A 55,515-nucleotide genomic window follows, 5' to 3' on the forward strand; every position below is an offset into this window, starting at 1 on the left:
CGGTTCCGCTGCGGTGGCAGCCATCCGGTCCCTACGCTGTGGTCCACGATCGTCGCCGATCACGCTGGAGGGGACATGTCCGAAGCTGTGGTGGTCGAGGTGGTTCCGTATCCCGGTCCCGACGTGTTCGGGGCGGGCAAGGTCAACGACTACGTGCTCCTGGTCGGCTCGGCATTGGTGCTGCGGAGCAAGAAATACCGCGACCTCTACAAGGAAGGTCCCAGCCGCACGTGGTCGGCCACCGACCAGGCCGCCGTCAAGGCGTTCCAGGAGGATCAGGGCTGGAAGGGCACCGACGCCGACGGCATCCCCGGCAAGCAGACCTGGCAGCGACTCGGCCTCGGCTGACGTTCGACGTGCGGCCGCTCACTCGAGGGTGAGGATCGCCGGCCCGAGCCGCAGCACGCCGTCGTCGAGCGGGGTGCAGCGGACTCCGCCGCGGCCGCGGAGCCCGCGGAACGCGCCTGGTGCCAGGGTGACGTCCATCCAGGCGCACGGATTGGCCGGCCGGTTGGCCTGGAATCGGACCGGGCCCGCGCCGGAATCGAGTGCGAACACCGCGCCCGGCGCCGGCCGCCGCGCCGCGAGCTGATCGACCGGGAACCCGCGGATCGTGATGTTGCGCCTGGTCAGCAGCGGATCCAGCGGTTGCTCCACGCCCAGCGACGCGGCGAGGTCGTCCAGTGCGGCCGCGTCGAACACCGTGACGGCGGCGTTGCGGTGCGCCGGTCGGCCGAAGTAGCGGTCGCCGACAAGTCCGAGTCCGGCGCGCACCGTGACCTCCGTCCGGGCGGCGGGCTCCGGATCGGGCCGGGGCCCGTCCTGCGGCCGGCCTTCGTACGCGTGCACCGGTGAGACCAGCAGCGTCACGATCTCGACCGCGTTCATCCGACCTCCGCGGAGCAGTCTAGGTGGCGCCCTTGTAAGTAAGTACTTACTTCTGTCATGCTGCGGGGCATGGCAGAGGTACGCAGTACCGCTTCGCAGCGGCGAGCCGACGCCGTCGCCGTCGCGATGCGGGTCATCGCCGACGACGGCCTGACGACGGGCGCGCTGCAACGCGTCGCGGACGAGATCGGAGTGTCGCAGCCGTACGTCTTCCGGCTCTTCGGCAGCAAGCAGGGGCTGCTGCTGGCCTGCGTCGACGAGGTGGAGGAGCGGGTGCGGACGGCGTTCCGCGCGGCCGCGGCCGACCGGCCCGGCGACCCGATGACGGCGATGGGCGCGGGCTTTCGCGAGCTGCTCTCCGGCGGCGTCACGGGCGGGCTGTGGTTGCAGGCGTCGGCGATCGCCCGGCGCGACGAGGTGGTGGCGGAGCGCTGCCGCGGCGTCATCACCGTCCTCCTCGGCGAGTCGGCCGCGCTGACCGGCGCCGGCGCCGACGACCTCGCCCGGTTCCTGGCCGACGGCGCGCTGGTGGTGCTGCTACAGGCCATCGGCGTCGATCTCGCTGACGGCACGCGGGCGGCCGTCGGCTCCCTGCTGCCCGGTGCGGCGTCGTGAACCGGCTGTTGCTCCCGCTGGCGGCGGTGCAGGGGATGTGGGTGCGTTCGACGTTCACGCTGGCCGAGCCGGTCGACTCGCGGGTGGCGGGCACCGTGGGTGTCGGCGAAGGCGCGCCGCTGCGGGTGGCCGTGCTCGGCGAGTCGACGGCGGCCGGGTCGGGCGTCTCCTCGCACGACGACGGGTTCGCCGGCGCGCTGGCGGGGCTGCTCGCCGGCCGGACCGGCCGCCCCGTCTCCTGGACGGTGGCCGCGCAGCACGGCGCGACGGCGCGACGGGTCCGGCACCGGCTGCTGCCCCGCCTGACCGGCTCGTACGACGTGGCCGTGGTGCTGGCCGGTGCGAACGACGTGCTCACCCGGCGCTCGCCGGCCGACTGGGGCGCCGACCTCGCCGCGATCGTCGACGGTCTCGCGGACCGTTCGGCCTGGGTGGTCGTCGCGGGGGTGCCGCCGTTCGGGCTGTTCCCGGCGCTGCCGCGGACGCTGCGGCGCTACCTCGGTGAGCGGGCGGCCGCCCTCGACGCGGTGTCGCGGGACGTTTGCGCGGTGCGGCCGCGGGCGGCGTGGACGACGGTCGTGTCGGACGGGCTGCCGTCGATGGACTTCTTCAGCGCCGACCGCTTCCATCCGTCCGCGACCGGCTACCACGTCTGGGCCTCCGCCGTCGCCGCCGCGATCCCGTCGCCATGACCCTTCTCCCGTTCGTCGACGAGCGCCAGGTGCTGGTCCCCGCCCCGCCGTCCGCCGTGTGGGCGGCGCTGGGTGAGCAGGTGGGCGACCTGCGCGGGGGAGGCGCGCTGGCGTGGCTGCTCGGGACCACGCCGCGGCGGGCGTCGGGGGTGCCGCTCGTGCCGGGCGCGACGGTGCCGGGGTTCGCGGTGGCGGCGGCGGAGCCGGAGCGGCTGGTCCGGCTGGTCGGGCGGCACCGGTTCTCCCGCTATGCGTTGACGTTCACGCTCGCCGCGACCCCGGGCGGGACCACGGTTGGTGCGCGCACCGAGGCCGCCTTCCCCGGCCCGCACGGCCGCGCCTACCGCCTGCTCGTCATCACCTCCGGCGCCCATCGCCTCGCCGTCGCCCGCCTCCTCCGCGACGTCCGCCAACGCGCCGTCGCAGGCTGATCCACCCGGGCGCGGCGGGGTGGGCGGGGCGCGTGGGTGGGGCGAGCGCGCGCCGGTCGAGGGCGCGCGAGTGTCAGTGCCCGCCCGTAGGGTGGGCCCCGCCCGGGCCGGGAGGGGTCTGCAGACAGTGCACCGAACCGCCGAGGAATGCGTGGTGCGAGTGCGGCCGGCCGAGGCGGAGGGCACCGGGCGCCGATCGAGCGCGCGCGAGTGTCAGTGCCCGCCCGTAGGGTGGGCCCCACCCGGGCCGGGAGGGGTCTGCAGACAGTGCACCGAACCGCCGAGGAATGCGTGGTGCGAGTGCGGCCGGCCGTGGGCTTGTGTGGTGCGAGTGTGGCGGCCGGCCGGATGCACGCGTGGTGAGAGCGCAGCCGGCCGAGGCGGAGGGGCCGATCGAGCGCGCGCGAGTGTCAGTGCCCGCCCGTAGGGTGGGCCCCACCCGGGCCGGGAGGGGTCTGCGGACGGCGCAGCGCAACGTCGGGCGGGCGGTCGGCGCGAAACGTGGCGAACATCGGCGAAACCTCGACGTGACATACGCGTCCTAGCGTCGTCATCATGCACATCGCCGTCGACGACCTGGCGGGGGCGGAGATCGCGGAGTTCCTGGACGAGCACGTCCGCGAGCTGCGGTCCATCACGCCGCCCGAGAGCAAGCACGCCCTCGACCTCGACGGCCTGCGCCGGCCGGGGGTCACGTTCTGGGCGGTCCGCGACGACGCCGGGACGGTCGTCGGGTGTGGGGCCATCTCGCGGCTGGACCAGCAGCACGCCGAGCTGAAGTCGATGCGGACGGCGACCGCCCGCAAGCGCAGCGGCATCGCGTCGCTGCTGCTCGGCCACATCGTCGGCGAGGCGCGGGCGATGGGGTACCGGCGGCTCAGCCTCGAGACCGGGTCGGACGCGTTCTTCCAGCCGGCCCGGCGGCTCTACGAGAAGTTCGGGTTCGACTACTGCCCGCCGTTCGCCGGCTACGGCCCCGACCCGCTCAGCGTGTTCATGACCCGTCCGCTGTGACGCAGATCACAGATCGCGCGGCGTGCTGATCCCGTGACCGGCGGTCTCCTACCGGACGAGGGGTGCAGCCTCCTCCGGGGGTGTGGTGGACGCCGAAGGCCCGGAGGAGGGTGCCCCTCGGGAGAGGAGGCCGCGACATGGCGACGCCGAGGCGGGGGGGGTTCCGGTCGGATCGGCGCAGGTTCGCCGAGGTCCTGACGCCGGCGTTCGCGCGCGACCTGCGCGGCACGCTGATGCAGGTCCAGTGGGCCGCGTCGGCGGCGATCGTGCTCACGCTGCTGGCCGCCGTGCTGGTGGCGGGGCTGCGCGTCCAGCCCTGACCGACTCGAGCGGCGCCCAGCCCCGACGACATCAGCCGCCGGCCGGGCGGTCCGCCTCGAGGACGGCGACCAGCGCGCGCATGGTGTCCAGCGCGCGGGTGAGGTCGCCGAGGTCGAGTTGCGAGCCGATGTGCTCGGCCCACGGATGCTGCACCAGCGAGATGCGGCGGATCGCCCAGTAGCCGGCCTCGGTGCAGGCCAGCAGTTTGGCCCGGCGGTGCGCGGGGTTGTCGCGGTACTCCGCCAGCCCCTGTTCGACCAGCAGGTCGGCCACGCGGCGCACGCCCTGCCGTGACATCCCCATGAGCCTGCCGATGTCGGCGTGGGTGCGCGGCTGGTCGAGGACGCCGCCGAGCACCTGCCACCACGCGGCGGTGATGCCGCCGGCGGCCGCCATGTCCTGCGCGGCCTCCATCAGCCGGGCGTTGAGCCGGAACGTCGTCAACGCGAGGTCGGTGAGCACCTCGCCCGCGGGGGTGGCCGGCTCGGGCTCCGGCCACTCCGCGCGCGGCGGGACCTCCGTCGTCGCCGTCATGCTGCCCGCATGAGCACCGGGAACGCGCTCGCGTCGGCGGCGTGGAACACGGCCTCGTAGGCCTGCAGCGTCTCCTCCGATGCCAGGCCGAGCCGGCTCATCGTCGCCCGGGCGAACTGCACCGGCGAGTCCGGCCCGGCGGTGACGACGTCGCCACCGACGACGGCGCGCGCGTCGACGTAGCGGTCGCGGCCGCCGTAGCCGGGCTGCATGGTGACGTACTCGAGCGCCGCGCTGGTGTGGTCGCGGTCGTCCAGCAGCCCCGCCCGCGCGAGGCCGGCCGTCGCGCCGCAGATGGCGGCGACCGGCACCCGCGCGTCGAGGAACCGCCGGGCGGTGTCGGTCCATGCCTGCCCGCCGCCGGTGTCCCACATCTCCGCGCCGGCCAGCACCAGCAGGTCGCTCGACTCGGGCGCGAGGTCGGCGAGCACCATGTCCGGGACGATGCGCATGCCGCCCATGGTGGTGATCGGCTCGGCCGTCTCGGCGACGGTGACGACGTTCCACGGCGTGCCGGTGAACCGGCCGGTGCGCAGCTCCACGAGCAAGTGCCCGATCTCGGAGTCGGCGAGCGTGTCGTACAGGGCGATGTGCGCTGTCTGTGTCATAGACAACATGTTGTCACTTCGGGAACATGTTGTCAATAGTTCTGTCCGGACATCCTGTGACGATGCCGTCATGGGCTTCCAGACGCCTCAGTACGAACTGGCCGACTATTTGAAGTGGACCGCCGGCGGCAAGATCCAACTGCCGGACTTCCAGCGCGCGTACAAGTGGGAGGACGAGCGGATCAGGCAGCTCCTGGTCACCATCCTCAAGGGTCATCCGCTCGGCGTGGTGATGCTGTTGCACTCCGGCAACGACCAGATCCGGTTCAAGCCACGACCCGTCGAGGGGGTCGTCCTGCCCGACGGCGTCGAAGCGGACTGGCTACTCCTGGACGGCCAGCAGCGGCTCACTTCACTGACCCAGGCGCTCACCGGCGACGGCGTGGTCGCCACCAAGGACAGCCGCGGCAAGCTCCTGCAGCGCCGCTACTACATCGACATGGCGCTGGCGCTCGAGGGCGAAGCGCGGATGGACGAGGCTGTGCGCTCGATCCCCGGAGACGGCATCGTCCGGGAGAACTTCGGCAAGGAGGTCGTCCTCGATCTGTCCGACCCGGAAAAGGAGCGCGCAGCAGGGCTGTTCCCGGTGCGGTTGCTCTTCGGCGGCGCGGCGACCGGCACCTGGATGTTCGCCTGCGAGGACAAGGGGCAGGCCACGCAGTTCTGGGCCGACGTCGTGCAGCCGGCGTCCACCTACAACATCCCGGCCATCGAGCTGGACAAGTTCACCAGCAAGTCCGCGGTGGCTACCGTCTTCGAGAAGGTCAACACCGGGGGACTGCCGCTCAACGTCTTCGAGCTACTTACCGCCGTCTTCGCCGGTGACGCCGCCTATTTCGCCGAGCACGGCACCGACTTCCGACTCAACGACGACTGGACCCGGACCAAGGAACGGTTCGCCGCGCAGCCGGTGCTGAGCGGGGTCGAGAACACCGACTTCCTCCAGGCCGTGTGCCTGCTCGCCACTCTGAAGCGTGCAGCCGCCCACGAGGGCAATGGCAAGCCGCCGGCGGTGTCCGCGCGCCGCGAGGACGTGCTGACGCTGCGGCTCGACGACTATCTGGAGTGGGTGGAGCCGCTGCGCAAGGCGTTCCTGTGGTCGGCCACCTTCCTCGCCGACCATCACATCTTCAGCGCCAGGTTCCTGCCGTACCCGAAACAACTGGTCCCGTTGTCCGTGCTCAAGGTGCTTCTCGGCTCGGATGCCGATCTGCACGGAGTGCGCAAGAGGCTGGGCGAGTGGTTCTGGTGCGGGATCCTCGGCGAGCTCTACGGCGGCTCCATCGAGACGCGCTTCGCTCGCGACGCCGAGCAGGTCCCGGACTGGGCGCGAGGGCGCGATGACGTGGCGCAGCCCCGGACCGTGGCCGACTTCGGGTTCCGAGCGTCTCGGCTGCTCACACTGCGCACCCGCAACGCGGCCGCCTACAAGGGCATCTACGCGTTGATCATCGGTCAGGGCGCTCGCGACTGGATGTTCGACCAGGCCCTCGACAAGGTGCAATACGTCAATCTGGCCGTCGACATCCATCACGTCTTCCCCTATCGGTGGTGTCTCGACAACGGGATCGACCCCGTCCTGCGCGAGAGCATCGTGAACAAGACGCCGCTCTCCGCGGCCACCAATCGCGCGATCGGCGGTGTGGCACCGTCGCGCTACCTGCCGGTTGTCGAGAAGCGGGCCAGCCTGAATTCAGACGACCTCGACAAGCTGCTCACGAGCCATGGGCTCGACGCCGACGCCATGCGTGCCGACGACTTCGACGGGCACTTCCGCAAGCGGCGCGTGGAGATCCTGCGGCTGATCGAGCAAGCGACCGGAAAGCAGGTCCAGGACGATTTCGAGAACGAGAAGCCTGACGAGGCACCCGAGCGGTTCGATCCCGAGGACGTTGCCGTGATGGCGGACATCGACGACGTCGACAGTTGAGGGTGAAGATCATCAATGATCCGACCATCAGGAGAGGGTCGGATCATTGATGATCATGGGCGAGGTCGGCTCAGTCGTACCGGCGCACCATCCGCAGGTTGAGGAACACCATCAGCGCGCCGAACGCCGCCACCACGCCGAACCCGCGGGCCAGCACGTCCCACTGCAGGTCCTGCAGGATCAGCGACCGCAGCGCCTCCATGACGTACGTGACGGGGTTGAACGTCGCCGCGATCTCCATGGGCCGGGTCAGCAGCTCGCGCGGCACGAAGTTGGGGGTCAGGAACAGCAGCGGGAAGAACACCAGCCCGCCCGAGTTCGTGGCCGCCGCGCTGCGCGTCTTCAACGCGATGAGCTGCATGAACCCGGCGAACACCATGCCCCACAGCGACGTCAGCACGACCAGCAGCACCAGGCCGGCCGGCCCGCTGGCGATCGTCACGCCGAACGGCAGCGCGATGACGACCAGCGCGACCGTGAGCACCGCGGTCTTCGCGCCCTCGGCGATCAGCCGGCCGACCACCAGCGCGGCGCGCGACACAGGCGCCGCCCGCAGCTTGTCGAAGTAGCCGCCCTCGATGTCCTCGACGAGGTACAGCGCGGCCGAGCCGAACGACGCGGCCAGCAGCAGTGAGCTGGGCAGCTGGAACGCCGCGTACGTCTGCCCGTACAGGAACGGGGTGGAGTCGGACGGGAAGATCCGTCCGGCCTGGCCGAAGTTCACCACCAGGAAGAACACCGGGATGAACAGCGTCGGCGCGAGCGCCTCGGGGGTACGCAGCGACTCGCGGATGGCCCGGCGGCCGAGCAGTTCGGTCTGGACGAGCGCACTCATGCCGTCACCTCCTGGACGTCGCCGGCCACGCGTTCGCGGGTGCGGCCGGTCGCGTCGAGGAACACCTCGTCGAGCGTGGGGTCGGACGCCAGGCCGAGCCGCGCGCGCAGCTCCGCCTTCAGCGACGCCGGCGTGCCGGAGCGCACGATGCGGCCGTCGTCGATGATCGCCAGCCGGTCGCAGAGCTGGTCGGCCTCCTCGAGGTACTGGGTGGTGAGGAACACGGTGGTGCCGCGCTGGTTGATGCGCCGCACCTCGTCCCAGACGCCGAGCCGGCTGGCGGGGTCGAGGCCGGTGGTCGGCTCGTCGAGGAACAGCACCTCGGGCCGGTGCACCAGCGCCGACGCGAGGTCGAGCCGGCGCTTCATGCCGCCCGAGTAGCCCTTGATCCGCCTGTCGGCGGCCTCGGTCAGCTCGACCAGTTCGAGCAGTTCCTCCGCCCGGGCCGCCGCGTCGGCCGCGCCGCTGCCGAACAGCCGCGCCTGCAGCTCGATCAGCTCGCGCCCGGTCTGCCGCGGGTCGAGCCCGGCCTCCTGCAGCGCGACGCCGATGCGCCGGCGGACGGCGTCGGGGTCGGCCGTGACGTCGATGCCGGCGACGCGCGCGGTGCCCGACGTGATGGTGAGCAGCGTGGTGAGCATGCGGACGGTCGTCGACTTCCCGGCGCCGTTGGGCCCCAGGAATCCGAAGACCTCACCGGCGGTGACGCCGAGGTCGACGCCGCGGACGGCGTCGACGGTGCCGGATCGGCCGCGATACTGCTTGACCAGGCCCTCGGCCTCGATCGCGAGAGCGTTCATGGTCCCTCCTCGTGGTCCATGCCACGGGGGCGCACGGTGCGTCCCCCCACCGAGACGTCGAACCGTAACCGCCGATACCGACAAGGTCGGCCGAGGAGATGTCGTCAGCGCACGACGACGGTGACCTGCTGCGCGTGGTTGTTGGCCATGCCCTGACGGTTCCAGGCCTGGTCGACGGGCTGCTCGTGGCCGGCGGCGTCGCGGGCGCGGGCACGCAGCTCGTGCCGTCCGGGGTGGGCCGTCCACTCGAACCGCCACGACCGCCACGCGTACGGCGCCGGCTGCGGGCCCAGCTCGGCCGTCCGCCAGCTGCCGCCGTCGTCGGTGCTGACCTCGACGGACTCGACCGGCGCCCAGCCCGACCACGCCCGCCCGGTCAGCTCGACGACGCCGGGGTCGAGCACGCGGACCCGGCTCTGGAAGTCGGGGACGCCGGGCGGCTGGATCAGCGCCCTGGGCAGGATGCGGGTCACCGGCTCGCCGGGGTCGTCGGCCGCCTGTTTCACCCGGTACGCCGTCACGTTCTGGAAGCCGTCGAACGCCGATTCCAGCACGTCGACGCCGACCAGCCACTTCACGTGCGCCATGCCGTACCAGCCGGGGACGATCAGCCGCACGGGCGCGCCGTGCTGCGGCGGCAGCGGCCCGCCGTTCATCTCGTCGGCCAGCAGGACGTCGTCGCGCAGCGCCTCGGCCAGCGGCAGCCCGCGCTGGTACGTCTGCTCGACGCCGCGTTCGAGGCCGCGGTCGGCGCCGGTGAACGCGACGTCGACGGCGGACGTGGCCACGCCGGCCTCGGCGAGCACGGCCGCCAGCGGTGTGCCCGTCCACTCCGCGGTGCCGACCGCTTCGTCCAGCCACGGCTGGCTGACCGGCCGCGGGCTCAGCCGGGCCCGCCCGTTGCCGGCGCACTCCAGCGTGACGCGGTGGGTCACCCGTGGCCGTGCGCGCAGGTCGTCCAGGCTCAGCGAGAGCGGACGGGCGACCGCGCCGGACACCGTCAGGCGCCAGCCGGCCGGGTCGAGCGCCGGGATGTCGTAGTGCGTCAGCAGGTAGTGCAGGCCGGCCGGGGTGACGTCGTAGCGCAACGCCTCCAGCGGCAGGCCGTGGTTGCGGGCGGCGAGCCGCAGCTCGTCGACCGAGACGCCCTCGCCGGGTTCGGCGACGCGCGCCGGTGCGCTCACCCAGTCCTCGACCGTGCCCATCGTCCAGTCGTACTCCCCGTGGCCCCGGCTGGCAACCGTCCGGGCAGGTCACACGCGGCGTCACACGGCACGGTGGGAGAACGGGGACACGGCTGACACCCGAGGGGGAGCACCATGTCCGATTTCACGCTCGACCAGTTGCGCGAGCAGGTCCGCGGCGCCGTGTACGCGTCCGGCGACGACGGCTACGATCAGGCCCGGCGCGTGTACAACGCGATGATCGACCGGCGGCCGCGGGTCGTCGTGCGGGCCGCCAACACCGGCGACGTCGCGACCGCCGTCCGCTACGCCCGCGCCCATGACCTGGAGGTCGCCGTCCGCGGCGGCTCGCACAGCGTGCCCGGCTTCGGCACCGTCGACGACGGGGTCGTCATCGACCTCGCCGCCATGCGCGGGGTCCGGGTCGACCCGGCCGCCCGGACGGCGCGCGCGGAGGGCGGCGCGACCTGGGGCGACTTCAACGCCGCGACGTATCCGTACGGGCTGGCCACGACCGGCGGCATCATCTCGACGACGGGGGTCGGCGGGCTGACGCTGGGCGGTGGCATCGGCTACCTGGCCCGCGGCCTCGGGTTGTCCTGCGACAACCTGGTCTCCGCCGACGTCGTCACCGCGGACGGCAGCATCCTGGTGGCCAGCGAGCAGGAGAACGCCGACCTGTTCTGGGCGCTGCGCGGCGGCGGCGGCAACTTCGGCGTCGTGACGTCGCTGGAGTTCCAGCTGCACCCGGTGAAGGACATCTACGGCGGGCCGATGTTCTTCTCACTCGACGACGCCGCCGATGTGCTGCGGTTCTACCGCGAGTTCATCCAGGACGCGCCCGAGCAGTTCGGCGGTTTCCCGGCGTACCAGATCGCGCCGCCGCTGCCGTTCATCCCGGAGGCCCGTCACGGCGAGCCGTTCCTGGCGTTCGTGTCCTGCTGGGCCGGGCCGATGGACGAGGGCGAGTCGGTGCTCAAGGAACTGCGCGATGTCGCACCGATCGTCGCCGAACACGTCGGCCCGATGCCGTACCCGGCGCTGAACAGCGCGTTCGACGCCCTGGTGCCGCCCGGACTGCAGCACTACTGGAAGGCGAACTTCGTCCGGGACCTGTCGGACGAGGTGATCGCGGCGCACCTCGACCACGGCCCCAAGGTGCCCGTCGTCAACTCGACGATGCACATCTACCCGATCAACGGCGCGGTCCACCGGGTCGCGCCCGACGCCACCGCCTTCGGCCACCGCGAGGCCACCTTCGCGACGGTGATCGCCGGCATGTGGCCGGACCCGGCGCAGAACGACGCGAACATCGGCTGGGTGCGCGACTACTACGCGGCCACCGCGCCGCACTCGGAGGAAGGCGGCTACGTCAACTTCATGGCCGCCGACGACCAGGACCGGGTCGCCGCCAACTACGGCGGCAACTACGAGCGGCTCCGCGCCGTGAAGCGCGTCTACGACCCGGACAACGTGTTCCACCTGAACCAGAACATCGCACCGTAATTCGGTGGCCGCCGTCGCCTCGGCATTGCGACCATGCATCGCATGGAGCAGTTGTCGAAGCATCTCGTGAACTGGGCCAGCATCCTGGACCCCAAGACGCGTGAGCAGGCCGAGGCGACGGCTGCCATGCCGTTCATCCACCCGCACGTTGCGCTGATGCCCGACGCCCATCTGGGGCTCGGCGCCACGGTCGGGTCGGTGATCCCGACGGTCCGGGCGATCATCCCGGCCGCCGTCGGAGTCGACATCGGCTGCGGCATGATCGCCGTTCGCACGCAGTTCACGCTGGCCGACCTCGCCGGTCGCGACCGCGCCGAACTGCGGCGAGCGGTCGAGGCCGCCGTCCCGCTGGCAGCGGGCAACTACAACAGCGAGCTGACCCCATCGGCGGCCGAGCGGGTCGCAGCGCTCGAGGGCATGCAGGGCGCCGACGCCGCCGACGCGACGGCCGGCAACTGGCGGCTGCAGCTGGGCAGCCTCGGTTCCGGCAATCATTTCATCGAGGTGTGCGCCGACGAAGAGGACCGCGTGTGGCTGTTCCTGCACTCCGGGAGCCGCGGCGTCGGCAACCGCATCGCGCAGCGGCACATCAAGGTCGCCCGCGATCTGTGTGCCCGCTGGTACATCGAGCTGCCGCACCCCGATCTCGCCTACTTGGTCGAGGGCACCGACGAGTTCTGGGCCTACATCCGGCAGATGCGGTGGGCGCAGCGCTTCGCCTTCCTCAACCGCGAGGAGATGATGGACCGGCTGGCCGGATGCCTGTCGGAGTGGGCCGGCGCCGATGTCGTGGAGCACGAGCGCATCAACTGCCACCACAACTACACCGAGCGCGAGCGGCACTTCGGCCAGGACGTGTGGTTGAGCCGCAAGGGCGCCATCCACGCGGGCGAGGGCGTGCCGGGACTGATCCCGGGTTCCATGGGCACGGCGTCGTACGTGGTGACGGGCAAGGGCAACGCGCTCGCGCTGAACTCGTCGCCACACGGCGCGGGCCGCACCCACTCGCGGCGCAAGGCACGCGCCACGTTCACCCACGAGCAGCTGCGCAAGCGCATGGCCGGCATCGAGTGGCGCGACACCGACGCGTTCCTCGACGAGATCCCCGACGCCTACAAGGACATCGACGTCGTCATGGCCGACTCGGTGGACCTCGTCGAGGTGCGGCACACGCTGCGCCAGTTGGTGAACGTCAAGGGGGAGTGACGGACAGGACGGCGACGGCTTCGACCTCGATGCGGTAGCGGGGGTCGGCGAACCCGGCTACGCGTACCAGCGTGCTGGCCGGGTGCGCCGCCCCGGTGAAGTAGCGCGACCGCACCTCGCGCAGCTCGTCGCGGTGGGCCTGGTAGTCCTCGCCGACGTAGACGGTGACCTTGACGACGTCGTCGAGGGTGCCGCCGGCCGCGACGAGCACGGCGCGGAGGTTGGCGAAGACGAGGTCGGCCTGCTCGACGATGTCGTCGGGCATGGTGCCGTCGGGCCGGAACCCCATGATGCCGCTGACGTAGACGGTGCTGCCGCCGGTCACCTTCACCGCCTGGCTGAACTGCCACGTCGGCGCATAGACGTCAGGCGGCGTCACGACCTCGCGGCGCATCAGCCCACCGACCTGACGCCGGCCTCGTACCACGGCGCCCACTTGCGCCGGGCGGCCGAGATGGTCAGCAGCAGACCATTCGCCACGATCACCATGACCAGCACGATCGCCAGCGCCTCGTCCATCCGGAAGTCGAACGCGACCTGCTCCAGCCGGTGTCCCAGCCCGCCGGCGCCGCCGAGGAACTCGCCCAGCACGACGCCGGTGAAGGCGAGCGCCGAGCCGCGCTGGATGCCGGCGAGCGAGAACGGCAGCGTCGCCGGCAGCACGATCTTCAGCCCGAGCGCCGGCCCGCGGAACCCGAAGACGCGGCCGGCCCGGATCAGCGAGCCGTTCACGGTCTCGACCCCCTCCATGGTGTTGAGCAGGATCGGGAACACCGCCAGCAGGAACGCCAGGGCGATCTTCGACGCGCTGCCCAGGCCCAGGGCGAGGATGAACAACGGCGCCAGCGCCACCTTCGGCGTCGAGTAGAGCAGCCAGAGGAACGGCGCCACGGTGAAGTGCAGGACGGGGAACCAGCCGACAGTCAGCCCCACGACCAGCCCGACGACGATCGCGAGCGCCAGTCCGGCGAACAGGTTCTGCAGGCTGAACACGAACGCGTCCCAGAACTCCGGGTCGCCGAGCAGGTCGACGAACGCGGCGCCGACGTCGGTCGGCGGCGGCAGGAACGCCTCCTCGACCAGCCCGAGCCGGGTGACGGCGAGCTGCCAGAACACCAGCAGCACCACGACGACGGCCGCCAGCAGCAGGACGTAGCGCAGGTCGGAGCGACGGCTCATCGTGCCCCCTTCGTCCAGGGCGCCACCCAGCGCCCGACGCCGCCGATCAGCTGGGTCATACCGACGCTCCAGAGGACGACCATCGCGATGGCGGCGAACGACTGGTCGGTCTGGTAGCTGTTCGCCGTCCGGACGATCAGCGCGCCCATGCCCGTCGAGGTGCCGGCCAGCTCCGCGACGATCAGCGCGATCGTCGCCATCACCGCGCCCTGCCGCATCCCGGCGATGAGGAACGCCACCGTCGACGGCAGGAACACCTTGCGGTACAGCTGCAGCCGGCCGCCGCCGTACACGCGGGCGGCGTTGACGAGCGACGGGCTGGTGGTGCGCATGCCGGCCGACACGTTCAGCAGGATCGGGAACAGCGCGCCCATGACCACCAGGAACACCACCGGCCCGGTGCCGAACCCGAACCACGCCAGCGCCAGCGGCTGGTACGCGAGCATCGGCGTCGCGTAGATCGTCCAGGCCATCGGCCCGACGACGCGGTCGACGGCGAGCGACGAGCCCATCAGCAGCCCGAGCGGCACCCCGATCACCGTCGCCAGCCCGAAGCCGGTCAGCCAGGACCGGATCGACGTGGCGATGTGCTCACCCAGCTGCCCGGACGCCAGCAGTTCGTCGAACCCCTCCAGGATGCTCAGCGGCGGCGGCAGGAAGATCGGGTTGACCACCCGCCACGACCCGACGAGGAGCTGCCAGAGCGCCAGCACCACCAGCACCTCGCCGGTGACGATCAGCGCCTTGTACCGAGGGTCCAGGGCGGCCAGCCGGGCCGCGAGGCTCGGCCCCGCGGCCCGGGATGGACCGGACGCGACGGACGTCACGGGTAGACCAGCTCCTCAGAGGGCATCGCGGCCTCCAGGCCGAGCAGCTCCTGCGCCTTGTTCAGGTAGGACAGGTCGACGTGCTCGTCGAACGGCAGCGGGTCCAGCTGCTGTGTCTCGATGGTGGTGTCCCACGCCTCCTGGTCGAAGTACAGGTTCGGGCAGGCCAGGTGCCCGTCCAGCACCCACGGGTGGTCCTGCACACGCAGCTCGTCGACCTCGAAGTCGTTGGCCGCGTAGATGTCGAGGATCTCGTCCTTGTTCTCCGGGACCTCGCCGACGCCGGGCGCGAGGATGTGCTCCAGCGACTTCATGGTGGCGCGCAGGAACCGGACCGCCGTGTTCGGGTTGTCGGCCAGCCAGCCCTTGCCGGCGACGTGCAGGTCGTTGGCCCACGGCCGCAGCGCCTCGACGACGATGTTCGCGCCGTACTCGTCCAGCGCGGGCCGGTCGTCGCCGTAGAACGGGATCAGGGAGACGCGGTCGGTGACGAAGAACTCGCGCCAGGTGGCGGAGTCGGGGCCCGGGTAGACGATGTCGACGTCGACGCCTTCGAGGTCCCAGCCCTCCTCCTTCAGCACCCGCTGGCGCTGGAACTCGGCCGGGTCGCCGGTGGTGCCGGCCAGCACGACGTCGGTGCCGGCCAGCTGGTCGACGGAGGTGACGCCGGGCTGCACGGCGAAGTCGAAGTTCTGCCGGCAGAAGTGCCCGGCGAGCGGCATGACGCCGACCCCCGCGCGCACCGCTTCGATCACCGCGCCGGCACTTTCCACGCCGATGTCGGCGCTTCCGCTCGACACCGCGGCATTGACGTTGTCGGCGGTGATCACTTCCACGGAAAGACCTTCGTCCTCGTAGAAGCCCAACTCCGTGCCCACGACGTACATGGAGTACATGGTGATGTCCGGAAAGGGGATCGCGACGGTGATTTCGGTGTCCTCGGCGGCTCCCGGTTCGCCGTCACCGAGGTCGGCCGCCTCGACCGGATCGTCGTCCCCGGCCGTAGACGGCACGTCGGTGCAGGCCGCGAGCGTGATCATGGCCGTGCCGGCGATCATGGCGACTGGCAGCACCAGTGATCTGCGCATTTCACATCTCCGTTCCACGAGGTTCCGCCGATGCCCACCGGGGTTCCGGGCCGATCAGTATTCGGATCACCATATTGATTGCGCGGCCGGAGTCGAGGCCCGCGTTCTCCCCATTCCCGTATCACGCGATGCGGATTTCGCTCGGTACGTTTCCTTCCGCCGGTCGCCGCTTTTTCCTACGCTCGACCAAACGCATCGCAGATCGACGGGAGACACCGCATGGGCATCTCGCTCGCCACCGAGGCCGGCCAGCCGCCGGGGCGCCGCCCGCAGGACCGCCGGCCGCTCATCAGCGTCCGCGGCCTGTCGGTCCGCTACGGCGCCGGCCGGAAGGGCAAGCAGGTGGTCGCGATCGAGGACGTGAACCTCGACGTGTTCCCGGGTGAGGTGCTGACGGTGCTCGGGCCCAGCGGCTGCGGCAAGACCACGATGATGAACACCGTCGCCGGCATCGTGCCCGCGACGGAGGGCACGGTCACGGTCGACGGCGCGCCGGTCACCGGCCCCGGGCCGGACCGCGCGGTCGTCTTCCAGGACTACGCGCTGATGCCGTGGCGGACGGTCGCGGCGAACGTGCGCTTCGGCATGGAGATGCAGACGAAGCTGCGCGGCCGCGACGCCGACCGGCAGGTGAAGGACGCGATCGAGCTGGTCGGGCTGACCGGCTTCGAGAACGCCTACCCGCGTGAGCTGTCCGGCGGCATGCAGCAGCGGGTCGGCCTCGCCCGGGCGCTGGTCGCCGAGCCGGCGATCCTGCTGATGGACGAGCCGCTCGGCGCGGTCGACGCGCTCACCCGCGAGGTCATGCGCGGCGAGCTGGAGCGGATCATCTCCACGACCGGCAAGACGGTCATGTTCATCACGCACAGCATCGAGGAGGCGATCCTGCTCGGCGACCGGGTGGCGGTGTTCAGCCGCCATCCCGGCACGGTGGCGGAGATCCTCGACGTCGACCTGCCCCGCCCGCGCTCCGAGCGGGCCGCCCAGGGCGACTCGCGCTACGTCGAGCTGCGCAACCACCTCTGGGACGTGCTCGAGAACGACGCCCGCGACGCCGCGAAGGACCAGCGGTGATGACCGGCGCGGCGGTGGTCGCGCCGGGCGGGGCCGACGGTGTCGTCGTCGGGCCGCTGCCGCTGCCGCGCCCGGCCGCCGGCGAGGTGCTGGTCGCGGTGCGGACGGTCGGCGCGAACCACCTCGACCTGCACGTCATGAACGGACGGGGTCCCGGTGCGGCGGCGCGGCTGCCGCTGGTCCCCGGCATCGACCCGGCCGGCGAGATCGTCGAGCAGGGCCCGGACGTGCCCGGCGACCGGCGCGGCGAGCAGGTCGTCGTCAAGCCGAACATCGCCTGCGGGACCTGCCGGTACTGCCGGGCCGGCGAGGACGCCGACTGCACCGACCAGCGGGTCGTCGGCGGGCACCGCGACGGCGGCGCGGCGCAGTACGTCGCGGTGCCGGCCCGCGCCGCGATCCCCATCGGCGGGCTCGGCCACGCCACCGCCACCGCCGCCGTGCACAGCGTCCCCATCGCGCTGCACGCCATCGCGGCGGCCGGCGGCATCGAGGCCGACGCGACGGTCCTGGTCACCGGCGCGACCGGCGCCATCGGATCGGCCGCCGTGCAACTGGCCCGGCACGCCGGCGCGCGCGTGCTCGCCGCGTCGACGTCGGCGGACGTCACGACCGCGGGCGCCGAGCCGCTGCGCTATGCCGAACCGGACGACCTGCCGGAGCTGGTCGCGGCCCGTGCACCCGGCGGTGCGGACGTCGTCGTCGACGGCACCGGCCGGGCCGACGTGCTGACGGCGGCGGCGCGCTGCCTGGCCTGGCGCGGCCGGCTGGTGCTGTGCGCCGCGTCGTCCGCCGGGCAACTGCGGCTGGACCCGCGGATGTTCTACCAGCGGCGGCACACGGTCGTCGGCGCGGCGTCGGCCGGCTACGAGGACGTCGTCCGGGCCCTGGAGCTGGTGGCCGCCGGCGTCGTCGTCCCCGAGATCGCCGCCGAGTATCCGCTGGCCGAGATCCACGCCGCCTGGGCGGCCCTGGGCGACCGCGGCCGGCGCGGGAAGGTCGTGATCCGTGTCCGATGAGCTGACCAACGCACCGCACCTGCGCGAGGTCGTGCTGTCGACCCGCGAGCGGCTGTCCCGCGAGCCCGGCGCGGCGCGCATGCGCCCCTGGGTGTCCACCCGGCTGGAGCAGGATGTGCGGGCCGTCGCCCGGTTCATGCAGTACGACCAGCCGTACGAGTTCCGCTGCGACGAGTCGGTCGCCCGGGCCGGCCTCGGCTCGGCGCCCAGCCCGATGCGGTACCTGCTCAGCGGGTTGGCGTTCTGCCTACAGGTCTGGTGCGCGAAGGTGGCCGCCCTGCACGACGCGGCCCTGCATGAGCTGCAGATCGATGTACGCACCCTGCTGGACATGCGCGGCGAACACCTGGTCGACGACGTCCCGGCACACCCGCAGTGGTTCGTCCTCGACGTGCGGCTGCGCAGCCCCGCGTCGCCCGACGCCGTCATCTCCGTCGTCCGGGAGGCCGCGCGCCGCTGCCCGGTCACGTCGCTGGTGCGAGCGGCCGTCCCCGTGCACCTGCTGATCACCCACAACGGCACCACCACGTACGACGACCGACCCGATGAGCTGAGCGAGGAGCACGAGGAGATGACGACCCGATGACCGGCCCGCTGGCCGGCCTGCGCGTGATCGAGCTGGCCCAGTACATCTCCGGGCCGTTCGCCGGCAAGCTGCTGGCCGACCTCGGCGCGGACGTGCTGAAGGTGGAGTCGCCCAGCGGTGACCCGATGCGACGGTGGGAGGGCGGCGACGCCGACACCAGCCCGCAGTTCGCCGCGTACAACCGCAACAAGTCCGGCCTCGTGCTGGACCTCAAGACAGACGCCGGGCGGGACGAGCTGACCCGCCTGGTGGCGACGGCGGACGTCCTGATCGAGAACTTCCGGCCCGGCGTCACCGCCCGCCTCGGCGTCGGCTACCCCGAGCTGGAACGGGTCAACCCGCGGCTGATCGTCTGCTCGATCACCGGGTTCGGACCGGACGGCCCGTACGCCGGCCGCCCCGCGTACGACACCGTCATCTCCGCGCTCAGCGGTATGTACAGCCAGGTCGTGCCGGCCGGAACGATGCGCCCGCTCGGCCCGGCCTTCTCCGACCTGCTGTCCGGGATGTCCGCCGCGCAGGCCGTCCTCGCCGCCCTGCACGCCCGGCAGCGGACCGGGCGGGGCGAGCACGTGGAGGTGTCGATGCTCGGCTCCGTCGTCGACTTCCTCACCGAGCCGGTGTCGACGTACCTGCGCACCGGCGAGGTGTCCCAGCCGGACAGCCGGCCGCGGCGGGCCCAGGCGTTCGCCTGCGTCGGCTCCGACGGCGGCGCGTTCGTCGTGCACCTGTCGGTGCCGGAGAAGTTCTGGACCGGACTGCTGGACGTGCTGGAGCGGCCCGACCTCGCGCACGACCCGCGCTTCGCCACCCGCGAGAACCGGGTGCGGCAGTACGACGCGCTGGACGCGGTCCTCAAGGAGATCACCGCCGCCCGGCCGCGGGAGCACTGGCTGCGCCGGCTGACCGCCGCCGACATCCCGCACGCCGCGCTCAACGGCGTCGAGGACCTGCTGGCCGATCCGCAGGTCGCGCACCTCGCGCTGACCGAGCCAGTGGCCGAGGCGGACGGCCGCGAGGTGTTGCAGCCGCGGTTGTCCACCGTCTTCCACCGCAGCGGCGCGCCCGGCTACCGGCCGGCGCCGCCGCTGGCGGCCGGCGAGGCGGTGGCGTCGTGACGGTGCCCCGCGACCTCGTCGCCGTCGACGTCCACACCCATCCGCAGACCGAGGAGTTCCTCGCCGCGATGGGCCCGCGCCGGACCCAGATGGCGCAGCACTTCCGCCAGCAACGGCCGGTCGTCTCGTTCGCCGAGCAGGCCGACCAGTACCGGTCGCGACGGATGATGGCGGTGATCGTCAACTCCGATTCCGAGACCACGTCCGGCATCCGCGGCGCGCCGAACGACCTGCTCGGCAAGGCGCAGGCCGACCATCCCGACGTCTTCCTCGCCTTCGCCGGGATCGACCCGTGGAAGGGCGCGGCGGCCGTGGCCGAGATCCGCCGCTGCCACTCCGAGTACGGCATCGCCGGCGTGGGCGAGCTGAACCCCTCGCGGCAGCGGTTCCTCCCCAACGACCGGAGGTTCTTCCCGATCTGGGAGACCTGCGCCGAGCTGGGGCTGGTCGTGATGTTCCACGGCGGCTTCCCCGGCGCCGGCGCCGGGACGCCGGGCGGCGGCGGGCACCGCCTGGAGAACGCCCGTCCGATCCCGTACGTCGACGACGTCGCGGCCGAGTTCCCCGACCTGCGGATCATCTCCGCGCACCCGGCGTGGCCATGGCACCTGGACAACATCGCGATGGTCTGGCACAAGTCCAACGTGTACCTGGACCTGTCCGGCTGGGGGCCGAAGTACCTGCCGCCGGAGGTCGTGCGCTACGCCGACTCGGTGATCAGCGACCGCGTGCTGTTCGGCACCGACTGGCCGGTCCTGACGGCGGAGCGCTGGCTGGCCGAGTTCGACGAGCTGGGCTGGAAGGACACGTCGCGGCGGAAGATCCTGCGCGACAACGCGCTGCGGCTGTTCGGCCTGTCCGAGGGGGAGTGACGTGGCCGAGCTGGTGCTGACCGCGGCGACGCCGCACAACCCGCTGCTGTGGCGGGTGCTGACCGACCCACCGCCGGACGACCTGCGCGCCGTGGCGGCCAACTTCGCCCGCATCCGCGCGGCGCTGGAGGCCGCCGCCGTCGACGTCATCGTGGTGATCGGGACCGACCACATCAGGCAGTTCTACTCCGACAACAACCCGGCGTTCGTGATCGGGCTGGGCGACGAGTACCACGGGACGTTCGAGAACGAGGTGCGCACGTTCGGGCTGCCGTACCGGGAGGTCCGTGGCCACCGGGCGCTGGCCGAGGCGATCGCCGGGCGCGAGCTGCTGACCGGGCCGATCGACTTCGCCGTCAGCCACGAGTGGCGGCTGGACCACAGCTTCGTGCTGCCGCTGCTCTACCTGACGCCGCAGTTCGACGTGCCGATCGTGCCGATCCACGTCAACGGCGTGCTGCCGCCGCTGCCGGGGGCGGACCGCTACGTCGCGCTGGGCGAGCAGGTGCGCGACGGCATCGCCCGCTGGGACTCCGGCGCGCGGGTCGCGCTGCTCACGTCCGGGCACATGGCGACGGAGATCGGCGGGCCGCGGCAGTTCCTCGGTGGTGCGTCGTCCGACTCCGGGTTCGACGCCGAGGCCGTCGGCTGGATGCGTGACGGCGACCTCGACGCGGCCGTCGCCGGGTGCACGTACGAGCGGGTCACCTGCGCCGGCAACATGACCTACCAGTACGTCAACGTCGTGGCCGCGCTCGCCGCCGCCGGTGGCCGGCCCGCCGACCTCGCCGAGGCGACGCCGTCGCGGTTCGCCCCCAGCCCCTTCTTCCTGTGGACCGAGCCATGAGCGCGTACATGATCAACAAGTTCATGCGCGCGGTGGAGATGAGCGACGACGCCGTCCGCGGCTACGTCGCCGACCCCGCCGCGTTCGTCGCGGCGTGGCTGGGTGGCGCGCCCGGGCCGGACCAGCGTCCGGACGACCGCGTACTCACCGAGGCGGAACGGGCGGCGTTCGAGGCCCGCGACTACGCGGCGCTCTACGCGCTCGGCGCCCACCCGTACCTGCTGTGGCACTTCACCGAGGCCGTGTACATCCACGAGACGTCGTGGCCCGAGCTGAACGAGCGCTACCGTGAAGCCGTACGCCCGCACGGATACCCGGACGCCATCGTGTGACGTGCGGGCACGAGGATGAGGCATGGAGCTGGAGGACCTCACGGCGTACATCGCCGTCGTCGAGCACAACGGATTCCGGCGCGCGGCCGAGGCGCTGTACGTCTCGCAGCCGTCGCTGACCCGGCGCATCGCCCGGCTCGAACAGGAGCTGGGCGTGCTGCTCCTGGAGCGCAGCCGCCACGGCGTCAAGGTGACGACCCAGGGTGACGCGCTGCTGTCCACCGCCCGCCGGGTGCTCGCGACGGTCGAGGAGGCCCGCGCCGTCACCAGCGGCGCGTGGTCGCACACCATCGTCGTGGCCTGCACGCCGACCGCCGTCAGCACCTACCTCACCGACTTCCTGGCCGACTGGATCCCGCGGCACCGCTCGACCCGGGTCCGGCTGATCGAGGACACCCCGATCCGCACCCGGCAGCGGCTGATGGATCACGAGTGCGACGCCGCCATCGCGTCGCCGCCGATGCCGCGCGAGGTCGACAGCCTGCCGATCACCCGGGTCGAGGTCGGCGCGCTGATCCCGAGCGGGCACCGGCTGAACGAGCCCGGCCCGCTGCGCGTCACCGAGCTGGACCGCGAGCCGGTGCTCGTCACCGGCGAGCAGTTCCGCACCAGCAAGCTGCTGCGCTCGGCCTGTCAGATGGCCGGCGTCCAGCCCGAGGTGATCTTCGAGTGCAGCGCCGGCCAGACCATCGCGGCGCTCGTGGCCGCCGGCGTCGGCATCGGCGTCCTCAGCGACGCCGTCGACAGCCGCAGCAGTGACCTGCTCACCCGCCCGCTCTGCGACGCCGACGGCCGGCGGCTGGCCTTCGACCTCGCGATCAACTGGGTGCGCGGCCGGACCCTGCACCCGATGGTGCACGAGTTCGTCCACGACCTGTCCGCGTTCACGCGTCAGCTGCGGGAGTCATAGCTCGAGGTCGGCGACGACGGCGAAGTGGTCGGACGGGTGCAGGCCCTCGACCGCCTCGCCGACGACGGCGGCGTGCCGGACCTCCGGCGGCGGTCCGCCGGCGGACGGGCGCAACAGCACGTAGTCGATGCGCCGGTTCAGCTGCTTCGTCGCGCCCAGCGGGGCGATGGGCAGCGCGGCGCTCAGCGTGACGCCGTCGCCGTCCGCACCGCTCTGTGTCCACGCGTCGACGATCCCGTCGTGGCCGGTGAGCGCCGCGAGCTCCGGGGTGTCGGGTCCGGCGTTGAGATCGCCGAGCAGCAGCACCGGCAGCGCGGCGCCGAGCCCGCCGAGGTCGTCGAGCAGCCGGGCCAGCTCCCGCGTCTGCGCCAGGTGGTCGGCGGCGAGGTGCGCGTGGTGCTCGGCGCACACGCAGACGACGTGCAGGACACCTCCGGGATGCTCCACGGCGGCGACCAGCGCGACCGGGGCCGTCGCGCGGCTGGACGGCATGCGGTGCGTCCACGCGTGCCGGATCGGCCAGCGGCTGAGGATCGCCAGCCCGAGGTCGACGCCGTCGTGGCCGGGCTCCTCGACGGGGTCGGGCAGCGACGGCCCGCCGAACACCGAGTACAGGCCCAGCGGCGCCGCCAGCACCTCGGCCTGCGACGATTCCCGGCCGGCCCACGACTCCTGCAGGCCGACGATGTCCGGACGGTGCGCGGCCAGGGTCGCGGCGATGCCGATCTGCCGCTCCCGCCACCGCTCGCCGAACTGCCACCAGACGTTCCACGTCATCGCGCGCACGCTGCCCATGCGCGGTGCGTACCCGGAAGCCCGCGGGCCGATCGGTCAGACCCAGCCGCGCCGGGCTGCCTGCATGCCGGCCTGGAACCGGGTCTCGGCGTCGAGCAGCTGCAGCAGCCGCTGCATCCGCCGTCGCACGGTGCGGACGCCGACCTCGAGGTCGCGCGCGATGGCTTCGTCCTTCGCGCCGCTGACCAGCAACGACAGCAGCCGCCGGTCGTCGGCGGAGAGGTCCGGGCCGGCTGGGGAGGCCGGGGCGGCGGCGGTCAGCGGCAGCGCCCGCTCCCAGAAGAACTCGAACAGCATGACCATGGCGTCCAGCAGCGTGGACCGGCGGATGACGGCGCTCTGCGGGATGTCGGAGTCCAGCGTCAGCGGGATCAGCGCCACCCGCCGGTCGAAGACGGCGAGCTTCAGCGGCAGGCCGGGCAGCACCCGCGCGTCCTCGCCGGCGTCGCCGAGCGCCCGCACGTACGCCGTCGCGTCCTCGCGCAGCAGCGACTCGGGCGCGTACACCGTCCGCGAGGTGACGTTGCGGGCCAGCACCGACTGCTGCTGCGGGTTGTCCGGCGGCGCGGCGTACGGCGGGCGGTCGAACAGCAACAGCTCACTGGTGCACGAGCTCTGCAACTCCTCGAACCGCTGCGCCACCGCGGTGGCGCCGGTGAGGATCTCGACCAGCGCGCCGGGGTCGTCGTGGCGGCCGATGCGGTACTCGGCGCTGAGCTCGGCGGTCATCGCCAGCGCACCGAGGAGCTCCTGCTGGCGCTGGTGGACCAGGCTCTCGATGGCGGTCTCGGGCGTCACCGGCGCGTAGCGGCGCGGCCGGGCGCCGACGGGCCGGACGAAGCCGAGGTCCTGCAGGCGGCGCAGCGACGCCGTCAGCTCGGCCCGCCGGGGCGTCAGCTCCGCGAGGTCGGCCAGCGAGCCGCCGGGCCGCACCAGCAGCGCGCGGTAGACGCGTTCGTCCAGCTCGGAGACGCCGAGAGAGCCGAGTGGCCGGGGTTGGGGTCGAGTCACACCTTTCCCATCGGATGTCCTGAACCGGACGTTGTCCGCTGCGGGCCAGCGCCGAGTATAGACGGCGGCCCACCGCGACTGGCAGCGTGAACGCGCCCCCGACGCCTCCCGAGCCGGGGCGTGGGGAGAGGCTGACGTGCGCACTCACGAGCGGGTTCGATGGTTCACGACGGCGTCCGCGGCGGCCGCGCTGCTGCTCGCCCTGGTCCCCGCCGCGGACGGCGCGCAGACGGCCGCCGCGGAGCGGAAGATCGCGCCGGAGCTGCGCGACACCCTGGCCGAGGGGGCGCCGAGCGACCTCGTCATCGAGTTCGCCCAGCCCGACGGCCTGGCCGGTGAGCTGACCGCGGCCGCCGCCGTCCCGGACTGGACGGCGCGCGGCGAGGCCGTGGCCGGCGCGCTGCGGGACGCGGCACAGACCAGCCAGGCGGACGTCGTGGCCGAGCTCGAGGCGCGCGGGGTGCGCTACGAGTCGTTCTGGATCACCAACACGATCATCGTCGAGGGCGCGTCGGAGCAGCTGGCCGCGGTCGCGGTGGCCGACGGCGCCGTCACCGCCGTGCGCGAGCCGGACACCGTAGCGCTGGAGGAGCCGGTCGCGGCCGCGCCAGTCCGCACTGCGGCCGCCACCGGCGTCGAGTGGGGCGTCGCGAACATCCGCGCCGACCAGGTCTGGGAGCAGGACGGCGTCACGGGCGAGGGCGTCGTGGTCGCGAGCATCGACTCAGGCGCCCAGTTCGACCACCCGGCGCTGGTCGGGTCGTACCGCGGCAACCGCCACGACGGCACCTTCGACCACGCCTACAACTGGTGGGACCCGTCGAACGTCTGCGGCGACCCGTCCACCGCGCCGTGCGACAACGTCGGCCACGGCAGCCACACCATCGGCACCATGGTCGGCGACGACGGCGCAGGCAACCGCATCGGCGTCGCGCCGGGCGCCACGTGGATCTCGGCCAAGGGCTGCGAGTTCGACGGCTGCAGCGAGTTCGGCCTGACCTCGGCGGCGCAGTGGGTGCTGCAGCCGACCGACCTCGACGGCCGGAACCCGGACTCCGCGCGCCGCCCGGACATCGTCAACAACTCGTGGAGCGGCCCGGCCGGCGACGACTGGTTCCGCGACATCGTCAGGGCCTGGCGGGCGGCCGGGATCTTCCCGGTGTTCTCCAACGGCAACACCGGACCGGCCTGCGGCACCGCCGGCGCGCCGGGCGAGTACGCCGAGGTCTACGCCGTCGGCAACCACAACGTCAACGACCGCATCTCGTTCGACTCCAGCCGCGGCCCCGGCACCGGCGGCGACACCAAGCCGGACATCTCCGCGCCGGGCACCGCGGTGCGCTCCAGCGTCCCGGGCGGCGGCTACGCGGTCTACAGCGGGACGTCGATGGCCGCGCCGCACGTCGCGGGCACGGTGGCGCTGCTGTGGTCGGCGGCGCCGTCGCTCGCCGGCGACGTCGACGCGACCCGGCGGCTGCTCGACGACGGCGCGCGCGACACCGACGACACCAGCTGCGGCGGCACCGCCGACGACAACAACGTGTACGGCGAGGGCCGGCTGGACGCGCTCGCCGTCATCGCGTCGGCGCCCACCCGCGACGTCGGGACGCTGAGCGGCACCGTCACCGACGCCGCCACCGGCGCGCCGGTCGAGGGCGCGGAGCTGTCCGTCACCGGGCCGGCGTCGCGCGGCACGGCCACCGACGCGAGCGGCGCGTTCCGGCTCAGCCTGTCGGCCGGCAGCTACGACGTGACGGTGTCGGTGTTCGGCTACGCGCCGGTGCGGCTCGACGGCGTCGTCGTCGCCGCCGATGCCACGACGGTCGAGGATCTCGCGCTGACACCGCTGGAGCGGGTCGCCGTGAGCGGCGTCGTCACGGACGGGTCCGGCGCCGGCTGGCCGCTCGACGCGCGGGTCGACGTCGACGGGACGCCCCTGACGACGGTCACCGATCCGGTCACCGGCGCGTACGAGCTGCAGGTACCGGTCGGGGCCGCGACGCTGACCGTGACGCCGCGCTACCCCGGCTACCTGCCGGAGACGACGACCCTCGACCTGACCGCCGCGACGACGGCGGACGTCGCGGTCGCCGTCGACCCGGACACCTGCGTCGCGCCCGGCTACCGCCGCGGCTCCGGCGGGCTGCACGAGTCGTTCGACGACGCCGCGACGCCGGCCGGCTGGAGCCTCGTCGACCACGCCGGCACCGGCCAGGGCTGGACCTTCGACGACCCCGGCGGGCACGGCAACCGCACCGGCGGCGGCGGCGGGTTCGCCGTCCTCGACAGCGACGCCTACGGCGAGGACGGCGAGCAGGACGCGTCGCTCGTCGCGCCCGCCGTCGACCTCAGCGGCGTGGACCGGCCGGTGCTGGAGTTCCGCACGGACCTGCAGCACTACTGGTTCGAGCGGGGCGACGTCGACGTGTCGGTGGACGGCGGGGCGACCTGGCAGAACGTCTACCGGCAGCGGGCCGACCTGCGCGGCCCGGCGGTCGTGCGGGTGCCGGTGCCGGCCGCGGCGGATCGCTCCGGCGTGCTGGTGCGGTTCCACTACGTGGGCGGCGAGCACACCTGGTGGTGGCAGGTCGACGACGTGTACCTCGGCGACAGCGGCTGCGAGGCGGCGCCCGGCGGGCTGGTCGTCGGCGACGTCACCGGAACCCATACCGGTTCACCGGTGGCCGGCGCCGAGGTCACCGCCGGTGCGGGCGCCGCCACGACGGCCGAGGACGGGCGGTACTGGCTCTTCGCCGCCGCGGGACGGCAGCGGGTGACGGTGTCCGGCGGCGAGCTGGCGCCGTCGGTCCAGACCGTGCGGGTGGCGGCCGGCGCGGTCACGCCGTACGACGTCGCGCTCGGCGCCGGTCGCCTGGAGGCCACGCCCGCCGTCGTCGAGGCGACCGCCGGCCGGCCGGGCGTCGTCACCGCGACCTTCACCGTCACCAACACCGGCGACCGGCCGGCGGGCTTCCGGCTGGAGGAGCGCGACGGCGCCGGCTTCGCGTCGGCGCCGCCGGCCGCGGCCGACGCCGCGCCGCGGGCCGACGCCGTCCGCCGGGTGCCCGCCGAGGTGAGCCCGCTGCCCGGTGGCGCGCGGCCCACTCCGGACGCTGCGCGCGGGGCGAGGCTCGACGCGGCGCCCTGGGTGGACCTGGCCCCGTACCCGACCCGGGTGAAGGACAGCGTCGCCGGGGTGCTGGACGGACGGCTGTACTCGTTCGGCGGCTCGCTGGGCGACGGCCCGCCGCTGCGCACCGCCTACACGTACGACGAGGCGGCCGGGAGCTGGGCGCCGCTCGCCCCGTTGCCGACGGGGCGGCAGAAGCCGGCCGGGGCGTTCCTCGGCGGCCGGTTCGTCCTCAGCGGCGGCTGGGGCGACGACCTGCGGCCGGTCGCCGCGACGTCGATCTACGACCCGGCCACCGATACGTGGTCCGAAGGCGCGCCGAACCCGTCGCCGTGGGCGGCGTCCGGGACGGCGGTGCTCGACGGGCAGCTGTACGTCGTCGGCGGCTGCGCGGCCGAGACCTGCGGCAACACCGACGTGCTGCGCTACGACCCGGTCGCCGACGCCTGGACCCGGCTGGCCGACTACCCGCAGAACACCGCCTGGACCTCGTGCGGCGGCATCGACGGGCGCGTGTACTGCGCGGGCGGCATCGGTCCGGGCAGCGACAGCCTGTCCGCCTACGTCTACTCGCCCTCGGAGGATGAGTGGACGCCGGTGGCGGACCTGCCGCTGGACCAGTGGGCCGCGGCGTACGCCGTCGTCGACGGGCGGCTGATCGTGTCGGGCGGGGCAGCCGAGCGGTCGTCCGTCATCACCAACGAGACGCACGCCTACGACCCCGGCACCGACACGTGGACCCGGCTGCCCGCCTCGGGCTACGCGCTGTACCGGACGGCCGGCGCCTGCGGATTCGTCAAGGTCGGCGGGTCGGACGGCGTCTACTACGGCGACCTGGCGGTCGAGCGGCTGCCCGGCTACACCGACTGCGCGCCGTCGGCGGACCTGCCGTGGCTGCGGATCGTCAGCCCGGCCGGGGAGCTGAGGCCGGGCGAGAGCCGGACCGTGCGGGTGCTGCTGGACGGGCGCCGGCTCGCGGCCGGCGAGTACCTGGCCAGCCTGCGCGTCGACGAGTCGACGCCGTACGCGACGCCGCCGGTGGTGGTGCGGCTCACCGTCGGGTGATGGCCCGCACCGACGCCGGGACGGCGATGCCGTCGCGCAGGTCGGGCGCCGGGACGGGGTCGCCGTAGCCGCGCCGCAGCGGCACGACGCCCGCCCACGCGGGACCGCCGACGTCCTCGGGGAGGTCGTCGGGCCAGCGCTCGGACACCTTGAGCGACCAGTCGGCGATGGGCAGCGCGAGGATCAGCGTGGCGGCCAGCTCGCGCTTGGTCGGGCGGCGCAGCTCGCCGGAGCGGCCCGGCAGGATGCGGTCGACCAGCACGTCCAGCGCCCGCTCGCGGTCGTCGCCGTCGACGGGCGTGAACCGGCCGAACAGCACCGCGCTGCGGTAGTGGAAGGACGACTCGAACCCCGACCGCGCCACCACGACGGCGTCCATGGCCGTGACGCTGACCGACGCGGGCGCGCCGGCGCCGAGCGCCCGCAGCCACGACGAGCCGGTGGACCCGTGCACCAGCAGGTGGTCGCCGTCGCGGGCCACCAGCGTCGGGAACGCCACCGGGTAGCCGTCGACCACCACCGACACGTGCCCCAGCAGCACGTCGGCGAGGAGGTCGTGCAGCGCGGCGAGGTCGTGGACCGCCTTGTCGGACATGCGCGTCAGGCGGGTCGGCGGGTTCGTCACCATCGGGGCATTCTGCCCTGGCCACTCAGCCGGCGTCGAAGGAGATCCAGACGTCCGGCGGCAGGTCGGGCCGCCCCGGCACGTCCCGCCGCTCCTCCGTCCACCGCGCGCCGGCCAGCGACGACGCCACCCGCCGCCAGAACCGGACCGCGGTGGGGTTGGCGTCCTGGAACGCGACCTCCCACGCGCCCGGGTGCCGCCCCACGACGTCGCTCACCGCGGCCAGCCCCACCCCTCGGCGCCGCGCGCCCCGCACGACGAAGAAGCTGTTCAGCACTCGGGTCGGCTGGTCGAGGCCGCGGACGATCGCGAACCCGGCGGGCCGGCCGTCGCTGCTCAGCAGGTAGGCCCGGCGGCCAGGGTCGGTGAACGCCGCGTCGAGCCGGTCGCTGCGGAACGTGCCGTCGGGGTTCGGCAGGCCGCCCTGGAACTCGGTCAGGTCGTGGCGGAACATCAGCCACAGCCGGTCGAACACGGCGCGGTCGGCGGCTGCTGCCAGGCGGACGTCGGGCATGGGCATGCTGCTCCCTCGGGTCGATGGATGCGTGGCGACGGGACCGGCGGGGCGCGAGAAAGGGCCCAGAAACGCCGAAAGCCTCCCGGGTCGGTGATGCCGAGCCGGAAGGCGTGCCGTACGTGATCATCATAGCGGTTCGGCGTGTGCGACGGTAGACCCGTGTCGTACCCGGCCCCCACCCCTTGGCTGAGCCCGTCCGCCGAGCCGCGGCGGTCCCCGATCCACGGCAGCGGCCTGTTCGCCCGCGTCGACCTGCCCGCCGGTGTCACCGTCACCCGCCTCGGCGGCCGGCTCGTCAGCGACGCCGAACTGCGGGCCCTGTTCGACGACCCCGCCACCGGCTACGTCGACACCGTGTCACTGCACGCCGACGTCAACCTGGTGCTGCCGCCCGAGGCCCACGACGAGGGTTGCAATCACGGCTGCGACCCGAATCTCTGGTGGGCCGACCCGTTCGAGCTGCGCACACGCCGCCCGGTGCCGGCGAACGCGGAGCTGACACTCGACTACGGCACCGTCACCGACGACCCCGGCTTCCGGCTGGCCTGCCGGTGCGGCACGGCCGGCTGCCGCGGCGTCGTCACCGGCTCCGATTGGCGCCGGCCGGAGTTGCGCGCCCGGTACGGCGAGCATTGGGTCCCGGTGCTGCGCGACCGCATCGCCGCCGATCGCGGCTGACGGCCCGCCGTCAGGCCGCGGCGCCGAGCGCGGCCGGCGGCAGCTCGCTCCAGTCGCCGGCGGGCCAGGCCAGTGGGTCGTCCGGCAGGGCAGCCAGCTCGGCGACCTGCCAGGCGCACCAGGGTGAGACGTCGCGGCGGCCGGCCAGGACGTCGTCGCGGAACATGGACCAGGGCACCCATTCCAGGGCGCCGACCTCGGAGTCGTGCGGTTCCGGCGGGTCGGCCGTCGTCGCGGCGAAGACCGGGCAGACCTCGTTCTCGACGACGCCGTTCGGCATGACGGCGCGGTAGCGGAACCGGGGCAGGACCGGACGCAGGTCGCCCAGCCTGATCGTCAGCTCGTCCGCCGCCCGCCGGGCCAGCGCCGTCGCGATGTGCTCGTCCGGGCCGGGATGGCCGCAGAACGAGTTCGTCCACACGTCCGGCCAGGTCGGCTTGCTGGCGGCCCGCTTCGTGACCAGCAGCGAGCCCCCGGCGTCGAACACGTAGCAGGAGAACGCCAGGTGCAGCGGCGTCGCCGCGTGGTGGACCTCGCTCTTGAGCGCCGTGCCGACGGCGGCGCCGGCCGGGTCCAGCAACACGACCCGCTCGCCGACCAGGGTCTCTGCCATCGCGCCGTCCCCCTTTCGCACAACGCCGTCGAAAGTGCGTCCGTGCAGGATGCCCCACCCGGCCGCTCCAGGGCAATTGCCCATCACACGCGACTTCACACGCCGGTGCCGGATCGTCCTGCGTCGAACGCACGACAGGATCAACGGGGGGACCCAACACCGTGAGCACACAGCAGTCCGTCCAGCAGCTCGTCGCCACCGCGAAGAGCGCCATCCGCAACCTCAGCACCGACGAGGTGGCCGACCGGCTGGCGGCCGGCGGCGTCACGCTGATCGACCTCCGCGAGCCGGACGAGGTCGGCCGCGAGGGCGTCATCGCGGGCGCCGTGCACGCGCCGCGCGGCATGCTCGAGTTCTACGCCGACCCGGCCAGCCCGTACCACCGGGCCGAGTTCAGCCCCGGCGGCCAGACCATCCTGTACTGCGCGTCCGGCGGCCGGTCGGCGCTGGCCACGCGGGCGCTGCAGGACCTCGGCTACACCGACGTCGCGCACCTGGATGGCGGGTTGACGGCATGGACGGCAGCGGGTCGCCCGGTCGCGCCGCCCTCCTGAGCGGCGCACGGCCACGAAAAGCCGGGCCGCCAACGGTTCCGCGGCCCGCTTTTCGTGGTCACAATCGACCCAGCGGGGGGTATCGCATGGGGACGATCCGGCTCCTGGGGCCACCGGCCATCGAACGCGACGGCCGGCCGGTGCGCGCGCCCCGGGGCCGGAAGGCGTGGGTGCTGCTGGCCTACGTGCTGCTCGCGGAGCGGCCGCCGAGCCGGCAGCGGCTGGCCGAACTGTTCTTCGCCGACGCGGAGGACCCGCTCGGCGCGCTGCGCTGGACGCTGGCCGAGCTGCGCCGGGCGCTGGGCCGGTCCGACGTGCTGACCGGCGACCCGGTCGCGCGCGGCGGCCTGCCCGACGACGCCGTCGACGTGCGGCGGCTGACCGACGAGCTGGGCGACCCGGCCCCGCTGCTGGGCGCCGGCCACGAGCTGCTCGAAGGCGTCCACATGGCGTCCTGCCCGGAGGCGGAGTCGTGGCTGGCGGTCGAGCGGCACCGGGTCTCGGCGCTGGTCGAGTCGCGGCTGCGGCAGACGGCGGTGGCGCTGCTGGCCGGCGGCCGGGCCGCCGACGCCGTCCCGTACGCGGCCCGGGCGGTCGAGCTGAACCCGCTCGAGGAGGGCAACCACGAGCTGCTGGTCCGCAGCCTCGCCATGGCCGGGGACCGGACGGCGGCGCTGCGGCAGGTCGCGGCGGGCCGGGACGTGCTCATGCGCGAGCTCGGCGTCGAGGCGTCGGTGGCGCTGACGGAGGCCGCGTCGGCCGCGTCGGACTCGCCCCGCACGCCGGCGCTGAGCGGACGCGCGGCGGCGCTGAGCCAGCTCGACGCGGGCCGCGCGGCGATCGTCGCGGGCGCCGTCGACCCGGGCATCCAGAGCCTGCGCCGTGCGGTCGCCGAGGCGGCCCGCTGCCGGGACCCGCAGCTGCAGGCCCGGACGCTGACGGCGCTCGGCGGCGCGCTGGTGCACGCCGTCCGCGGCCGCGACGAGGAGGGCGCGCTCGTCCTGCACGAGGCGCTGCGGTTCGCCGCCGCGGCCGGCGACCGCGCGACCGCCGTCACCGCGAACCGCGAGCTGGGCTACGTCGAGGTGCAGGCCGGTCGCCGCTCGGCCGCCCAGGGCTGGCTGTCGCGCGCCCAGGAGCTGGCCGAGACCGACGCCGAGCTGGCCGCGATCCTCGGCGTCCGCGGGCAGAACGCGTCCGACGAGGGCGACTACCCGGCGTCGTTCACCTACCTGACCGACTCGATCGAGCGGGCCCGCACAGCCGGCGACGACCGGCAGGAGGCGTGGTCACTGTCGATCCTGGCGCGGGCGCACCTGCTGCGCGACGAGCGGCACCAGGCCGCCGTCGCCGCGGACCGGTCGCTGCGGATCGTCCACGAGCAGCGCTGGCTGGCGTTCCTCCCGTGGCCGCAGGCGCTGCGCGCCGAGGTGCACCTGCGCAACGGCGAGGTGGCCGCCGCGGCCGACGCGTTCGAGCAGTCGTGGGTGCTCGGCTGCCAGGTCGGCGACCCGTGCTGGGAGGGGTTCGCGGCGCGCGGGCTCGGCCTCGTCAGCGCCGGCCGCGGCGACCGGCGCGCGGCGGCCGAGTGGCTGACCGAGGCGACCGTCCGCTGCAACCGGACCACCGACCGCTACCACTGGATGCAGGGCCACGTGCTCGACACCGCGATCGGCGCCGCCCTCGACCGCGGCGACGACGACCTCGCCCGTCCGCTGGTCGCGTCGCTGGGAACGCTCGCCGCGCGCGACGGCATGCGCGAACTGGTCGTGCGCGCGCAGCTGCACCGGCACCGCCTCGGCGACGGCGGCGCGCTGGCGACCGCCCGCGTCCTCGCCGCCGACGTCGACAACCCCGCCCTGACCGTCCTGATCGACGATCCCGACCGACCGAAGGTGACCCGATGACCCACTTCCTGGCCGACCCGCCCGACTCGCCGGCGGCGCAGCAGCTCTACCAGCACGACCTCGACGAGGACGGCTACGTCATGAACGCGTCGCGGCTGTGGGCGTACGGGCCGGAGGCGCACGAGCGGCTGTTCGACCTGATCACGCACGTGTGGGAGAGCAACGGGATGACGTTCCGGCAGCGCGGCATCCTGGTCGGCGCCACGGCGTCGTCGCTCGGCGACTCGCTCTGCTCGCTGGTGTGGGGCTCCCGGCTGGCCGGCGAGGCCGACCCGGACACCGCGGCCGCCGTGCTCACCGGCCGCGACGACGGCCTGACCGCGAAGGAGCGGGCGATGGCGGCGTGGGCCCGCAAGGTCGTCCGCGACCCGAACGGCACCGCCCAGCGCGACGTCCAGTCGCTGCGCGAGGCCGGCTGGAGCGACGGGGAGATCTTCGCGATCACGGTCTTCTGCGCGCTGCGCATCGCGTTCTCGACGGTGAACGACGCGCTCGGCGCCCGGCCGGACGCGGAGATCCTCGACCGCGCCCCGCAGGCCGTCCTCGACGCCGTCGACTTCGGCCGTCCCATCGAGGACCGCGTCAGGGCAGGGTGACGCCGAGCGGGTGGTCGGCGTCGAAGCCGGGGAGGACGAGGAAGGTCGCGCTGCCGGTCGGCGTCACGTAGGCGCTCAGGTCGTCGACCTCGTCGAGGCGGAACTGGGTCTGGACGAAGGTGCGCAGGTCGCGCTGGAAGCAGACGAACAGCAGACCGGCGTCCGCGGCGCCGTCGTCGAAGGCGTAGCCGCGGCGCAGCATGAGGGCGCTGCCCGTGACGGACGGATGCGCCGCCCGGACGTGTGACCGCGCCGGCGTGACGTACTGGCCGTCGGGCGTCTTGGCGAGCAGGTCGACCTCGCCGGTGGGGCCGCCGCCGGACAGCGGGGAGCCGTCGTTGCGGTGGCGGCCGATGACGGCCTCCTGACGATCGACCGGCTCGGCGGTGAACCGGGCGGCGTCCAGGCGCAGCCGCCGCACGACGCAGATGCTGCCGCCGGCCAGCGGGCCGTCCGCGATCCAGACGTGTTCGTCCTGCTCGTCGGCGTTCCGCGGGACGATGACGCCGTCGTGGAAGCCGAGCGGGTTGCGCGCGATGGTTCCGGTGCCGGGCGCCCGGAAGCCGCGCTGCGACCAGCGGAGGACGGCGTCGGGGGCGGCCCGCTCGGCCAGCCACGACGCGCCCCGGTGGGCGTCGTTGGGGTCGCTCGCGTAGACGGCGATCAGCAGGTCGCCGCCGGTCCGTTCGGGCGGGACGGAGGCGTCGGCGGCGAACGCGGGCAGCGGCTGCGCGCCCGGCAGAGCGTCGCCGAACGCGGCGACCACCCGCGGCCCGAGCCCGACCGTCGCCGTGAGGTCGCCGGGCCCGTCCAGCAGCCCGGCCTCGGCCGCCCGCTCGCCGGTGAGGTCGAGGATTGCGGTCCCCAGCCGCGCGCACAGGGCCCGGACGGCGTCGCGGAACGCCGCCGTCGGGGCAGGCGTCGCGACGAGGTCGAGCACCAGCAGCTGGCCGTGCGGCTGCGGCGTCGACGGACGGGCGATGCCGGCCTGGTGCGGCCCGGCGGCGTCGACGGCGTCGGGCCGCCCGCCCGTGGGAGCGGCCGGCGGAGTGTCGGGCGTGGCAGCGGCCCGCCGCTCGCCGTCGTCGGCGGTCGCGCGCCCGGCGGCCAGCCCGGCGACCCCGGCGAACCCCGCGGCGGCGCCGGCAGCGGCCACCCCGCGCAGCAGGTCACGGCGCCGGGTGCGCCCGCCCGGCGCGGACGCCGGGTCGGTGGTCTGCTCGGTCATCAGCCGCTCGCCGTCGTCGTGAGGAAGGCACTGGCGACGTCGACGCCGGGCGCGTCGGCGAAGTCGACAGTGGTCCAGTCGCCGGCGCCGCCGAGCCGGGTCTCCAGCCGCAACAGCCGGCCCTGCTCGTCCACCCAGTACCGCAGGGTCGCGTCGCTGCCGTCGGCCGCGCTCGTGGCCGTCGCGGGGTCGTAGACGCGGTCGGCGGTCGGCCCGGCGACGACGTCGACGGCGACGCCACCGACCTCGTCGGAGCGCAGCCAGCGGGCGTCGGTCTGCTGCAGCAGCAGCGGGTTGTCGGGCCGGTCGCTGGCGGACTGGAAGAGCAGCGCCAGCACGGCGTGCAGCCGGGACTGCTCCGGCGCCAGCGCGGACGTCGTCCACGCGGCGTCGTCGGGCGGCGGCAGCGGCGGCCCGCCGCCGTCGGGATCGGCCGGGCCCACCGGCGCGTGCGAGGTGAGCTCGGACAGCGTCCACGCCACCAGCTCCGGGTCGGCGCCGTCCTGGCTGACGTGCGCGTAGCCGACGTGCTGGGCGAAGTCGGCCCAGCCGTCGACGGTGAAGGTGCGGCCGTTGTCGACCACCTCGAAACGGACCGCCCGGACGCCGTCGGTGTAGTTGGTGTACCGCATCATCGACAGCCGCTGCGCCTCGTCGCCGGTGAGCGGACGCGGCCCGTCGCCCGACTCGGACGTGCCGGCCGCGGCGTCGGGCTCGTCGTCGCCGGAGCACCCGGTGAGGGCGAGGACGGCGACGGCGGCCAGCGCCGCGACGCGCCCCAGCCGCCGCGTGCGCGGCCCGATCGAAGGGGTCATGCGCCCGAGTGTAGGCACGGCCACGGCTCGCTCACCTGGCAATTCGGACACTCACGTCGAAGAGTTCCGATCCGAAACGTGATGTGCGTCACATCGCGTGCTGATCGCCATGCCGGCCGACTCTTCATGGTCAGCGCCGTCGTCTATCCGGGCCCCGGGAGAGCGGCGCCGAGGTGCAACCGCAGTTGTACGACAGCAACGGAGGACCCCTGTGAGATCGCTCCAGGAACGCGGCCACGGCCGACCCCCACAACCCCGCCCACGACGGGCCCGCGCAGCGGGGGGAGGACTCGTCGCCCTGGGCCTGGTCGCATCCGTGCTCGGCGCCGCCGGCGCGTCCACCCTGCCCGCCCAGGCCGCCGTCGGTGACCCGATCACCGGCACCATCTGGCAGGACTACGACTCCGACGGCATGTACGACACGTTCGAGGCGTCCGGCCTGCTGGAGGGCATCGAGGTCTACGCCTACGACGCTGACGGCAACGTCGCCGGCCCGGCGCTCACCGACGCGAGCGGCAACTACTCGCTGCCGGTCACGAGTGACGCCGGTCCCTGGCGCGTCGAGGCGAACGTGCCGGACACGCCGGAATGGGCCGAGTGGCGCGACTCTGTCGTCGGCCGCGCGGCCGGCCGGAGCAACGGCACGACGGTGCAGTTCATCGACAGCGTGCCGGCCACCCAGGTCGACTTCTCCTTCCAGGTGCCCAGCACCTTCGTGGAGAACAACCCGCAGGTGTTCCTGCCGGCCTTCCGGTTCGGCCCGAGCGACGGCGCCCAGGGTGCCGAGTTCGCCGGCGCCGCGCACGCCTACGAGGCGATGAGCCCGAACACCTCCACAGCGGTGCCGCTCACCATGCAGGTGCCATTCCAGCAGATCGGCACCACCTACGGCACTGCGTACCAGCGGGCCGAGGCGCCCGGCGACCTCGGCACGGTGTTCGCGTCGGCGTACGTCCGCCGGCACTCGGGTATGGGCCCGGGCGGTGTCGACGCGATCTACCGGATCACCCCGGACGGCGGTGGGGCGGACTCGCCGACGGCGAGCGGCGACGTGTTCGTCAACCTCGAGGACTACGGCATCGATGTCGGCAGCGACTCCGACGCGGGCGCGGTCTCGGGCGACCCGAACGGCCTGCGCCCGGCCCGGACGCTGGACAACCCGGTCTACGACTGGGGCACCGACGCCCAGGCCTGGGACCGGGTCGGCCGTGAGGGTCTCGGCGCGATGGAGATCTCCAACGACCAGGAGTCGTTGTTCGCGGTGAACCTGCACAACCGGTCGCTGGTCGAGGTGAAGATCAGCCGCGACGGCACCCAGGTGCTGGACGTCGTCGAGCACGAGCTCGACGCGTACTTCCCGGACGGCAGCGACCTGCGTCCGCACGGCATCTCGGCCAACCCGCTGACCAACGAGATGTACCTGACGGTCACGAACACGGCCGAGTCCACCCAGAACCGGGCCGACCTGCACGCCTACGTGTACTCGTTCGACCCGGCTGACCCGACGGCGCTGACCGAGGTGCTGGACTTCGGGCTCGGGTACACCCGTGGCCTCTTCGGCGGCTCCTGGAACGCGGACTACCAGCCGTGGAGCACCAGCCCGGCGTTCTGGCTGCAGTTCGGGCAGCCGGCCGGGGCGCCCTACAGCTTCGTCATGAACACGTCGGTGCCGATCGTCGCCGACGCCCGTTACCTGCACGGCGACCTGATCGTGGGCATCCGCGACCTGGGCGGCGACCTGTTCGGGTCGCAGTCCGCCCTCGCCCCGGGCGATCCCCGGCTGGTCGCCGAGCGGTCGCTGGGCGGTGAACTGCTCAAGGCCGGCTCCAACGGTGACGGCACGTGGTCGATCGAGCAGAACGGCGTGGTCAACGGCCAACCGGGTGCTGTGACGAACCAGGTGACGCTGAACGGCCCGAGCGGCCAGGGCAAGTTCTTCATGGACTCCTGGGTCAACGGCGTCGAGCACCTGGGCGCCACGCTGGTCGTCCCGAGCCGCGAGGACGGCATCCTGGAGACCGGCATCCACGCGGCCGAGGGCTCCTTCCAGGTCGGCACCCGGCGGTTCTTCCAGGAGAACGGCTCCCTGGTCGAGCCGCGTGGGGCGGCCGTCATGACCGGCCTCAACGTCGGCGTCAACGCGACGTTGAAGGGCAACGGCCTCGGCGAGCTGACGGCGATGGCCTCGGCCGCGCCGATCGAGATCGGCAACTACGTCTGGTACGACATCGACAATGACGGTGTGCAGGACCCGGACGAGCCGGTGGTCGAGGGCGCGACGGTCAACCTGTACGAGGTGGACGCGGACGGCAACCGCACGCTCGTCAGCACCACGACGACCGATGCGAAGGGCGAGTACTACTTCTCGTCCAACGACCAGGCGTATCAGTTGAAGACGCACACCGACTACGTGGTGGGTGTGGACAATCCGGCCGACTACGAGGCCGGCGGGCCGTTGGAGAACTGGTACCCGACGGTGCCGGACACCGGTGACCCGAACTCGGTCGACGCGGACCGGAACGACTCCGACGGTCTGGTGGAGACGACCGACGACGGCGACTTCCCGTACGCGGCGATCACGACCGGTGGTCCGGGGGAGAACGACCACACGATCGATTTCGGCTATTCGAACATCGACTACGAGTTCGACAAGCGGACGGTGTCGGGTCCGACGGAGAATCCGGACGACGACGGCACGTGGACGGTGGTGTACGAGCTGGTCGCGGAGAACACCGGGATGATCCCGGGGGCGTACCTGCTCACCGACGATCTCACCGGGTACGGCGACGGGGTCGAGGTGGTCGACACCCAGGTCGTCAGTGGTCCGCCGGAGGCCGCCGGCCTGTTGAACCCGAACTGGGACGGCACGTCCGATCTGAACGTGGTGACCGGCGAGGTGCCGATCGCGCCGCAGTCGACCGTGGAGAACGGCACCGAGCACGTCTACACGCTGGAGGTGACCGTCAGGCTCACCACCGACCCGGACACCGGTGAGGTGACGGCGCTGCCGGAGAACCTGGCCTGCACCGACGGGCAGCAGGCCGGTGACGCGACGACGGGGCTGTTCAACCACGCCACGCTGGACCCGACCAATCACGAGGACCTCACCGACGACGAGTGCGGCGATCTGCCGATCGTGACGCTGGACAAGACCGTCGTCACCGAGCCGCACGTGGTGGACCGGGAGAACCAGCCCGGCGTGTGGGAGATCACCTACGGGCTCACCGTCACCAACGAGTCCGAGGTGCCGACCGACTACGACCTCGAGGACGCGCTGCGCTTCGGCGCCGGCATCGAGATCGTCGACGGCTCGGTGATCGCCGCCAACGTGGCACCGGGTGGCATCGCGACCCGGCCGGAGTACGACGGCGTCGGCGACCTGCTGATCGTCGAGGACGAGCCGATCGGGGCGCTGGAGGCGCACGAGTACACCGTCACCGTCCAGTTCACCATCGACCTGCCGAACCCGCCCGCCCAGCCCGACCCGTCGGACTGCACGCTGGCCGGTGGCGAGGGTGAAGAGGGCACGGGGCTGTACAACGACGCGAACTCGTCGTTCAACGGCTACCCGGACACCGACACCGAGTGCCGTGAGGTCGGCCAGCCGACCCACGACAAGACGCTCATCTCGGCCACGCCGATCGGCAACGGCCAGTGGGAGATCGTCTACGGCATCGACGTGACGAACAAGGGCGTGCAGGCGACGTGGTACGACCTGTCGGACGAGCTGCACTTCTCCGACCAGGTCAGCATCGTCTCCGCCGACGTCACCGCGTCGCCGGCCGAGGCCACGCTGTTCGACCCGCCGTGGAACGGCCACGACCAGCTGGTCGTCGCCGAGCAGGTGCCGCTGCTGGGCACCGACGACGACGGGTACGCGCCACACCACTACGAGCTGACGGTGATCGCCGAGGCGCCGCTGCAGCTCGTGCCCGGTGAGGACGGCTCGGACCCGACGGCGTGCCCGGGCGAGGGCGGCGACCCGACGGCGGACACGGCGTTCAACAACACGTCGTCGCTGACCGACGAGGCCGGCCTCACCGAGGACGACCAGGCCTGCGCGCCGCTGCCGTCGATCGACATCGAGAAGACGATCAGCAGCGGGCCGACCGCCAACGGCGACGGCACGTGGACCATCACCTACGACCTGGTGGCGTCGAACACGGGCGCGGGCGACGGTGACTACACGATCAGCGACCAGCTCCGCTACGGCGAGGGCATCGTGGTCGAGGACGCCGCCGTCATCACGACGCCGGACGGGGTCACCGCGCTGGAGACCTGGACCGGCCAGGGCGCGGACGGCGACCCCGTCAACGTCATCGCCGAGGACGTGCCGCTCGCCGCCGGCGGGGTGCACACCTACCAGGTGCAGGTGGTCTTCTCGCTGGACGAGGAGACGCTCACCGACGAGTCGATGACCTGCCCCGAGCCGGACTCCGGCGAGAACGGCGGGCTGGCCAACAGCACCGGCATCGAGCACAACGACCTCACCGACGACGACGAGGCCTGCCTCTCGCTCGGCGAGCCGGACCTCGACAAGGAGCTGGTGTCCGCCGAGCCGGTGGACGACGGTCAGTGGCAGGTCGTCTACACGCTGACGGTGAACAACCTGCTGCCGGGCGAGACCACGTACGACCTCGAGGACGAGCTGCTGTTCGGCGACACCGTCGAGGTCGACTACGCCGAGATCACCGACCACCCCGAGGGTGTGGACGTGAACGAGGACTGGGACGGTCTCGAGGACACGCTGATCGCGTCGGACGTCGTTCTGCCGGGGATGGACGACGAGGGCTACGCGCCGCACGTCTACACCATCACCGTCGTCGCCGACGTGCCGGCCTCGTTCGAGGTGGACGAGGACGGCGGGAGTGCTGCCGCCTGCGCTGGTGAGCCCGGCGACAACTGGGAGAACGGCGGTCTGAACAACGGCGCCACCCTCACCACCGAGGGCGGCGACGAGATCACCGACACCGACTGCGCCGACCTGCCGTCGATCCACCTGGACAAGACCATCGCGTCCGGGCCGACCTCGACCGGTGAGAACGCGTACACCATCACCTACGAACTGGAGGTGTACAACGACGGCGCCGCGGCCGGGGACTACGTCCTGACCGACCAGTTCCACTTCGGCACCGGCATCGACGTCGTCGACGTCACGGCGGCCAACACCGACCCGGGCGACATCGCGGTGCTGGACACGTTCACCGGCCAGGGCGAGGAGCCCGACGCGCCGGAGAACGCCATCACCGGCGACGTCACCATCGACGTCGACACGACACACACCTACGAGGTGACCGTCGCGGTCACCCTCGACCCGGCCACCGCGACCGCCGACTCGGTCCGGTGCGTCGACGACCCGGGTGCTGGTGAGGCCGGTGGGCTGGCCAACGTGGGGCTGCTCGACCACAACGGGCACGAGCTGGACGCCGACGCCTGCGCCCCGCTCGACCCGCCCACGCCGCCGGACACGCCCGGCACGCCGCCTCCCGGCGACGATGACGGCAACGACAACGGCAACGGCGGTGGCAACGGCGGTGGCGACGGTGGTGGCGACGGTGGCGACGACGACCTCGCCGACACCGGTGGCAACTCGGCGCTGCTGCTCCTCGCGGGCGGCCTGCTCATCATCGCCGGCGCGACGGCCCTCGTCGCCACCCGCCGCCGGTCGGGGACGGGAGGTCTGATCGGCTGACCTTCGGGGCAGCGCGGGGCCGGTCGCTGATGCGGCCGGCCCCGTTCCGCACCGTCGTGCTCGCACACGATCAGGTGACGTAGCGCCCTATTCCGGCGGCGCTTGCTCACCTGATCGTTTTGCGTCCGCATGGTGGAGTTGATCAGGTGACGAAGCGGCGGGGTCGGGCTGGGTGTGGCGGGGCTCGGCTGGGCGAGGCGGGCTCGGGCTGGCGGTGCAGGGCTGGGCGTGCGGTGCAGGGCGGGCGGAACAGAGCGGGGCGTGCGGTGCAGGGCGGGCTCGCTCGCGTCGGGGTGCCCGGGCGCTTGTCGCTCGCGCGCGGGCAGACCCCGCCCGGTTGGGTGGGTCACCCAACCCTATGGGTGGGCACTGACACTCGCGCCGAACGCCGAACGCCGAACGCCGAACGCCGAACGCCGAACGCCCAACGCCGTTCTGTGCTCCGGCGTCCAGGCGCCGGTCAGCAGTCGGCGGCGGCCGTTTCCTGGTAGGCGGCCCGCAGGGCCTTGCGGGCCCGCGCCGCCAGGCTGGAGACGGCGTTGGGGGTCATCGAGAGCCGCGACCCCAGCTCGGACGGCGAATAGCGCTCGACGTCGACGAGCCAGAGGACGTGGCGCCAGCGGGCGGGCAGGGTGGCCAGGGCCGTCGCCACGCGGCTCACGTCGCCGGAGGCGTCGCCGGGGCGGCCGAGCAGCGCGTCCCACGCCGCCGGGTCCTGGACGGCGACGATGCGGCCGCGGGCGCTCGAATGCCGGTACGCCAGCCGCTTCACCGTCGACAGCACGTACCCGGGGAACGACGACCGCGGCCCGCGCCCGGCCCGGACGGCGTTCAGCACGAGGCAGAACGTCTCCTGGACCAGGTCGTCCGCCGCGTGCCGGTCGCGGACGATGTGCTGGGCCGCTCGGTGCGCCATCGGCGCGGTCTTCTCGTACAGGATCCCGAAGGCGTCGTCGTCGCCGTCGTGGGCCCGGTCCAGCAGGATCGCGAACTCCTGGTGATCCCACGCATCGGTCATGACGAAGAACCTGGTGGCAACGGGGGTTCCGGCGCGTCGGCACTCCCCGCAGACCTTGCTACGGGGATTCACGATGATGCGACGAACCCCCACAAAGCGGGTCAGGGCGAGGGTGGCAGGATCGCCAGCGCCCGGGCCACCGTGACGGCCTCGTAGCGGTCGGCCGCGCCGAGCTTGCGGTAGAGCGAGCGGGCCGTCGTCTTCAGCGTGTTGCCGGAGATGTACATCGACTTCGCGATCTCGCTGAGGGTGTCGGGCCCGTCCAGCGACAGCAGCACCTCGGTCTCGCGCTCGGACAGCGCGGGCGCGCCGCTGGTGTTGGCGCGGTGCAGCGCCGCCAGCTCGACCGCCAGCGTGCTCAGCGGCCCGGACGGTGGCAGCGGCAGCTCGCCGCCCACGATCGCGGTGCGCAGCAGCGGCGCCAACAGCAGCGGCCGCCGGGCGCCGGTGCGCTCGATCAGCGCGAACAGCTGGTGTGCGGCGCCGCCGGCGTGCACGCCGCGCTGCAGGGCGCACTCGACGTGCAGGGCGTGGACGTCGGCACGGACGGTGAGGGGGACTGTGCCGAGGTCGCCCAGCGCGGCCAGCTCGCGCCCGGCCGCCAGCGGGTCGTCGGCGGCCAGCAGGGCGCGGGCCCGGGCGACGGCGAGCAGCGCGGCGTGCCTGGCCGGCGCGACCACGGGCTCGAGCACGTCGGACGCGGCCTTCGGGTCGTCGCGGGCGAGCAGGGCGTAGGAGCGGGCGATCATGGCCAGCAGCCGGTTCAGCGGCAGCCGATTCGTGGCGTAGTCGTCGCCGGTGAGGAGGTCGGCGTGTCCGGCGGCGGTGCGGTCGCCGGCCAGCAGCGCGAGCACCGACCACGCCAGCGCGAGCCGTCCGGCCGGCGGCACGACGTCGCGGTCGAGGCGGCGCTGGGCGCGGTGCAGCCGCTCGGCCACCCCGGCGGTGCGGCCGTGCTCGAGGTCGAGCGTGCCGCGGGTGAGGTGCACGTGGTCGGTGAACTGGTTGTCGGCCCAGCCGTGCCGCCGGGCGATCTCGGACGCCGTGCGCGACTGCCGGGCGGAGCCTGCGAGGTCGCCGCGCAGCAGCGACGTGTACGAGCGCAGCGCCTCGCTGTTGGCCTCGTGCCAAGCGATGCTGTGGTGCCGGGCCTGCGTGGCGGCCTGGCCGAGGATGGTCTCGGCGGCCTCGAGGTCGCCGGTCGCGAGCCGGTTGGCGCCGGTCTGCCAGTCGAAGTAGACGACGCGGTCGAGGTGCTCGCGCAGCTGCTCGTCAGCGGCGGCGTCGATCAGCGCGCGCCCCCTGCGCTCGACGGCGAGGGCGGCGGCGTCGTCGCCGCGAGCCCGGGCCAACACCATCTGGAAGCAGCGGATGGTCAGCAGCGTGCCGCTGAGCGTCTGCTGGTCGACCAGCCGGTCGGCCTGCGCGACGCGACGGGCGAAGGTATCGAGGTCGGGCGGCGGCGCCACCGCGGAGATGGCGGCCAGCAGCAACAGCACCGGGTCGGCCGCCACGACGTCGTCGGGCAGCGTGTTCACGGCCGGCAGCAGGTCGTCGAACTGGCCGCGCGCGACGGCCGGCTCCCAGCTGGCCCGCACCACGCTGCCGGCCGTCGCCTTGTCCAGCGCGGAGTCGACCACCAGCGGCAGCGCGTCGGTGGTGCGCCCGCGCGCGACCAACAGCCGGACGGCGCGCGTGACGAGGTCGGTGCGCCGTCCCGGCCGCTCGAGGTCCAGCTGCGCCAGCAGGCAGCGGCGCACCGGCAGCGGCAGCCGCCAGTGGCCCTCGTCGGACGCGGGCACCAGCCGCCCCGCCGTGGCCCAGCGGTCGATCAGCGTGGCCGGGTCGTCCGGCGTCGCGTGGTCCTCGAGCAGCAGCGCCAGCACGGTGGCGTCGAACCGGGGCGCCGCCGCGGCGTCGGTCAGCAGCGCGCGGTCGGACGGCGGGAGGTCGCCGAGCACCTCGATGCGGACGAAGCGGTCGATGAGGTCGTGCAGCGAGCGCTCGGACAGCGTGGCGTCAGGCCGCTGCGTGCGCAGCCACGCGACCACCAGCGCCGGCCAGCCGTCCGTCGCCTGCTCCAGCTCGGCGACGTCGTCGGCGCTCAGGGCGACCCGGAGCCGGGTGGCCAGCTGCTGCACCTCGGCGCCGTCGAACAGCAGGTCGGGCAGGCCGACGAGGTGGATGGTGCCGTCGAGCAGGCGGTCGGCGGTGACCCAGACGGGGAGCGTGCGGGTGCTCAGCATCAGCCGGGTGTCGTGGTCGCGCACCGCACGCAGCGCGGCGCGCACGCCGTCGCCGTCGGGATCGGAGGTGTCGTCGAGCAGGATCACCGGCGGGTCGGACGCGTCGTCGGCCACCGCATGGGCCAGGATGTCGCCGACGGCCGCACCGAGGTCGCCGGCGTCAGGATCGACCCGCGCCACCCGCCCGGCGCCGAGCCTGCGGGCGACGTCGTCGAGCAGCAGCGACTTGCCCAGCCCGGGCGGGCCCTGGACGACGACGATGGGTGCGGCGTCGCGCCTGGCCAGCGGCTCGCTGAGGCGTGGCCGGGACAGGACGGGCCGGGGACCCGCCCGCCGGCGGTCGCGCTCGCCACCCTGCATCGCTCAGCCTCCCCCTGGCCTCCACCCGAAGACGATCTTAGTCTCACCCCCTCCCTCACCCCACGTTCCACCCCCACTCACCCGTCAGCAGTGTCGGTTTCTGCCGTCATGGGAGGGCGCCGGACCGCGATGCTTGGGGATGAAGATCGCGATGGGGGGCCCGGCGATGGGGAGTGGTCGCAGGGTGAGGGGAACGGGTGGAGAAGGAAGTACGCGACGCGTTGATCGGTCGCGACAGTGAACAGACCAGGATCCGGGAAGTCCTGCTGAGGTTGGCGGCCGGCGAGGGGGGCGCGGTCGTCGTGGAGGGCGCCGACGGCGTCGGTAAGAGCGCGTTGGTGCGCGCCGTGTCCGACGACGCGCGCGCCGGGCGGCTGACCGGCCTCGACGAGGTGACGGTGTCGGCGGTGGTGGCCGCCGACTCCGAGCGCGGCTGGCCGTTCTCGGGACTGCATCTCGTGCTGTCCGCTGTCGTGGGCTCACTGGAGCCCGAGCAGCAGCGCCAGGCGGCGCGGCTGGTCGACGACCTCACCACGCGGCTGGAGCAGACGGCGTCGGCGTACGAGCTGGCCGTCCAGGTGCAGCCGCTGGTCAGCCGGGTCCGGCGGCCGCTTGTCATCGTCATCGACGACGCGCACCGGCTCGACCCCCAGTCGCTGGAGGTGCTGGGCTTCGTCGCCCGCCGGGTCGGCACGTCGCCGCTGGTGTTCCTGGTGGTCGTCGACACCGCCGAGCGGGTGCCCCCGTTACTGGGCCTGCCGCTGATCCGGCTCGGCGAGCTGCCGCCCACCGACGCGACCGAGCTGGTCCGCCGGGCGGCCGGGTCTCACACCCTGCACAGCGTCGCCGCGCGCATCGCCGCCCGTGTCGGCGGCAACCCGCGGGCGCTGCTCGACGTCGTCGGCCGGGTGCCCGACGTGCAGCTGCTCGGCCAGGTCGAGCTGGACCGGCATCTGCCGCACTCGCCGGTGCTGCAGGCGCAGCAGCTGCCCGAGCTCGGCTCGCTCGACGACGACCAGCGGTTCGCGCTGCTGGTCGCCACCGGCAGCGAGGACCAGCGGATGGCGCCGGTGCTGAACGCGCTCGGCTCGCCGGACGCGCCGCACGTCGCCTGGCTGTTCGCCGAGCACCTGAACCGGTCCGATGGCACGTTCACGCTGCAGCGCCCGGCCGTCCGCTCGATCATCTGGCAGGCCGCCACCATGGCCGAGCGCGACGCCGCCCACCAAGCGCTGGCGGCCGCGTACGCCGACTCCGACCCGGGCCGGCAGCTCTGGCACCTGGCGCAGACGCGGCACGACCACGACGACGAACTGGCGACGCGGCTGGAGCGGGTGGCCGCCGAGTCGCTGGTCCGCGGCGAGGTGGAGCGGTCGCTGGCGTTCGCCCGCGAGGCGGTTCGGCTGACGTCCAAGCCGGGCGAGCGGGTCGTGCGGCTGCTGCAGGCCGGCCGGTTCGCCGTCCTCGCCGGGCGGCTGGACGAGGCCGTGCACATCGCCCGCGAGCGGTTCCGCCTCGACACCACGCCCGAGCAGCGGGCCGACTTCGCGCTGCTGGAGGTGCGCGCCCGCAACCTGCTCGACGGCGAGGTCGCCACCGGCCTCGTCAGCCGACACGTTGAGGAGGTCGCGCCGATCGACCCGACCCGCGCGGCCGCGCTCGACCTCGCCGCCGCGCACGGGCTGGCCGGGCGCATGGAGCAGGCCGAGGCGGCCCGGTTCCTCGCGCTGGCCGAGCGGTTCGAGGACGACTTCGACCCCACCACCCGGGCCGCGCACCTGCGCACGGCCGCGCTGCTGGCGTCGGTCAGCGGCGAGCTGGACCGCGCGGTCGAACTGGTGGAGTCCGACAGCGGCGGCGCGGCCGACCTGTTCGGCGAGGCCGAGACGAACCTGCTGCACGCGACGGTGCTGGTGCGGGCCGAGCGGTACGGGCAGGCGCGGCGGCTGCTGCGCGCCGTCACCAGCGGGCAGTTCGGCGACTCGCCGCTGCTGCTGCGGGCGGCGCTGGCCGGGCTGGTCCAGCTGGAGCTGCGGGCCGGCCGGCTGCGCGAGGCCGCCGAGGCGGCGGCCGCCTGGGACCGCGTCGACGCCGACAGCGCCCACCGCGCGCTGGTGCCCGCGTACATGGTGCGGGTCAACGCGTACCTGGGCGAGGACGAGGCCGCCTGGGACCGCCGCCGGCAGTCGATCGAGGGGTCGCGGCGCCACGGCGACTCGTGGGCGACCGCCGTCATGCAGGCCGAGACCGGCGCGTTCCTGCTGCTGCTCGGCCGGTTCGACGAGGCGATGTCGGTGCTCGACCACGCCCGGCGGCACGCGCTGGAGCACGCCGACCCGTCCATCCTCGCCGTGGAGCCCGACTACATCGAGGCGTGCGTGCGCAGCGGCGAGCTGGGCCGGGCCCGGGCGGCGCTGGCCGAGTTCGAGCTGCGGGCCGGACGGGTCCCGACGGCGTGGGCGCGGCACACCGTCGCCCGCTGCCGGGCGCTGGCCAGCGAGGGGGAGGAGGCGCTGACGCTGTTCCGCGAGGCGGTCGAGACCGCCACCGACGCCGTGTCGCCGGTCGAGCAGGCGCGCACGCTGCTCTGCTTCGGCGAGCGGCTGCGCCGGCTCGGCCGCCGCACCGACGCGCGGTCCTGGCTGCAGCGCACCGTCGTGCTGGCCCAGGAGAGCGGTGCCATCGCACTGGCCGGACGGGCCGGGCAGGAGCTGGGCGCGTCCGGCGGCCCGGTGCCGCCGACCACCCGGCTGGCCGACCTCACCGACGCCGAGCAGCGCATCGCCACGCTGGTCGCCAGTGGACGGCGCAACCGGGAGATCGCGGCCGAGCTGTTCGTCTCCGTCCGCACCGTCGAGGCGCACCTGGGCCGCATCTTCCGTAAGCTCGGCATCCGCTCGCGCACCGAGCTGACCGGCATCGTCGTCGCCGGAATCGACGACGATGGCGGCGGACAGGCGTGAGCCGGAAAATTTCTGCGATCGCCGCGTGCTGATCCGGCCCGCCGGTGCCTCCTCTCTAGTGACGGGTGGGAGGTGCAGGGCCGGCCGGCACATCCGTCCACGGGGGAATCGGCACTCCGCTCCCCGCGAAGCCCCCCTTCTCGGGAGCGGAGTGGCCGTCCCCGATCAGCGTCCGCCGGTGCCGTCCGGCGCGAGGTCGACGGCGCGGGCGAGCACCTGGTGCGCGATCTCGCCCAGCGTGAGGCCGGCCGCGTAGGCGCGGGCGCGCAGCAGCGCCAGCGCGTCGTCGGGCGGCAGGCCGAGCCGCGCGACCAGGAACCCGGTGGCCTGGTGCACCTCGGCGCGGGCGGCCCAGACACCGGTGGGCGTGCCGCCCGGGCAGGCGAGGTCCACCTCGAGGTCGCGGCCGAGGTCGAGGTCGCGCAGCAGCGTCACGCCGACGGCCGCGGCCAGGTGCGCCGTCAGCTCCTCCTCCGGCGCCGGGTGGCCGTGGCCCGCCCGGTACGCCGTCAGCACGCCCAGCAGCTCCGCGCCGGCCGGGACCGGGACCGCGACGACGGTGAGCGGGCCGGTCTCGCGCAGCGCCGCCTCGGCGAACAGCGGCCACGTCACCTCCGCCCCGGCGGCGCCGATGCGGCCGACGACCGGGCGGCCGGACCGGTACGCGTCGACGCTGGGCCCCTCGCCGAGGACGTCCTGCAGATTCTCGACCCGGCCGATGACGTCGTCGGTGACGCAGACGGCCAGCCGCTGCGGCAGCGTGTAGGCGAGCACGAGGGCGACGCCGTCGGCACCGAGCAGCGACCGGCAGGTCTCGCCGAGCCGCTCCGCCGGCGGAGCACCGGAACCGGCGTCGGCGACCGCCTCAGCCAGTCGCGACGTCACCTCGGCTGGTGTGGTCAAGGGGGACTCCCGGCGGCTGCCGGCGCAGGCGGCCGGTCGCCGCTGCACACGCTACTGGACCGACGCACCGCTCCTACGGGCGTCGCCGGCGCGCGACGGCCGCCGTCCATCGGTGCTGACCTGCGGGTTTCCGAGTCGGCCGGTCCCTCGCCACCCAGACCGTACCTCTTCCTGCCCGCGGGTCAGCGATGCTGCTCGATCAGGGTGGCGGCCATCGACCTCGCCCGGCGTGCAGCGTCGATGTCGCCCTCCAGCGCGGCGATGATCGAGCCCTTCATGAGGATCTGCCACGACCGCGCGAACCCGTCCGGGTCGCGCAGCTCCGCCTCGGCGGCGCGGCCGCTCACGATCGCGCGCAGGTTGGCCAGGTGCCGGATGCTGGCCTGCCCCAGCGGGTGCGAGCGACCCATCTCCAGCAGCACGGTGATGAACGCGATGCCGTCGAAGTCGTCGCTGCGGAACCACTCGTCGAACACGTCGAAGATCGCGAGCAGGCGCTCCTCGGGGGTGTCGCCGCGCGCCTTGGACCCGGCCTCGACCAGGCCGTGCGTCCATTCGTCCTCGCGGCGGTCGAGGTAGGCCAGCACGAGGTCGTTCTTGGACGGGAAGTGCTTGTAGAAGGTGGCCTTGGCGACATGGGAACGTTCGATGACCTCGTCGACGCCGACGCCGAGCACGCCACGACGGGCGAACAACCGATAGCTGGTCGCCAGAATGCGCTCTCTCGCGGTAGGCGTGGAGCCGGCCGTCTCCGGAGCTTGCATGACGCTCGACCCTACCGCCTCGCCGCTCAGCCGTCCGGGCGGTCCCAGCGCAGCAGCGCGGCGACGCCGTCGTCGGGCAGCAGCGGCGGCGCGGTCAGGACGGCGCCGGCCCCGGTGGCCGCGGCCGCGGCGAGCACCAGCAGGTCCGACCGGACCGCGGGCGCGGCGAGCACGCCGTCGGGCAGCGGCAGGTACGGATGGTCGGCGGGGCGCACGGTGCGTCCGGCCGCCCGCTCCTCGTCGAGGACGACCGTGTCGACGCCGGCCTGGACGGTCATGTCCAGCACGTCGGCCAGCCCGACGGCGACGGCGTACCGGCGGCCGAGGCGCTCCTCCAGCCGCTCCGCCGCGCGCCGCCGCCGCTCGTCCACCGTCCGCCGCACCGCGGCGTCGACCTCCGCCACGAACGCCTCGTTCACGGCGCCGTCGGCGCGGCTGCCGCGCTCGACCTCGACCACCTGCTCGGCGACGTGCGCCGGCAGGCCCGAGCGGACGTCATGGCGGGCGCGGGGGTCGCCGGCGAGCACGATCAGCGGCGGCTCGGACCCGGCCAGCCGCTCCAGCTCGGCCACGACCGCTCGTGCGTTGAACCGCCACAGCTCGTCCGTCCGGCTCTGCAGGTCGGCCCGGGCCATACCGCCGTCGGGCACCTTGCTGAGGTTCTCGGTGCTGCCGTCGACGGTGTGAACGGTGCTGGGCGTGCGTCCCCAGGCGGTGCTGTGGTGCAGGTCCGCCCCGACGTGATCGGCCAGGACGACGAGCACGGGCACGGCGCACTCCTGATAGGCCAGCCATGCCGTCGTGTCGGGCAGCGGGCCCCACGTCAGCACCTCGTGCCCGGCCCACCCCGGTAGCGGCTCGTCGACCACCACACCGTCGCGCCCGGCCACGACGTACCGTGCCGTCTCGCCCGGCGTGCCGGTCGGTTCCAGCAACCGCTCGACCACCTCCTCGGCGAGGTCGTCCGGCGCTCCGGACGCCGCCAGCTCCGTCCGGGCGGCCCGGCCGCGCAGCACCAGCCGCCGCGCGTCCTCCGTCGTCCGGCTGACGTCGAGCAGCGCGCTGGCGAAGGGTCCGGGGTGGTCGAGGATGCGGGTGAGTGGGTCCAGTCGCATCGGGTCTCCTCGTGCGGTGGGTCAGCGGTCGTTCTCGATGTGCATGCCGGTGACGCCGTCGCCGGCGGTGGACGGTGGCTGGGTCGCCTCTGTGTCGGGTTCCTCCTCGGCCAGCCGGTCCTCCAGCGTCCGCTCGGACTCGTCCTCGAACAGGGCGGGTGTCGGCGAGTCCACCGGGACGGGACGGGCTTCCGGTTCCGGGACGTCGTCGACCGGACGCAGGTCGTCGGCGATCTCGGGCACGCCTGCCTCCTCCTGCGTCGCGCCGGGGTCGCGGTTGTAGCCGTCGTCGGGGTTGTTCGGATCGCTCATTCCGTGCTGCTACCCGGCCTGCCCGGCGGCAAACGAGGTCGGGATGCTTCGGCCGCGTCGGGGTACGGGCCGAGCACGGAGGTGATCCGGATGCCGAGACAGTGGAGTGACAAACGCGAACGGCAGTACGAGCACATCAAGGAAGGGCTGGAGGACCGCGACTACAGCGAGGACCGCGCCGAGGAGATCGCCGCACGCACCGTCAACAAGGAGCGTGCGCGGTCCGGCGAGTCCCGCCAGAAGAGCCGCTCGTCCACCGACGACATCTCGTCCGGCCGGCGTGGCGGGCTGCGCTCCGGCAAGGGCCCGGGCGGGCGGACGAAGGCCCAGCTCTACAACGAGGCCAAGGAGAAGGGCATCAAGGGCCGGTCGACGATGACGAAGAAGGAACTGGAGCGCGCGGTCGGCCGCTGACCGAGTCTGCCGGGCCGGTGTCCGAGGGTCACACCGGCCCGGCGTCCGACCTGTTGACGGCGGCGTCCGCCGGCGCTACCCTCGCGGCTTCCCGATGACGTGCTGGGGGCCGGGGGGCCATGGGTGACGTTGTATCGCGCCTGCGTACGGGCGTTCTCGTTCTTGTTCCGCTCGCGTTGACGCTGGCCGCGTGCGGCTCCGGCGACGACGGGCCGCGGGCGGCACCGTTGGCGGCCGCACCGTCGGGGGCCGCGTCGGCTTCGGCGGGCCCGGCGGCTGCGTCGCCGTCGCCGTCGCCGGTGGTGACGGTCGAGACGGTGACGCAGACGGAGGAGGTCCCGTTCGAGCGGGTCACCGTCGAGGACGACACGATGGACCTCGGCACGTCCGCCGTCACGACGGCCGGGGTGGCCGGCGTGCGGACGCTCACCTACACCGTCACGCTCATCGACGGTGTCGAGACCGCCCGGGAGCTGGTCGGCGACGAGGTCACGACGGCGCCGGTCGACGAGGTGACGTCGGTCGGGACGTACGAGCCTCCTCCGCCGCCGCCCCCGGAGCCCGAGCCGGAGCCTGAGCCCGAGGACGAGCCCGTCGCGCTCGCCGAGGCGCCGTCGGACGACGGCTGCGACCCGAACTACAGCGGCTGCGTCCCGATCGACACCGACGTCGACTGCGCCGGCGGTAGCGGCAACGGCCCGTCCTACGCCGACGGGCCGGTGGACGTGATCGGCGAGGACATCTACGACCTCGACGCCGACGACGACGGGGTCGGCTGCGAGCCGTAGCCGCCGGCCGTGCCCCGCCGGCGACGGTCGCTGGTCGTTGGGAGCTGGCCGCAGGTCGTTGGGCGCTGGCCGTTGGCCGTGACGTTGTGCGCTGGCGGTGGTAGGTGGACCCCTCCCGGCCCGGGTGGGGCCCACCCTACGGGCGGGCACCGACAACCTCGCCGCGCGTCGGCGCGCCCGGCCGGACCGTCCTCGCGTGTTGGGGCGTCTGGTCGCGCCGCCCGTCGCCTGCCGCGTGTCGGGGTGTCTGGTCGCGTCGACCGCTGCGCCTCGGCGCCGCCCATGCGTCGCGGGTCGGCCAAGTGCCGCTGCCGCCCCCGTACCGCACCGACGACGACCGCGGGGCGCTACCGCCCACGTACCGCACCGACGACGACCGCGGGGCGCTACCGCCCACGTACCGCACCGACGACGACCGCGGGGCGCTGCCGCCCACGTACCGCGCCGGCGACGACCGCGGACCGCTGACCGTCACGTTCGCGTGTTGGCCGTGGTAGGTGGACCCCTCCCGGCCCGGGTGGGGCCCACCTTACGGGCGGGCACCGACAACCTCGCCGCGCCGCCGCGCCGCCGTCGCGTCCGCTAGCCCTGTGCGTCCGGTCCGGCGCGTCCGGCCGCGCCGCCATCGCGCCTCGGCGCATCCGGCGGCGCGGTCGTCGCGGGTGAGCGAGGCCGGCCGCGGCGCTGGCACACGTCAGCGCGGCCGGCCGCTCCGTGTCGACGCCCGGTCGCCGTGCGGATGCGGGCGCACCGCCCGGCCCGGCACCGCGCGCGGCTGGCGCCGTCGCCGTCGCTCGGCCGGGTGCGTGGGCCGCGACCGGCCGCGCAGGCCACGGCTGAGCAGGCCCGGCGTCAGCGACACCGCCGCCGGCGGCACCGCGTCGCGCGGGACGACGTAGAGCACGCCGCGCCCCGGCCGGTCGCGCAGGATGAGCCGCGTGGTCAGCCGGCTCTTGCGGGCCAGCACCGCGCCGACGATGACGGCGCCCAGCAGCGGCCCGGCGCCGCACGCGATCATGGCGGCGTGCGCGCCGTACTCGTGCGCGATCCAGCCGATCAGCGTGCCGGACCCGGCCTGCGCGCCGAACAGCACGAGGATGTAGAGGGCCATGACCCGCCCGCGCATCGTCCCCGCGACCGCTGTCTGCACCAACGTGTTGCCGCCGGTCAGGTACAGCAGCGACGCCGCGCCGACGCCGATCAGCACCAGGCAGAACAGCGGCAGCCACGCGATCGTCCCGGCCAGCACCTGCAGCAGGCCGAGCACACCCGCCGAGTAGACGAGCGTGCGCAGCCGCAGGCTCCGCCGCCGGGTCGAGGCGAGCGCGCCCGCCACCGCGCCGGCCGCGAGGCACGAGTTCAGCAGGCCGTAGCCGGCCGAGCCGATGTCGAACACGTCGTCGGCGTAGGCGGCGAGGACGGTGGCGAGGTTGATGCCGGTGAGCGCGACGAAGCCGACCATGACGACCGACCACAGGATCACCGGCTTGTCGCCGACGTAGCGCAGTCCCTCGCGCAGCTGCCCGCGGCTGCGGCTGATCGCCGGCGCCGCGGACAGCTCCGACGCGCGCATCGCGACCAGCAGCGCGACGGCGGTGATACCGGCCATCGAGTTGACGACGAACGACCAGCCCTGGCCGACCAGCGCGATGCCGAGCGCGGCCAGCGCCGGGCCGACCAGCGCGCCGAGCTGGAACACTGTCGAGTTGATGCTGATGGCGTTGCGCAGGTGCTGGTGCCCGGCGACCTCCGGGACGAACGCCTGCCGGGCCGGGTTGTCGACGACCGTGGCAACACCGAGGAAGGCCGCGCTGGCCAGGATGTGCCACGGCTCGATCGCACCGGTCAGCGTCAGCGTGCCGAGCACGAGCGCCGACAGCGCGAACAGCGACTGCGTGATCATCAGCAGCTTGCGCTTGTCGAACCGGTCGGCGACGACGCCGCCGAACAGGCCGAACACGAGCATCGGCGCCAGCTGCAGGGTGACGGTGAGCCCGACCCACGTGACGTTGCCGGTCAGGCTGAGCATGAGCCAGTCCTGCGCGACGCGCTGCATCCAGCCGCACGTGTTGGTCAGGACCTGGGAGATGACGTAGAGGCGGTAGTTGCGGACCCGCAGCGAGGCGAAGGTGTCGCGCCAGTGCGGCCGCGTATCTGAGGTGGCTGGTGAGGACGGGTGCAGGACGGCGGGCGCCGGTCTCACGGTGATGTTCCTTGTGATGGTGCGGATGGTTGACGTGCGGTGGTCCCGCCACAGTGGCAGGACCGTGTTCAACGTTAGGTGCTGATCCCTGATTCTTCGAACGAATAAGGGCTATAAATGTCATCAGCAATCGCAATGACTGTGAGGTGGCCCATGTTCGACCCGGTACATCTGCGGACATTCCTGGCCGTGGCGTCGACGCTGAACTTCACCCAGGCGGCCCAGCAGCTGGGCATCAGCCAGCCGAGCGTCAGTCAGCACGTGCGCCGGCTGGAGGAGGCGGCCGGGCGGCAGCTGCTGCTGCGCGACACCCGGGTCGTCACGCTCACCGACAACGGCGAGGCGATGGCCGGCTTCGCCCGCTCGATCCTCGCCGCCCACGACGAGGCCGCCAGTTACTTCACCGGGACGGCGATGCGCGGCCGGCTCCGCTTCGGCGCGGCCGACGACCTCGCGCTGGCCCAGCTGCCCGTCGTGCTGCGGGCGTTCCGGCAGTTGCACCCGCGGATCAACCTGGAGCTGACGGTCACCCAGACCCGCACGCTGATGCGCCGGCTGGAGGCCAACCAGCTCGACCTCGTCTTCATCAAGGAGTTCCCCGGCGAGACCGTCGGCCGGGTGGTCCGCCGCGACCGGCTGGTCTGGATCGGGCTGCCCGGCACCCAGGTCCGCGCGGACGAGCCGATCCCGCTGATCACCTACACCGCGCCGTCGGTCAGCCGGGTGACGGCGCTGCGGGTGCTCGCGGAGTCGGGGCGCAGCTGGAAGATCACCTGCAAGACGCTGG

52 protein-coding genes (1 of these 52 only partly in view) are annotated in these 55,515 nt (G+C 73.5%); 28 read left to right on the forward strand and 24 right to left on the reverse strand.

What is annotated here, in order from left to right:
• Positions 1-75: 75 nt before the first annotated feature.
• Complete coding sequence (locus BLU82_RS32810) at positions 76-348, forward strand: peptidoglycan-binding protein (protein ID WP_157741411.1); 273 nt, start codon at positions 76-78, stop codon at positions 346-348.
• Positions 349-366: 18 nt separating this feature from the next.
• On the opposite strand, the gene BLU82_RS32815 is transcribed toward BLU82_RS32810, so the two are convergent.
• The gene (locus BLU82_RS32815; RefSeq protein ID WP_092624987.1) at positions 367-888 is read right to left on the reverse strand and encodes an MOSC domain-containing protein; all 522 of its coding nucleotides are present in this window, start codon (positions 886-888) and stop codon (positions 367-369) included.
• A gap of 69 nt (positions 889-957) precedes the next feature.
• Between BLU82_RS32815 and BLU82_RS32820 the strand changes: the two genes are divergently transcribed.
• From BLU82_RS32820 to BLU82_RS32840, 5 genes are all read left to right on the forward strand, one after another.
• A complete protein-coding gene (locus tag BLU82_RS32820) occupies positions 958-1,503 on the forward strand; it encodes a TetR/AcrR family transcriptional regulator (RefSeq protein ID WP_092626701.1) in 546 nt (181 codons plus the stop codon).
• Positions 1,500-2,195: an SGNH/GDSL hydrolase family protein gene (locus BLU82_RS32825; RefSeq protein WP_092624988.1), complete on the forward strand. Its 696-nt coding sequence runs from the start codon at positions 1,500-1,502 to the stop codon at positions 2,193-2,195. The genes BLU82_RS32820 and BLU82_RS32825 overlap by 4 nt, the downstream gene beginning before the upstream one ends.
• On the forward strand, positions 2,192-2,626 hold the full coding sequence (locus BLU82_RS32830) for a hypothetical protein (protein WP_092624989.1): 435 nt from the start codon (positions 2,192-2,194) through the stop codon (positions 2,624-2,626). Before BLU82_RS32825 ends, BLU82_RS32830 begins: the two co-directional genes overlap by 4 nt.
• A gap of 555 nt (positions 2,627-3,181) precedes the next feature.
• Entirely contained in the window at positions 3,182-3,640 is a 459-nt protein-coding gene (locus tag BLU82_RS32835) for a GNAT family N-acetyltransferase (protein WP_092624990.1), read from the forward strand.
• Between the two features lie 137 nt (positions 3,641-3,777).
• A complete protein-coding gene (locus tag BLU82_RS32840) occupies positions 3,778-3,960 on the forward strand; it encodes a hypothetical protein (protein WP_092624991.1) in 183 nt (60 codons plus the stop codon).
• A gap of 31 nt (positions 3,961-3,991) precedes the next feature.
• On the opposite strand, the gene BLU82_RS32845 is transcribed toward BLU82_RS32840, so the two are convergent.
• Together BLU82_RS32845 and BLU82_RS32850 are read right to left on the reverse strand one after the other, a co-directional pair.
• Positions 3,992-4,495: a MarR family winged helix-turn-helix transcriptional regulator gene (locus BLU82_RS32845; protein WP_092624992.1), complete on the reverse strand. Its 504-nt coding sequence runs from the start codon at positions 4,493-4,495 to the stop codon at positions 3,992-3,994.
• Positions 4,492-5,103, reverse strand: a complete 612-nt coding sequence (locus tag BLU82_RS32850; protein ID WP_092624993.1) for a DJ-1/PfpI family protein — start codon at positions 5,101-5,103, stop codon at positions 4,492-4,494. Before BLU82_RS32850 ends, BLU82_RS32845 begins: the two co-directional genes overlap by 4 nt.
• A gap of 70 nt (positions 5,104-5,173) precedes the next feature.
• Between BLU82_RS32850 and BLU82_RS32855 the strand changes: the two genes are divergently transcribed.
• Entirely contained in the window at positions 5,174-7,033 is a 1,860-nt protein-coding gene (locus BLU82_RS32855; protein WP_092624994.1) for a DUF262 domain-containing protein, read from the forward strand.
• A 70-nt stretch (positions 7,034-7,103) separates the two neighbouring features.
• Here BLU82_RS32855 and BLU82_RS32860 read toward each other — a convergent pair whose 3' ends face one another.
• From BLU82_RS32860 to BLU82_RS32870, 3 genes are all read right to left on the reverse strand, one after another.
• A complete protein-coding gene (locus BLU82_RS32860; protein ID WP_092624995.1) occupies positions 7,104-7,868 on the reverse strand; it encodes an ABC transporter permease in 765 nt (254 codons plus the stop codon).
• Entirely contained in the window at positions 7,865-8,668 is an 804-nt protein-coding gene (locus BLU82_RS32865; RefSeq protein WP_092624996.1) for an ABC transporter ATP-binding protein, read from the reverse strand. Before BLU82_RS32865 ends, BLU82_RS32860 begins: the two co-directional genes overlap by 4 nt.
• Before the next feature lie 104 nt (positions 8,669-8,772).
• Positions 8,773-9,873 (reverse strand): sulfite oxidase, encoded by a 1,101-nt coding sequence (locus BLU82_RS32870; protein ID WP_092624997.1) that lies wholly within the window; start codon positions 9,871-9,873, stop codon positions 8,773-8,775.
• A 114-nt stretch (positions 9,874-9,987) separates the two neighbouring features.
• On the opposite strand from BLU82_RS32870, the gene BLU82_RS32875 reads away from it, so the two are divergent.
• Both BLU82_RS32875 and BLU82_RS32880 read left to right on the forward strand, forming a co-directional pair.
• Positions 9,988-11,358: an FAD-binding oxidoreductase gene (locus BLU82_RS32875; protein ID WP_092624998.1), complete on the forward strand. Its 1,371-nt coding sequence runs from the start codon at positions 9,988-9,990 to the stop codon at positions 11,356-11,358.
• A 42-nt stretch (positions 11,359-11,400) separates the two neighbouring features.
• Positions 11,401-12,564, forward strand: coding sequence for an RtcB family protein (locus BLU82_RS32880; RefSeq protein ID WP_092624999.1), 1,164 nt, complete (start codon positions 11,401-11,403; stop codon positions 12,562-12,564).
• Here BLU82_RS32880 and BLU82_RS32885 read toward each other — a convergent pair.
• The 4 genes from BLU82_RS32885 to BLU82_RS32900 are packed head-to-tail and all read right to left on the reverse strand — an operon-like array spanning position 12,551 to position 15,658.
• Positions 12,551-12,958 (reverse strand): RidA family protein, encoded by a 408-nt coding sequence (locus BLU82_RS32885; RefSeq protein ID WP_092625000.1) that lies wholly within the window; start codon positions 12,956-12,958, stop codon positions 12,551-12,553. The two genes, BLU82_RS32880 and BLU82_RS32885, sit on opposite strands and share 14 nt — an antisense overlap.
• Positions 12,958-13,743: an ABC transporter permease gene (locus BLU82_RS32890; RefSeq protein ID WP_092625001.1), complete on the reverse strand. Its 786-nt coding sequence runs from the start codon at positions 13,741-13,743 to the stop codon at positions 12,958-12,960. The genes BLU82_RS32885 and BLU82_RS32890 overlap by 1 nt, the downstream gene beginning before the upstream one ends.
• Positions 13,740-14,570 (reverse strand): ABC transporter permease, encoded by an 831-nt coding sequence (locus BLU82_RS32895; RefSeq protein WP_092625002.1) that lies wholly within the window; start codon positions 14,568-14,570, stop codon positions 13,740-13,742. Before BLU82_RS32895 ends, BLU82_RS32890 begins: the two co-directional genes overlap by 4 nt.
• The gene (locus BLU82_RS32900) at positions 14,567-15,658 is read right to left on the reverse strand and encodes an ABC transporter substrate-binding protein (RefSeq protein ID WP_172885754.1); all 1,092 of its coding nucleotides are present in this window, start codon (positions 15,656-15,658) and stop codon (positions 14,567-14,569) included. The genes BLU82_RS32895 and BLU82_RS32900 overlap by 4 nt, the downstream gene beginning before the upstream one ends.
• 219 nt (positions 15,659-15,877) lie before the next feature.
• Between BLU82_RS32900 and BLU82_RS32905 the strand changes: the two genes are divergently transcribed.
• The 8 genes from BLU82_RS32905 to BLU82_RS32940 are packed head-to-tail and all read left to right on the forward strand — an operon-like array spanning position 15,878 to position 22,416.
• Complete coding sequence (locus tag BLU82_RS32905) at positions 15,878-16,732, forward strand: ABC transporter ATP-binding protein (RefSeq protein WP_092625004.1); 855 nt, start codon at positions 15,878-15,880, stop codon at positions 16,730-16,732.
• Positions 16,732-17,751 carry an alcohol dehydrogenase catalytic domain-containing protein gene (locus tag BLU82_RS32910; protein ID WP_092625005.1) on the forward strand — a complete coding sequence of 340 codons (1,020 nt, stop codon included), beginning with the start codon at positions 16,732-16,734 and terminating at the stop codon, positions 17,749-17,751. The genes BLU82_RS32905 and BLU82_RS32910 overlap by 1 nt, the downstream gene beginning before the upstream one ends.
• On the forward strand, positions 17,741-18,337 hold the full coding sequence (locus BLU82_RS32915; protein ID WP_092625006.1) for an OsmC family protein: 597 nt from the start codon (positions 17,741-17,743) through the stop codon (positions 18,335-18,337). Before BLU82_RS32910 ends, BLU82_RS32915 begins: the two co-directional genes overlap by 11 nt.
• Positions 18,334-19,455 carry a CaiB/BaiF CoA-transferase family protein gene (locus BLU82_RS32920; protein ID WP_092625007.1) on the forward strand — a complete coding sequence of 374 codons (1,122 nt, stop codon included), beginning with the start codon at positions 18,334-18,336 and terminating at the stop codon, positions 19,453-19,455. The genes BLU82_RS32915 and BLU82_RS32920 overlap by 4 nt, the downstream gene beginning before the upstream one ends.
• Positions 19,452-20,327: an amidohydrolase family protein gene (locus tag BLU82_RS32925; protein ID WP_197682622.1), complete on the forward strand. Its 876-nt coding sequence runs from the start codon at positions 19,452-19,454 to the stop codon at positions 20,325-20,327. Before BLU82_RS32920 ends, BLU82_RS32925 begins: the two co-directional genes overlap by 4 nt.
• A 1-nt stretch (position 20,328) precedes the next feature.
• Positions 20,329-21,174: a hypothetical protein gene (locus BLU82_RS32930; RefSeq protein ID WP_092625008.1), complete on the forward strand. Its 846-nt coding sequence runs from the start codon at positions 20,329-20,331 to the stop codon at positions 21,172-21,174.
• Complete coding sequence (locus BLU82_RS32935; protein WP_092625009.1) at positions 21,171-21,506, forward strand: hypothetical protein; 336 nt, start codon at positions 21,171-21,173, stop codon at positions 21,504-21,506. Before BLU82_RS32930 ends, BLU82_RS32935 begins: the two co-directional genes overlap by 4 nt.
• A gap of 22 nt (positions 21,507-21,528) precedes the next feature.
• Complete coding sequence (locus tag BLU82_RS32940) at positions 21,529-22,416, forward strand: LysR family transcriptional regulator (RefSeq protein ID WP_092625010.1); 888 nt, start codon at positions 21,529-21,531, stop codon at positions 22,414-22,416.
• Here BLU82_RS32940 and BLU82_RS32945 read toward each other — a convergent pair.
• On the reverse strand, positions 22,411-23,193 hold the full coding sequence (locus BLU82_RS32945; protein WP_157741412.1) for an endonuclease/exonuclease/phosphatase family protein: 783 nt from the start codon (positions 23,191-23,193) through the stop codon (positions 22,411-22,413). The two genes, BLU82_RS32940 and BLU82_RS32945, sit on opposite strands and share 6 nt — an antisense overlap.
• A 54-nt stretch (positions 23,194-23,247) precedes the next feature.
• Positions 23,248-24,222: a helix-turn-helix domain-containing protein gene (locus BLU82_RS32950; RefSeq protein ID WP_157741413.1), complete on the reverse strand. Its 975-nt coding sequence runs from the start codon at positions 24,220-24,222 to the stop codon at positions 23,248-23,250.
• Between the two features lie 136 nt (positions 24,223-24,358).
• Between BLU82_RS32950 and BLU82_RS32955 the strand changes: the two genes are divergently transcribed.
• A complete protein-coding gene (locus BLU82_RS32955; RefSeq protein ID WP_092625013.1) occupies positions 24,359-28,417 on the forward strand; it encodes a S8 family serine peptidase in 4,059 nt (1,352 codons plus the stop codon).
• Here the strand turns inward: BLU82_RS32955 and BLU82_RS32960 are convergent.
• Together BLU82_RS32960 and BLU82_RS32965 are read right to left on the reverse strand one after the other, a co-directional pair.
• Positions 28,404-29,045 carry a pyridoxamine 5'-phosphate oxidase family protein gene (locus BLU82_RS32960; RefSeq protein ID WP_197682623.1) on the reverse strand — a complete coding sequence of 214 codons (642 nt, stop codon included), beginning with the start codon at positions 29,043-29,045 and terminating at the stop codon, positions 28,404-28,406. The genes BLU82_RS32955 and BLU82_RS32960 overlap by 14 nt on opposite strands.
• Before the next feature lie 22 nt (positions 29,046-29,067).
• Positions 29,068-29,562 carry a GNAT family N-acetyltransferase gene (locus BLU82_RS32965; RefSeq protein ID WP_092625014.1) on the reverse strand — a complete coding sequence of 165 codons (495 nt, stop codon included), beginning with the start codon at positions 29,560-29,562 and terminating at the stop codon, positions 29,068-29,070.
• A 156-nt stretch (positions 29,563-29,718) separates the two neighbouring features.
• Here BLU82_RS32965 and BLU82_RS32970 point away from each other — a divergent pair, with 156 nt between their 5' ends.
• Complete coding sequence (locus BLU82_RS32970) at positions 29,719-30,237, forward strand: SET domain-containing protein (protein WP_092625015.1); 519 nt, start codon at positions 29,719-29,721, stop codon at positions 30,235-30,237.
• A gap of 10 nt (positions 30,238-30,247) precedes the next feature.
• Here the strand turns inward: BLU82_RS32970 and idi are convergent, their stop codons facing one another.
• Positions 30,248-30,850 carry an isopentenyl-diphosphate Delta-isomerase gene (idi, locus tag BLU82_RS32975; RefSeq protein ID WP_092625016.1) on the reverse strand — a complete coding sequence of 201 codons (603 nt, stop codon included), beginning with the start codon at positions 30,848-30,850 and terminating at the stop codon, positions 30,248-30,250.
• A 161-nt stretch (positions 30,851-31,011) separates the two neighbouring features.
• Between idi and BLU82_RS32980 the strand changes: the two genes are divergently transcribed.
• From BLU82_RS32980 to BLU82_RS32990, 3 genes are all read left to right on the forward strand, one after another.
• Positions 31,012-31,404 carry a rhodanese-like domain-containing protein gene (locus BLU82_RS32980; RefSeq protein WP_092625017.1) on the forward strand — a complete coding sequence of 131 codons (393 nt, stop codon included), beginning with the start codon at positions 31,012-31,014 and terminating at the stop codon, positions 31,402-31,404.
• Between the two features lie 86 nt (positions 31,405-31,490).
• Positions 31,491-33,311, forward strand: a complete 1,821-nt coding sequence (locus BLU82_RS32985; RefSeq protein ID WP_092625018.1) for a BTAD domain-containing putative transcriptional regulator — start codon at positions 31,491-31,493, stop codon at positions 33,309-33,311.
• Complete coding sequence (locus BLU82_RS32990) at positions 33,308-33,907, forward strand: carboxymuconolactone decarboxylase family protein (protein WP_092625019.1); 600 nt, start codon at positions 33,308-33,310, stop codon at positions 33,905-33,907. The genes BLU82_RS32985 and BLU82_RS32990 overlap by 4 nt, the downstream gene beginning before the upstream one ends.
• Here the strand turns inward: BLU82_RS32990 and BLU82_RS32995 are convergent.
• Both BLU82_RS32995 and BLU82_RS33000 read right to left on the reverse strand, forming a co-directional pair.
• The gene (locus BLU82_RS32995) at positions 33,894-35,135 is read right to left on the reverse strand and encodes a Dyp-type peroxidase (RefSeq protein WP_092625020.1); all 1,242 of its coding nucleotides are present in this window, start codon (positions 35,133-35,135) and stop codon (positions 33,894-33,896) included. The genes BLU82_RS32990 and BLU82_RS32995 overlap by 14 nt on opposite strands.
• Positions 35,135-35,950: a hypothetical protein gene (locus tag BLU82_RS33000; protein ID WP_092625021.1), complete on the reverse strand. Its 816-nt coding sequence runs from the start codon at positions 35,948-35,950 to the stop codon at positions 35,135-35,137. Before BLU82_RS33000 ends, BLU82_RS32995 begins: the two co-directional genes overlap by 1 nt.
• Positions 35,951-36,266: 316 nt before the next feature.
• On the opposite strand from BLU82_RS33000, the gene BLU82_RS33005 reads away from it, so the two are divergent.
• Positions 36,267-41,642, forward strand: a complete 5,376-nt coding sequence (locus BLU82_RS33005) for an SdrD B-like domain-containing protein (RefSeq protein WP_092625022.1) — start codon at positions 36,267-36,269, stop codon at positions 41,640-41,642.
• A 460-nt stretch (positions 41,643-42,102) separates the two neighbouring features.
• Here BLU82_RS33005 and BLU82_RS33010 read toward each other — a convergent pair whose 3' ends face one another.
• Both BLU82_RS33010 and BLU82_RS33015 read right to left on the reverse strand, forming a co-directional pair.
• The gene (locus tag BLU82_RS33010) at positions 42,103-42,660 is read right to left on the reverse strand and encodes an RNA polymerase sigma factor (protein WP_092625023.1); all 558 of its coding nucleotides are present in this window, start codon (positions 42,658-42,660) and stop codon (positions 42,103-42,105) included.
• 101 nt (positions 42,661-42,761) lie between these two features.
• Positions 42,762-45,266 carry a LuxR C-terminal-related transcriptional regulator gene (locus BLU82_RS33015; RefSeq protein WP_092625024.1) on the reverse strand — a complete coding sequence of 835 codons (2,505 nt, stop codon included), beginning with the start codon at positions 45,264-45,266 and terminating at the stop codon, positions 42,762-42,764.
• 197 nt (positions 45,267-45,463) lie between these two features.
• On the opposite strand from BLU82_RS33015, the gene BLU82_RS33020 reads away from it, so the two are divergent.
• The gene (locus BLU82_RS33020; protein WP_092625025.1) at positions 45,464-48,229 is read left to right on the forward strand and encodes a LuxR family transcriptional regulator; all 2,766 of its coding nucleotides are present in this window, start codon (positions 45,464-45,466) and stop codon (positions 48,227-48,229) included.
• 165 nt (positions 48,230-48,394) lie between these two features.
• On the opposite strand, the gene BLU82_RS33025 is transcribed toward BLU82_RS33020, so the two are convergent.
• The 4 genes from BLU82_RS33025 to BLU82_RS33040 form a co-directional block, all read right to left on the reverse strand.
• Positions 48,395-49,132 carry an ANTAR domain-containing protein gene (locus tag BLU82_RS33025; RefSeq protein WP_172885755.1) on the reverse strand — a complete coding sequence of 246 codons (738 nt, stop codon included), beginning with the start codon at positions 49,130-49,132 and terminating at the stop codon, positions 48,395-48,397.
• 182 nt (positions 49,133-49,314) lie between these two features.
• Positions 49,315-49,896, reverse strand: a complete 582-nt coding sequence (locus BLU82_RS33030) for a TetR/AcrR family transcriptional regulator (RefSeq protein WP_092625027.1) — start codon at positions 49,894-49,896, stop codon at positions 49,315-49,317.
• Between the two features lie 26 nt (positions 49,897-49,922).
• Positions 49,923-51,011: a hypothetical protein gene (locus BLU82_RS33035; protein WP_092625028.1), complete on the reverse strand. Its 1,089-nt coding sequence runs from the start codon at positions 51,009-51,011 to the stop codon at positions 49,923-49,925.
• Between the two features lie 21 nt (positions 51,012-51,032).
• Complete coding sequence (locus BLU82_RS33040) at positions 51,033-51,323, reverse strand: hypothetical protein (RefSeq protein ID WP_092625029.1); 291 nt, start codon at positions 51,321-51,323, stop codon at positions 51,033-51,035.
• A 90-nt stretch (positions 51,324-51,413) separates the two neighbouring features.
• Between BLU82_RS33040 and BLU82_RS33045 the strand changes: the two genes are divergently transcribed.
• From BLU82_RS33045 to BLU82_RS33055, 3 genes are all read left to right on the forward strand, one after another.
• Complete coding sequence (locus tag BLU82_RS33045; RefSeq protein ID WP_092625030.1) at positions 51,414-51,737, forward strand: plasmid stabilization protein; 324 nt, start codon at positions 51,414-51,416, stop codon at positions 51,735-51,737.
• Positions 51,738-52,054: 317 nt separating this feature from the next.
• Positions 52,055-52,525: a G5 domain-containing protein gene (locus BLU82_RS33050; protein WP_197682625.1), complete on the forward strand. Its 471-nt coding sequence runs from the start codon at positions 52,055-52,057 to the stop codon at positions 52,523-52,525.
• A gap of 302 nt (positions 52,526-52,827) precedes the next feature.
• Complete coding sequence (locus tag BLU82_RS33055; protein WP_092625032.1) at positions 52,828-53,022, forward strand: hypothetical protein; 195 nt, start codon at positions 52,828-52,830, stop codon at positions 53,020-53,022.
• Positions 53,023-53,219: 197 nt separating this feature from the next.
• On the opposite strand, the gene BLU82_RS33060 is transcribed toward BLU82_RS33055, so the two are convergent.
• Entirely contained in the window at positions 53,220-54,728 is a 1,509-nt protein-coding gene (locus BLU82_RS33060; RefSeq protein WP_197682626.1) for an MFS transporter, read from the reverse strand.
• Positions 54,729-54,881: 153 nt separating this feature from the next.
• On the opposite strand from BLU82_RS33060, the gene BLU82_RS33065 reads away from it, so the two are divergent.
• On the forward strand, positions 54,882-55,515 hold the 5' portion of the coding sequence (locus BLU82_RS33065) for a LysR substrate-binding domain-containing protein (RefSeq protein ID WP_092625033.1). 248 nt of this gene lie beyond the right edge of the window; 634 of the gene's 882 nt are visible here — the first part of the coding sequence; it begins with the start codon at positions 54,882-54,884; the stop codon falls past the right edge of the window.

This window comes from Jiangella sp. DSM 45060 (genome assembly GCF_900105175.1).
Lineage (GTDB): Bacteria > Actinomycetota > Actinomycetes > Jiangellales > Jiangellaceae > Jiangella.

Excerpts from the sequence above, each read along its gene's own strand:
- BLU82_RS32810 (WP_157741411.1), top strand. The coding sequence starts at position 76 with ATGTCCGAAGCTGTGGTGGTCGAGGTGGTTCCGTATCCCGGTCCCGAC.
- BLU82_RS32815 (WP_092624987.1), bottom strand. The coding sequence starts at position 888 with ATGAACGCGGTCGAGATCGTGACGCTGCTGGTCTCACCGGTGCACGCG.
- BLU82_RS32820 (WP_092626701.1), top strand. The coding sequence starts at position 958 with ATGGCAGAGGTACGCAGTACCGCTTCGCAGCGGCGAGCCGACGCCGTC.
- BLU82_RS32830 (WP_092624989.1), top strand. The coding sequence starts at position 2,192 with ATGACCCTTCTCCCGTTCGTCGACGAGCGCCAGGTGCTGGTCCCCGCC.
- BLU82_RS32835 (WP_092624990.1), top strand. The coding sequence starts at position 3,182 with ATGCACATCGCCGTCGACGACCTGGCGGGGGCGGAGATCGCGGAGTTC.
- BLU82_RS32840 (WP_092624991.1), top strand. The coding sequence starts at position 3,778 with ATGGCGACGCCGAGGCGGGGGGGGTTCCGGTCGGATCGGCGCAGGTTC.
- BLU82_RS32845 (WP_092624992.1), bottom strand. The coding sequence starts at position 4,495 with ATGACGGCGACGACGGAGGTCCCGCCGCGCGCGGAGTGGCCGGAGCCC.
- BLU82_RS32850 (WP_092624993.1), bottom strand. The coding sequence starts at position 5,103 with ATGACACAGACAGCGCACATCGCCCTGTACGACACGCTCGCCGACTCC.
- BLU82_RS32855 (WP_092624994.1), top strand. The coding sequence starts at position 5,174 with ATGGGCTTCCAGACGCCTCAGTACGAACTGGCCGACTATTTGAAGTGG.
- BLU82_RS32860 (WP_092624995.1), bottom strand. The coding sequence starts at position 7,868 with ATGAGTGCGCTCGTCCAGACCGAACTGCTCGGCCGCCGGGCCATCCGC.
- BLU82_RS32865 (WP_092624996.1), bottom strand. The coding sequence starts at position 8,668 with ATGAACGCTCTCGCGATCGAGGCCGAGGGCCTGGTCAAGCAGTATCGC.
- BLU82_RS32870 (WP_092624997.1), bottom strand. The coding sequence starts at position 9,873 with ATGGGCACGGTCGAGGACTGGGTGAGCGCACCGGCGCGCGTCGCCGAA.
- BLU82_RS32875 (WP_092624998.1), top strand. The coding sequence starts at position 9,988 with ATGTCCGATTTCACGCTCGACCAGTTGCGCGAGCAGGTCCGCGGCGCC.
- BLU82_RS32880 (WP_092624999.1), top strand. The coding sequence starts at position 11,401 with ATGGAGCAGTTGTCGAAGCATCTCGTGAACTGGGCCAGCATCCTGGAC.
- BLU82_RS32885 (WP_092625000.1), bottom strand. The coding sequence starts at position 12,958 with ATGCGCCGCGAGGTCGTGACGCCGCCTGACGTCTATGCGCCGACGTGG.
- BLU82_RS32890 (WP_092625001.1), bottom strand. The coding sequence starts at position 13,743 with ATGAGCCGTCGCTCCGACCTGCGCTACGTCCTGCTGCTGGCGGCCGTC.
- BLU82_RS32900 (WP_172885754.1), bottom strand. The coding sequence starts at position 15,658 with ATGCGCAGATCACTGGTGCTGCCAGTCGCCATGATCGCCGGCACGGCC.
- BLU82_RS32905 (WP_092625004.1), top strand. The coding sequence starts at position 15,878 with ATGGGCATCTCGCTCGCCACCGAGGCCGGCCAGCCGCCGGGGCGCCGC.
- BLU82_RS32910 (WP_092625005.1), top strand. The coding sequence starts at position 16,732 with ATGACCGGCGCGGCGGTGGTCGCGCCGGGCGGGGCCGACGGTGTCGTC.
- BLU82_RS32920 (WP_092625007.1), top strand. The coding sequence starts at position 18,334 with ATGACCGGCCCGCTGGCCGGCCTGCGCGTGATCGAGCTGGCCCAGTAC.
- BLU82_RS32935 (WP_092625009.1), top strand. The coding sequence starts at position 21,171 with ATGAGCGCGTACATGATCAACAAGTTCATGCGCGCGGTGGAGATGAGC.
- BLU82_RS32940 (WP_092625010.1), top strand. The coding sequence starts at position 21,529 with ATGGAGCTGGAGGACCTCACGGCGTACATCGCCGTCGTCGAGCACAAC.
- BLU82_RS32945 (WP_157741412.1), bottom strand. The coding sequence starts at position 23,193 with ATGACGTGGAACGTCTGGTGGCAGTTCGGCGAGCGGTGGCGGGAGCGG.
- BLU82_RS32960 (WP_197682623.1), bottom strand. The coding sequence starts at position 29,045 with ATGGTGACGAACCCGCCGACCCGCCTGACGCGCATGTCCGACAAGGCG.
- BLU82_RS32965 (WP_092625014.1), bottom strand. The coding sequence starts at position 29,562 with ATGCCCATGCCCGACGTCCGCCTGGCAGCAGCCGCCGACCGCGCCGTG.
- idi (WP_092625016.1), bottom strand. The coding sequence starts at position 30,850 with ATGGCAGAGACCCTGGTCGGCGAGCGGGTCGTGTTGCTGGACCCGGCC.
- BLU82_RS32985 (WP_092625018.1), top strand. The coding sequence starts at position 31,491 with ATGGGGACGATCCGGCTCCTGGGGCCACCGGCCATCGAACGCGACGGC.
- BLU82_RS32990 (WP_092625019.1), top strand. The coding sequence starts at position 33,308 with ATGACCCACTTCCTGGCCGACCCGCCCGACTCGCCGGCGGCGCAGCAG.
- BLU82_RS32995 (WP_092625020.1), bottom strand. The coding sequence starts at position 35,135 with ATGACCGAGCAGACCACCGACCCGGCGTCCGCGCCGGGCGGGCGCACC.
- BLU82_RS33000 (WP_092625021.1), bottom strand. The coding sequence starts at position 35,950 with ATGACCCCTTCGATCGGGCCGCGCACGCGGCGGCTGGGGCGCGTCGCG.
- BLU82_RS33010 (WP_092625023.1), bottom strand. The coding sequence starts at position 42,660 with ATGACCGATGCGTGGGATCACCAGGAGTTCGCGATCCTGCTGGACCGG.
- BLU82_RS33015 (WP_092625024.1), bottom strand. The coding sequence starts at position 45,266 with ATGCAGGGTGGCGAGCGCGACCGCCGGCGGGCGGGTCCCCGGCCCGTC.
- BLU82_RS33030 (WP_092625027.1), bottom strand. The coding sequence starts at position 49,896 with ATGCAAGCTCCGGAGACGGCCGGCTCCACGCCTACCGCGAGAGAGCGC.
- BLU82_RS33035 (WP_092625028.1), bottom strand. The coding sequence starts at position 51,011 with ATGCGACTGGACCCACTCACCCGCATCCTCGACCACCCCGGACCCTTC.
- BLU82_RS33040 (WP_092625029.1), bottom strand. The coding sequence starts at position 51,323 with ATGAGCGATCCGAACAACCCCGACGACGGCTACAACCGCGACCCCGGC.
- BLU82_RS33045 (WP_092625030.1), top strand. The coding sequence starts at position 51,414 with ATGCCGAGACAGTGGAGTGACAAACGCGAACGGCAGTACGAGCACATC.